The 57,671-nt window shown below is 45.0% G+C and carries 53 protein-coding genes, 2 tRNA genes, 4 pseudogenes and 2 riboswitches (1 of these 61 only partly in view); of the genes and pseudogenes, 11 read left to right on the top strand and 48 right to left on the bottom strand.

Translation table 11 applies throughout. The features are described from left to right. The 3 genes from polA to REC12_RS03260 all read right to left on the bottom strand — a co-directional run. On the bottom strand, window positions 1–718 hold the start of the coding sequence (polA, locus tag REC12_RS03270) for a DNA polymerase I (protein ID WP_308892347.1). The gene continues 1,919 nt to the left of window position 1, outside the view; 718 of the gene's 2,637 nt are visible here — the first part of the coding sequence; it begins with the start codon at window positions 716–718; the stop codon falls past the left edge of the window. Window positions 719–872: 154 nt separating this feature from the next. Beyond that, window positions 873–1,454: an NAD(P)H-dependent oxidoreductase gene (locus tag REC12_RS03265; RefSeq protein ID WP_308892346.1), complete on the bottom strand. Its 582-nt coding sequence runs from the start codon at window positions 1,452–1,454 to the stop codon at window positions 873–875. Between the two features lie 71 nt (window positions 1,455–1,525). Next, window positions 1,526–3,004, bottom strand: coding sequence for an Lsa family ABC-F type ribosomal protection protein (locus REC12_RS03260; RefSeq protein WP_308892344.1), 1,479 nt, complete (start codon window positions 3,002–3,004; stop codon window positions 1,526–1,528). A 673-nt stretch (window positions 3,005–3,677) separates the two neighbouring features. Between REC12_RS03260 and REC12_RS03255 the strand changes: the two genes are divergently transcribed. Continuing rightward, window positions 3,678–5,042, top strand: coding sequence for a Na+/H+ antiporter NhaC family protein (locus REC12_RS03255; RefSeq protein ID WP_308892342.1), 1,365 nt, complete (start codon window positions 3,678–3,680; stop codon window positions 5,040–5,042). 239 nt (window positions 5,043–5,281) lie between these two features. Here the strand turns inward: REC12_RS03255 and REC12_RS03250 are convergent, their stop codons facing one another. The 9 genes from REC12_RS03250 to REC12_RS03210 form a co-directional block, all read right to left on the bottom strand. Then, entirely contained in the window at window positions 5,282–6,793 is a 1,512-nt protein-coding gene (locus REC12_RS03250) for a sensor histidine kinase (protein WP_308892340.1), read from the bottom strand. Further along, window positions 6,790–7,473: a response regulator transcription factor gene (locus tag REC12_RS03245; protein WP_308892339.1), complete on the bottom strand. Its 684-nt coding sequence runs from the start codon at window positions 7,471–7,473 to the stop codon at window positions 6,790–6,792. Before REC12_RS03245 ends, REC12_RS03250 begins: the two co-directional genes overlap by 4 nt. A gap of 199 nt (window positions 7,474–7,672) precedes the next feature. After that, the gene (locus REC12_RS03240) at window positions 7,673–8,302 is read right to left on the bottom strand and encodes a CatB-related O-acetyltransferase (RefSeq protein ID WP_308892338.1); all 630 of its coding nucleotides are present in this window, start codon (window positions 8,300–8,302) and stop codon (window positions 7,673–7,675) included. Window positions 8,303–8,840: 538 nt separating this feature from the next. Then, window positions 8,841–10,265, bottom strand: a complete 1,425-nt coding sequence (locus REC12_RS03235; RefSeq protein WP_308892337.1) for an MFS transporter — start codon at window positions 10,263–10,265, stop codon at window positions 8,841–8,843. 369 nt (window positions 10,266–10,634) lie between these two features. After that, window positions 10,635–10,832, bottom strand: a complete 198-nt coding sequence (locus REC12_RS03230) for a hypothetical protein (protein ID WP_308892335.1) — start codon at window positions 10,830–10,832, stop codon at window positions 10,635–10,637. Window positions 10,833–10,866: 34 nt separating this feature from the next. After that, window positions 10,867–11,286 (bottom strand): hypothetical protein, encoded by a 420-nt coding sequence (locus tag REC12_RS03225; RefSeq protein ID WP_308892333.1) that lies wholly within the window; start codon window positions 11,284–11,286, stop codon window positions 10,867–10,869. Window positions 11,287–11,320: 34 nt separating this feature from the next. Beyond that, the gene (locus REC12_RS03220; RefSeq protein ID WP_308892331.1) at window positions 11,321–11,548 is read right to left on the bottom strand and encodes a 4Fe-4S dicluster domain-containing protein; all 228 of its coding nucleotides are present in this window, start codon (window positions 11,546–11,548) and stop codon (window positions 11,321–11,323) included. A 3-nt stretch (window positions 11,549–11,551) separates the two neighbouring features. Beyond that, entirely contained in the window at window positions 11,552–13,402 is a 1,851-nt protein-coding gene (locus REC12_RS03215; protein ID WP_308892330.1) for a fumarate reductase/succinate dehydrogenase flavoprotein subunit, read from the bottom strand. A 419-nt stretch (window positions 13,403–13,821) separates the two neighbouring features. Next, entirely contained in the window at window positions 13,822–15,258 is a 1,437-nt protein-coding gene (locus tag REC12_RS03210; RefSeq protein ID WP_308892328.1) for a sigma-54 interaction domain-containing protein, read from the bottom strand. Between the two features lie 544 nt (window positions 15,259–15,802). On the opposite strand from REC12_RS03210, the gene REC12_RS03205 reads away from it, so the two are divergent. From REC12_RS03205 to REC12_RS26585, 4 genes and pseudogenes are all read left to right on the top strand, one after another. Next, the gene (locus REC12_RS03205; RefSeq protein WP_308892326.1) at window positions 15,803–16,000 is read left to right on the top strand and encodes a carbon storage regulator; all 198 of its coding nucleotides are present in this window, start codon (window positions 15,803–15,805) and stop codon (window positions 15,998–16,000) included. Window positions 16,001–16,123: 123 nt separating this feature from the next. After that, entirely contained in the window at window positions 16,124–16,300 is a 177-nt protein-coding gene (locus REC12_RS03200; protein WP_308892325.1) for a carbon storage regulator, read from the top strand. A gap of 211 nt (window positions 16,301–16,511) precedes the next feature. Then, window positions 16,512–16,868 (top strand): annotated as a pseudogene (locus REC12_RS26590) (flagellin N-terminal helical domain-containing protein); the annotation flags it as partial. 2,937 nt (window positions 16,869–19,805) lie between these two features. Beyond that, window positions 19,806–20,084, top strand: a pseudogene (locus REC12_RS26585) (flagellin); the annotation flags it as partial. 273 nt (window positions 20,085–20,357) lie between these two features. Here REC12_RS26585 and REC12_RS03185 read toward each other — a convergent pair. Next, entirely contained in the window at window positions 20,358–20,966 is a 609-nt protein-coding gene (locus REC12_RS03185) for a TetR/AcrR family transcriptional regulator (RefSeq protein WP_308892323.1), read from the bottom strand. Window positions 20,967–21,076: 110 nt separating this feature from the next. Between REC12_RS03185 and REC12_RS03180 the strand changes: the two genes are divergently transcribed. Together REC12_RS03180 and REC12_RS03175 are read left to right on the top strand one after the other, a co-directional pair. After that, complete coding sequence (locus REC12_RS03180) at window positions 21,077–21,658, top strand: NAD(P)H-dependent oxidoreductase (RefSeq protein ID WP_308892321.1); 582 nt, start codon at window positions 21,077–21,079, stop codon at window positions 21,656–21,658. Beyond that, window positions 21,655–22,332 carry a flavodoxin family protein gene (locus REC12_RS03175; protein WP_308892319.1) on the top strand — a complete coding sequence of 226 codons (678 nt, stop codon included), beginning with the start codon at window positions 21,655–21,657 and terminating at the stop codon, window positions 22,330–22,332. The genes REC12_RS03180 and REC12_RS03175 overlap by 4 nt, the downstream gene beginning before the upstream one ends. Window positions 22,333–22,570: 238 nt before the next feature. Here REC12_RS03175 and REC12_RS03170 read toward each other — a convergent pair whose 3' ends face one another. The 27 genes and pseudogenes from REC12_RS03170 to REC12_RS03040 form a co-directional block, all read right to left on the bottom strand. Then, complete coding sequence (locus REC12_RS03170; RefSeq protein WP_308892317.1) at window positions 22,571–23,008, bottom strand: NUDIX hydrolase; 438 nt, start codon at window positions 23,006–23,008, stop codon at window positions 22,571–22,573. A gap of 109 nt (window positions 23,009–23,117) precedes the next feature. After that, window positions 23,118–23,723 (bottom strand): HD domain-containing protein, encoded by a 606-nt coding sequence (locus tag REC12_RS03165; protein WP_308892316.1) that lies wholly within the window; start codon window positions 23,721–23,723, stop codon window positions 23,118–23,120. 391 nt (window positions 23,724–24,114) lie between these two features. Next, window positions 24,115–24,966, bottom strand: coding sequence for a hypothetical protein (locus REC12_RS03160; RefSeq protein WP_308892314.1), 852 nt, complete (start codon window positions 24,964–24,966; stop codon window positions 24,115–24,117). A 489-nt stretch (window positions 24,967–25,455) separates the two neighbouring features. Beyond that, window positions 25,456–25,674 (bottom strand): annotated as a pseudogene (locus tag REC12_RS03155) (DUF3102 domain-containing protein); the annotation flags it as partial. A gap of 190 nt (window positions 25,675–25,864) precedes the next feature. Continuing rightward, window positions 25,865–25,996, bottom strand: a pseudogene (locus REC12_RS03150) (DUF6144 family protein); the annotation flags it as partial. Further along, window positions 25,992–26,564, bottom strand: a complete 573-nt coding sequence (locus tag REC12_RS03145) for an AraC family transcriptional regulator (protein WP_308892372.1) — start codon at window positions 26,562–26,564, stop codon at window positions 25,992–25,994. The gene REC12_RS03145 and the pseudogene REC12_RS03150, both read right to left, overlap by 5 nt. Window positions 26,565–27,111: 547 nt before the next feature. Further along, window positions 27,112–27,642 (bottom strand): KilA-N domain-containing protein, encoded by a 531-nt coding sequence (locus REC12_RS03140; RefSeq protein ID WP_445223111.1) that lies wholly within the window; start codon window positions 27,640–27,642, stop codon window positions 27,112–27,114. A gap of 482 nt (window positions 27,643–28,124) precedes the next feature. Then, complete coding sequence (locus tag REC12_RS03135) at window positions 28,125–28,304, bottom strand: hypothetical protein (RefSeq protein WP_308892313.1); 180 nt, start codon at window positions 28,302–28,304, stop codon at window positions 28,125–28,127. Beyond that, on the bottom strand, window positions 28,304–30,160 hold the full coding sequence (locus REC12_RS03130; protein ID WP_308892312.1) for a heavy metal translocating P-type ATPase: 1,857 nt from the start codon (window positions 30,158–30,160) through the stop codon (window positions 28,304–28,306). Before REC12_RS03130 ends, REC12_RS03135 begins: the two co-directional genes overlap by 1 nt. 123 nt (window positions 30,161–30,283) lie before the next feature. After that, window positions 30,284–30,559 (bottom strand): metal-sensing transcriptional repressor, encoded by a 276-nt coding sequence (locus REC12_RS03125; protein WP_308892310.1) that lies wholly within the window; start codon window positions 30,557–30,559, stop codon window positions 30,284–30,286. A gap of 135 nt (window positions 30,560–30,694) precedes the next feature. Beyond that, complete coding sequence (locus REC12_RS03120) at window positions 30,695–31,876, bottom strand: hypothetical protein (RefSeq protein ID WP_308892309.1); 1,182 nt, start codon at window positions 31,874–31,876, stop codon at window positions 30,695–30,697. Between the two features lie 89 nt (window positions 31,877–31,965). Then, complete coding sequence (locus REC12_RS03115) at window positions 31,966–33,174, bottom strand: MFS transporter (RefSeq protein WP_308892307.1); 1,209 nt, start codon at window positions 33,172–33,174, stop codon at window positions 31,966–31,968. Between the two features lie 524 nt (window positions 33,175–33,698). Further along, a tRNA-Leu gene (locus tag REC12_RS03110) sits at window positions 33,699–33,784 on the bottom strand. Window positions 33,785–33,946: 162 nt separating this feature from the next. After that, window positions 33,947–34,906 carry an acetyl-CoA carboxylase carboxyltransferase subunit alpha gene (locus REC12_RS03105; RefSeq protein ID WP_308892306.1) on the bottom strand — a complete coding sequence of 320 codons (960 nt, stop codon included), beginning with the start codon at window positions 34,904–34,906 and terminating at the stop codon, window positions 33,947–33,949. Then, the gene (accD, locus tag REC12_RS03100; protein ID WP_308892305.1) at window positions 34,890–35,804 is read right to left on the bottom strand and encodes an acetyl-CoA carboxylase, carboxyltransferase subunit beta; all 915 of its coding nucleotides are present in this window, start codon (window positions 35,802–35,804) and stop codon (window positions 34,890–34,892) included. Before accD ends, REC12_RS03105 begins: the two co-directional genes overlap by 17 nt. Window positions 35,805–35,806: 2 nt before the next feature. After that, complete coding sequence (locus tag REC12_RS03095) at window positions 35,807–36,007, bottom strand: putative signal transducing protein (protein WP_308892303.1); 201 nt, start codon at window positions 36,005–36,007, stop codon at window positions 35,807–35,809. Window positions 36,008–36,076: 69 nt separating this feature from the next. Next, entirely contained in the window at window positions 36,077–36,586 is a 510-nt protein-coding gene (gene coaD / locus REC12_RS03090) for a pantetheine-phosphate adenylyltransferase (RefSeq protein WP_308892301.1), read from the bottom strand. 75 nt (window positions 36,587–36,661) lie between these two features. Next, on the bottom strand, window positions 36,662–40,141 hold the full coding sequence (locus REC12_RS03085) for a DNA polymerase III subunit alpha (protein ID WP_308892300.1): 3,480 nt from the start codon (window positions 40,139–40,141) through the stop codon (window positions 36,662–36,664). A 132-nt stretch (window positions 40,142–40,273) separates the two neighbouring features. Continuing rightward, the gene (locus REC12_RS03080; protein ID WP_308892371.1) at window positions 40,274–41,605 is read right to left on the bottom strand and encodes a DRTGG domain-containing protein; all 1,332 of its coding nucleotides are present in this window, start codon (window positions 41,603–41,605) and stop codon (window positions 40,274–40,276) included. A gap of 64 nt (window positions 41,606–41,669) precedes the next feature. Beyond that, window positions 41,670–41,873, bottom strand: coding sequence for an alpha/beta-type small acid-soluble spore protein (locus REC12_RS03075; protein WP_308892299.1), 204 nt, complete (start codon window positions 41,871–41,873; stop codon window positions 41,670–41,672). Window position 41,874: 1 nt separating this feature from the next. After that, window positions 41,875–42,015, bottom strand: coding sequence for a cleavage protein (locus REC12_RS03070; protein WP_308892297.1), 141 nt, complete (start codon window positions 42,013–42,015; stop codon window positions 41,875–41,877). A 145-nt stretch (window positions 42,016–42,160) separates the two neighbouring features. Further along, window positions 42,161–42,859 carry a metal-dependent hydrolase gene (locus REC12_RS03065; RefSeq protein ID WP_308892295.1) on the bottom strand — a complete coding sequence of 233 codons (699 nt, stop codon included), beginning with the start codon at window positions 42,857–42,859 and terminating at the stop codon, window positions 42,161–42,163. 23 nt (window positions 42,860–42,882) lie between these two features. Beyond that, complete coding sequence (locus tag REC12_RS03060; RefSeq protein ID WP_308892293.1) at window positions 42,883–43,839, bottom strand: glycosyl hydrolase family 18 protein; 957 nt, start codon at window positions 43,837–43,839, stop codon at window positions 42,883–42,885. Between the two features lie 102 nt (window positions 43,840–43,941). Next, the gene (locus REC12_RS03055; RefSeq protein WP_308892291.1) at window positions 43,942–44,991 is read right to left on the bottom strand and encodes a glycosyltransferase family 4 protein; all 1,050 of its coding nucleotides are present in this window, start codon (window positions 44,989–44,991) and stop codon (window positions 43,942–43,944) included. Further along, the gene (locus tag REC12_RS03050) at window positions 44,988–45,836 is read right to left on the bottom strand and encodes an MTAP family purine nucleoside phosphorylase (protein ID WP_308892290.1); all 849 of its coding nucleotides are present in this window, start codon (window positions 45,834–45,836) and stop codon (window positions 44,988–44,990) included. The genes REC12_RS03055 and REC12_RS03050 overlap by 4 nt, the downstream gene beginning before the upstream one ends. A gap of 15 nt (window positions 45,837–45,851) precedes the next feature. Further along, on the bottom strand, window positions 45,852–46,322 hold the full coding sequence (locus REC12_RS03045) for a tRNA (cytidine(34)-2'-O)-methyltransferase (protein WP_308892289.1): 471 nt from the start codon (window positions 46,320–46,322) through the stop codon (window positions 45,852–45,854). A gap of 14 nt (window positions 46,323–46,336) precedes the next feature. Further along, window positions 46,337–46,552, bottom strand: a complete 216-nt coding sequence (locus REC12_RS03040) for an FmdB family zinc ribbon protein (RefSeq protein ID WP_308892287.1) — start codon at window positions 46,550–46,552, stop codon at window positions 46,337–46,339. A gap of 266 nt (window positions 46,553–46,818) precedes the next feature. Here REC12_RS03040 and REC12_RS03035 point away from each other — a divergent pair, with 266 nt between their 5' ends. From REC12_RS03035 to REC12_RS03025, 3 genes are all read left to right on the top strand, one after another. After that, window positions 46,819–48,768 carry an aconitate hydratase gene (locus tag REC12_RS03035; RefSeq protein WP_308892285.1) on the top strand — a complete coding sequence of 650 codons (1,950 nt, stop codon included), beginning with the start codon at window positions 46,819–46,821 and terminating at the stop codon, window positions 48,766–48,768. A 74-nt stretch (window positions 48,769–48,842) separates the two neighbouring features. Beyond that, the gene (locus tag REC12_RS03030; RefSeq protein ID WP_308892284.1) at window positions 48,843–49,340 is read left to right on the top strand and encodes an Lrp/AsnC family transcriptional regulator; all 498 of its coding nucleotides are present in this window, start codon (window positions 48,843–48,845) and stop codon (window positions 49,338–49,340) included. Then, entirely contained in the window at window positions 49,337–50,500 is a 1,164-nt protein-coding gene (locus REC12_RS03025; RefSeq protein ID WP_308892283.1) for an aminotransferase class I/II-fold pyridoxal phosphate-dependent enzyme, read from the top strand. The genes REC12_RS03030 and REC12_RS03025 overlap by 4 nt, the downstream gene beginning before the upstream one ends. A 212-nt stretch (window positions 50,501–50,712) precedes the next feature. Here the strand turns inward: REC12_RS03025 and queG are convergent, their stop codons facing one another. Next, window positions 50,713–51,726 (bottom strand): tRNA epoxyqueuosine(34) reductase QueG, encoded by a 1,014-nt coding sequence (gene queG / locus REC12_RS03020; protein ID WP_308892281.1) that lies wholly within the window; start codon window positions 51,724–51,726, stop codon window positions 50,713–50,715. 323 nt (window positions 51,727–52,049) lie between these two features. On the opposite strand from queG, the gene REC12_RS03015 reads away from it, so the two are divergent. Beyond that, a complete protein-coding gene (locus tag REC12_RS03015) occupies window positions 52,050–52,352 on the top strand; it encodes a hypothetical protein (protein WP_308892280.1) in 303 nt (100 codons plus the stop codon). 7 nt (window positions 52,353–52,359) lie between these two features. Here REC12_RS03015 and REC12_RS03010 read toward each other — a convergent pair whose 3' ends face one another. From REC12_RS03010 to REC12_RS02980, 7 genes are all read right to left on the bottom strand, one after another. Further along, the gene (locus REC12_RS03010) at window positions 52,360–52,905 is read right to left on the bottom strand and encodes an NADH peroxidase (RefSeq protein ID WP_308892369.1); all 546 of its coding nucleotides are present in this window, start codon (window positions 52,903–52,905) and stop codon (window positions 52,360–52,362) included. 294 nt (window positions 52,906–53,199) lie between these two features. Continuing rightward, entirely contained in the window at window positions 53,200–53,646 is a 447-nt protein-coding gene (locus REC12_RS03005; RefSeq protein ID WP_308892278.1) for a helix-turn-helix domain-containing protein, read from the bottom strand. A 26-nt stretch (window positions 53,647–53,672) separates the two neighbouring features. Next, a complete protein-coding gene (locus REC12_RS03000; RefSeq protein ID WP_308892276.1) occupies window positions 53,673–53,879 on the bottom strand; it encodes a hypothetical protein in 207 nt (68 codons plus the stop codon). A gap of 53 nt (window positions 53,880–53,932) precedes the next feature. Continuing rightward, window positions 53,933–54,733: a sporulation transcription factor Spo0A gene (gene spo0A, locus REC12_RS02995; RefSeq protein WP_308892274.1), complete on the bottom strand. Its 801-nt coding sequence runs from the start codon at window positions 54,731–54,733 to the stop codon at window positions 53,933–53,935. Between the two features lie 194 nt (window positions 54,734–54,927). Then, window positions 54,928–55,029: transfer RNA gene (locus REC12_RS02990), tRNA-Ser, on the bottom strand. A 122-nt stretch (window positions 55,030–55,151) separates the two neighbouring features. After that, window positions 55,152–55,222, bottom strand: a riboswitch (Fluoride riboswitch). After that, window positions 55,216–56,148, bottom strand: coding sequence for a hypothetical protein (locus tag REC12_RS02985; RefSeq protein WP_308892272.1), 933 nt, complete (start codon window positions 56,146–56,148; stop codon window positions 55,216–55,218). It overlaps the preceding riboswitch by 7 nt. A gap of 273 nt (window positions 56,149–56,421) precedes the next feature. Next, window positions 56,422–56,484: riboswitch (Fluoride riboswitch) on the bottom strand. Between the two features lie 417 nt (window positions 56,485–56,901). After that, window positions 56,902–57,549 (bottom strand): flavin reductase, encoded by a 648-nt coding sequence (locus tag REC12_RS02980; protein WP_308892270.1) that lies wholly within the window; start codon window positions 57,547–57,549, stop codon window positions 56,902–56,904. Window positions 57,550–57,671: the final 122 nt, after the last annotated feature.

The following is a 57,671-nucleotide window of genomic DNA, read 5'->3' as shown; positions in this document are numbered from 1 at the left end:
TACTAAGTCTGGCTTGATCCGCATATTCCATTAAATTGTTTTGCAGCTTTTTCCCGGAGACTTTATCCGCGTTCGCCAAGACTCCTTCCACAGTTTCATATTCCCAGAGCAATTTCAGGGCTGTTTTTTCACCAACGCCCGGAACACCCGGAATATTATCCGAAGTATCTCCCATCAGGCCTTTTAAATCAATAATTTGGTAGGGACGCAGTTGATAGCGCTCCCACAAAGCATGTTCGTCATAACACTCAACGTCGCTGATTCCTTTTTTGGTTAAAAAGATATGGGTCTTGGGGGAAATAAGCTGCAAAGCATCTCTATCACCCGTATAGACCTGGATCTCCATACCCTGAATTTCTGCCTGCTTGGTCACTGCGGCAATCAGGTCATCGGCTTCATAGCCCGCCAGCTCCAACATGGGAACATCGAGCTCCGTGAGAATTTCCTTGAGATAGTCAAACTGCGGGCGCAAGCCTTCCGGAGTTTCCTTTCTCTGGGCCTTATACCCGGCATACTGTTCAATCCGCACTGTTGCCTTTGTTTTATCGAAAGCTACCACCCAGTAATCCGGGTGTTGTTCCTGTTCTAAGCGAAAAAGCATCGTCAGAAAACCATGCAATACATTAGTCGGACGCCCATCCGACGTCGTTAAAGGCGGTAAAGCATAGAAAGCGCGATTCGCAAGGCTGTTTCCGTCTAAAATCACCATCTTCGGCATTGTGAAAACCCCTTTCTCTTCGCATTTACTATATCATACCGGCCGCTTTCTCACAAACCATAGGACCTAGGTGCAAAAAAGCAGCTTACCGCTAAGCAAGCTGCTTTTCCCTTATGCAAATCTCAGGTCGTCAGGAGTAGGTTTCTTATTTTTATTAAAAAGATTTCTTTACCGTTTCCTTAATCTTTTCCAGCATTTTTTTACGGGCGGAATCATCCACCTCAGTTACCGATCCAAACAACAGATGCTCCACAGGTTCGATGCCTGTAAAGCCGAAAATGCCCACATCCATTGTGGTTTTAAAAGCCGCATTCATGCCAATCGATTCATAGTGCTCCTCGGGGGCACCGTAGGTATTAATAATCATACCTTTCTTGCCCTTTAATAGAGGAACAGCGCCTTGAGCTCCCGCAGTATAGGCAAAGCCAAAAGAAAACACCCGATCAAAATAGCCTTTGAGAATCGCCGGCATATTGGACCACCAAATGGGATAAATGAAGATAATGGCATCGGACTCGGTAATGAAGTTTTGTTCAGTCTTAATATCCTCCGGAATTTTTCCGGTTTTCATCGACTCAGTGTCTTCCGGTTTTAATAAGGGCTGAAAATTAAGTTTGTACAAATCACGGACGATTACTTCATGGCCCTTTTCTTTTAAAGTGGATTCCACCTGATCTAAGATGGCCCGGTTAAAACTATCCTGGTGTTGATGGGCGAAAATAATTAATTTTTTCAAATGACATGCCTCCTTTTAATTCAGTATTATATCCAAAAGGAAAATTAATGCAAATAGGACATACACGTTAATCAGATCGTTATAAACTTTGTGGCGACATTCTCACTGAACGTCCTATCATGTTCCACAAACAAAATAGTCGGCTGATATTCAAGTAACAGCTCTTCGATTTGGATACGGGAAAGTATATCAATATAATTGAGCGGTTCATCCCAAACATAGAGATGTGCCTGTTCACATAAACTTTTGGCAATCAGCACTTTTTTCTTTTGGCCGCCGCTAAAGGTTGCTATATCCTTTGCGAACTGAACTCTGGAAAAACCAAGCTTTCTTAAAATCGCTTTAAAAAGGCTTTCATCAATTTCGTTGTCCGCGGCATAATCCGCTAGTTCCCCCTGCAGACAAGATGTGTCCTGTGAGACATAAGATATCTTAAGCTGGCTTCCTTTTCTGAAAGTACCGGTATAATTCATGGTCTCACCACAAATAAGTTTAAGAATGCTCGATTTCCCTGAGCCGTTTTTGCCCCTAAGCACAACGCGGTCACCCTGCTCAAGCGTAAAACTTATATCTGAGCAAGCCATCATTCCATCGTAAAAAACTGAAACATTATCCAGCTCAACAAGCCGTTCTTTATGGTAGGCCAACTGAGAAAGCTTCAGGCTGTCGGAATCCTCAAGGTTTTGGAGAAGCCTGGATTTTTCATCCAGAGCGGCTTGGCGTCGGTTTTCAATGGACTTGGAACGCTTCATCATTTTAGCGGCCTTATGCCCTACATAGCCCTTATCCAGCTTGGAACCGGAATTTTTGGTGCCGTTTTTGGATTTTTCCACGTCCTGCGACCATTTACTTGTCCGCTGAGCGGAATCCGTCAAGCGGTGAATGTCTTTTCTAAGCTTTTCATTTTCCGCGAGCTCAAAACTATCCTGCCTTTTTTTATTCTCCCACCAACAGGAAAAATTGCCTTTTTGGATTTCGATATTGGTCTTATTGATCGAAAGAATGTGGTCAACGCAGTTATCCAGAAATGCTCGGTCGTGTGACACTAAAATAAAACCCTGTTTGCTCTTGAGATAGTCACTGACCAGCTTTCTTGCCGCCATATCCAGGTGATTGGTCGGCTCATCAATTAAAAGAAAACTATTTTCTTTAAGAAACAAGGCGGCAAGCAGCACTTTTGTCTGTTCTCCATTGGATAAGGAAGCGAAAGGACGATATAAAACCTCTTCGGCAACCTCCAGCAAAGAAAGTTCACGCGTCAACTTCCAATAAAGATAGTCCGGAAAAATGTCGGCGATAACGTCAAGGGTGTTATTTGCTTTGTTTTCTACATTAAAAGGAAAATATTCAAAACTCACATTGGCGGAGATATTGCCCCGATAGTCATAATTGCCGAGCAACAAGTTGAGAAATGTGGTCTTACCTCTGCCATTTCTTCCCGTGAACCCCAATTTCCAATCCGTGTCTATTTGAAAACTGACGTTTTCAAAGATGTTGTCATAACTGCCCTCGTAAGCAAAGGTCAGGTTGGAAACATTTATTAACGACATAAAACATCCTCCTGTATAACAAGACATAATAAAAGCTGCAAGAAAGTAAATTCTTGCAGCTCATAACGATACAGCAAAACCAGCCCGGTCTCGGGTATGGTAAGAATGTATTATTTGAGTGAAAAGAAATAGTAACTTTCTTGCTAAGCACAATAAAAGAGGCGGTTTCAGCACCGTTTCTCCAATTTCATTATGCTGTATATCATTTAGCAAGAAAAATTACGCATCTTTCCATCTCCAATCGTCAATTGTCTTTCTTAGTTTACTACATCACCTTGATTAATTCAACTCAGGCATATTGGAGATTAATCCCAAATCCTGTTTGTCCGCTGTAAATTTGACAGTCAAATTATAGGCAGCGTCATTGTGAGCGAAGAAGGTTTTTGAAGCTTTTAGGTCAAATATTCTCCTATTAGAGAAAAGACACTATTCAGAACCTGCTGAGTAGTGTCTTAAATTCTTATACAAGCATTTAACGCCGCTTTGCGCCTTCTTTAAGGTGTCGCTGCACCAGCTTATGCAGCGACTCAATAATCGGTACGTTCGATTTGGATTTTATTTCTGTTTCTACCCCCTAAGTTTAAGCAGGAGTGCTACAATATAACTTAGTTTTAAATTACATAACAAAACGTTGCCTAAGCAATTCGTCCTGTTTTAATGAAGGGAGCCTGTCATGAAAGCCGAGAACAACTATCTTCTCATCAGCCTCGTGCTGACCTTTGCCCTTCTGGTGGTCTGCACTCTAAAAGGAATATTTATCGGCTTCCCGCTGGCATTATGTTGGCTTAACTTTGCTTTCATCGCTTGGCGGAGGGGATATTCTCTGCGGGAAATCCTTCAGATGTCCTATCAGGGCGGCAAGAAGTCGTTGATTGTTGTACGGATTCTTATCTTAGTGGGTGCCATAACCTCCCTCTGGATAGCAGCCGGGACGACACCGGCCGTCCTTTATTATGGAATACGGCTGCTGAACCCCAAGTTCTTCCTTGTCTATGCCTTTCTTATTAGCTCTGCCGTCTCTTTTTTGCTGGGAACCTCCTTCGGGACCGTCAGCACTGTTGGTTTAGCCTTGATTCTCATGGCCAAAAGCGGCCACCTCAATTCCAATATGGCGGCGGGCGCGATTATTGCCGGAGCCTATTTCGGTGACCGCTGCTCCCCTATGTCTTCAAGTGCTAATTTAGTTGCCAATTTAACAACATCGAATCTTTATGAGAACATTAAAGGCATGTTCAGAACGGGAACGCTGCCTTTCTTCTTATCGGCCCTGGCCTATCTGGGACTATCCTTAAACCATCCCTTGACATTTGCCGGTAATACTATGCTGACTGAGATATCCCGCCTTTTTTCTTTAAACTGGCTTGTGTTTTCGCCTGCTCTTGTGATCCTCATTCTTGCCTTTTTAAAAGTCGATGTTAAAAAATCGATGCTTGTCAGCATCCTTCTCGCCGGTTTCATAAGCATGGAAATGCAGCGGCGCAACCTGCTCGCTGTCCTGCAAATAGCCCTTTTAGGTTTTAAGCTGCAAGTTGACAGTCCGCTCAAGACAATTCTCCAGGGCGGTGGTATTCTTTCTATGTGGAAAGTGACCTTGGTCGTTTTTGTCTCCTGCTGCCTGGCCGGCCTATTCGCCGAGAGTAATATCTTAAAGGATTTTGATCAGTTTCTGGCCAAAGCCAAATCCCGCTCAAACAAGTTTTTAACGACAACCATCATGAGTCTTTTAACCTCAATACTCGGCTGCAGTCAAACAATCTCCATCGTCCTAACTCACTCCCTAATGGATAAGGTTTACACCGAAGGCAGACCCGCCAAGACCCAACTGGCCCTTGACCTGGAAAATACGGCAGTGCCCTTAGCGGCCCTGATCCCTTGGAATGCGGCGGGTTTTGTGCCTACCTCAACCTTAAATGTAAGCCTGATGGGTTTTATTCCTTTTGCCTTTTTCCTTTACCTTCTTCCCCTGCTGCAAATACTCTCGATCTACATTGCTAATCTGAGAACTTCGCCGCTCTATCAGTACAGAAAAAACATATAGAAGATAAACACCGTATTTTATAATTTCTGTTCTAACTTTCAGCCATCAGATATTTACAACTTCAGTATCAAGATGTAGTGTTTGTTGAAGTATCTTTGTTCCAATCCTTAGCAAAGGGCTCCAGAATACACAAAAGGGCTCCTCCTTGTGCCGGACAGTTTCATGATTTAAACTGTCCGGCACAAAGGGAGCCTAGCAGTGTGCTGTCGGAGTTTTTTCTATTTTCAGGAGGTAAGCCATCATAAGGTTTCCGCGACCGGAAGCCAGACATAAAAAGTTGTCCCTTCCTCAACAGTGCTCTCTACCCGTATCGTCCCCCCGTGAAGCTCAACAAGCGATTTGGTGATGGCTAAGCCAAGCCCCGCACCGCCATACTTCCGGGTCCTTGAAGAATCACTGCGGTAGAAGCGGTCGAATAGCTTGGGCAGATGTTCTTGCGGTATCCCGGAACCATTGTCTTTCACTGTCAGTTCTATCCCGTCCAGAGCTTTGGTCAAGGAAATCTGAATATCCCCTTTCACCGGATCGGTATGCTGGACCGCGTTGTGAAAAAGGTTCAGGACAACCTGCTTTAAGCGGTCTACATCAACGCAGCCTTTTAAATCAGAGGTGAGTTTTAAGCTAACTTTGCGGTCTCCGGCCAAAAGTCTCAATTGGGGGGCCATTTCCTTAATGACCCTATCCAGGGCTTCTTCTGCCAACTGAATTTTTGGCGAGCGGTCCAGCTTGGCCAGTAAAAGAAGGTCTTCCACCAGTTTCTTCATGCGTTCAGATTCCGCATACATGCTCGTCAATGAACGCTGAAGCATTTCCGTTTGGTTCATAGCCCCTCGGAGAAGAACCTCCAGGAAACCATGAATGGCCGTCAGGGGAGTGCGCAGCTCGTGGGAAGCATCGGCAACAAAGCGGCGCATCTGCTCTTTAGAGTCTTTTTCCGCTTCAAAAGACGCTTCGAGTCTTTGCAGCATCCCGTTAAAGGAATTAGCCAGACGGTCTATTTCCACCTGCCCTTGATCAACAGGTATCCGTTCCGCAAGATTTCCGGCATCAATCTGTTCCACGGTGTCAACCATATTCGACAGGGGGATGAGAGTTTTTCGCAACACCGGTATAAAGGCCAGCATCCCAGCGATTAAAGCAAGCAGGGAGATCCCTAAAAAGATGAGCAACTGCTGCAGCATCATCTCTTTCAAAGGTTTGGTACTAAGGCTTACTTGAATCAGCTCAGGAGTTTGATCCCTCGGCTGAATCGTCAGCAAAACAACCAGCTGCTCATTTCCTCCCGTAGGATTAACGACCTTATACTCTAAATTGCGCTTATTGCGCAGAGCATTTTGATACTCCTGTTCGTCCAGATGGGGGGAAGTTTCCGTGTTGGTATAACCATTGGAAAGCTCCGTCAGATTGCCTTTCTCGTCAATAAGGGCAACATTGGCGTCCGGAAGAAAAAATAAGGGCCCATGGTGATGCAGATCCCTCGGAGCGGAATTTGCCGAATCAGCCGAACTATCCCCCAAGTTTTGATCATCACCGCCATTCGTCATCAAATTCCAGGCATCAGGAGGGACCGACTGAACCTGATTCTGAATGCTTTTAGCTTGATTCTGGTAGATAAACCCTTGCATGAAAACATATTGGAATAAACCGATGACCACCAGCAACCCGGCCAAGAGCAGGAGGGAACGCGCCAAAAGTTGAAAGCGCAAAGAATTGGGAACAAAAAAACGCCGCAACCGGTTTGACCATTTCATAATAAGTCAACTCGATATCCCGCCCCGCGCAAGGTCCGGATCAGCCTATGCTCTTTGTCATTCAATTTATCTCTTAAAGAGCGGATATAAACTTCAACAATGTTTTCATCTCCGCCGAAATCATAACCCCACACTTTGTCTAAGATCTTCGCCTTGCTTAAAACCAAACCCTGGTTAAGCACCATGAATTTTAACAGCTCATATTCCGTTGTTGACAGCTCTAAAACTTTTTGTTGGTATTGGATTTCTTTGCGCCGGTCATCAATGCGAAATTCACCGGCTACTACTTCTCCCATCAGATTAGGGAATTGATTGCGTATCCGGGCATGAATGCGAGCCAACAATTCCTCAAAGCTAAAAGGTTTCATGACATAATCGTCCGCTCCCAAATTTAATCCCTTGACACGGTCTTCCACTTCATCCTTAGCTGTCAGCATGATTATAGCCACGTTTTCCGTCTTCTTCAGCATCCGGCAAACTTCAAAGCCGTCCATACCGGGCATCATAACATCAAGAATCACGATATGGGGGCGAAACTCTTTAGCCAAGGTGACCCCTGTCATTCCGTCCTGCGCTGTTCGCACCTCAAATCCCTCATTTTGCAGGCCCATCTCCAAAAACTGCAAAATATTTGGTTCATCGTCTACAAGCAATACCTTGATACCCTTTAAATTTTGCATAACTTAAGTCCTCCAATAATAAAAAGACATATTTCGACATTAACCTAAAGAATCTTAGTTAATTATTATATAATGAACTGAATTGACCCTGAGTAACGGCTGAAAGTTTGCTGAAATACTTTATGTAGGGATAATACCGAAGAACAATTGAAAGGATCTAAGCAAAATAATCTGGTTGTTTTTAATTAACTAAGAGTACTTACAACTTTTTTAAAGAGTCGATATTTCCCTTTATAAGATCAGGCAAATTCTTGCGCACTGTTTCCTCGTCCCAATTCCACCACTGTAGTTCTCTTAAGCGTGCAATTACACTTTGGGAAAAGCGTTTTTTAATTTCTCTTGCCGGTATTCCAGCAACAATGGTATACGGTGGAACATCCTTAGTCACAACCGCTCTCATCCCTATAATTGCTCCATCGCCTATCCGGACTCCTTGTCTAATCACCGCTTCATAGCCAACCCAAACATCATTTCCTATTATAATATCACCTTTATTATCCCAAGCATCTGTCATATCTCCGCTATCTAACTCCCATTCCTCATAAAATAAAGGAAACGGATAAGTGGAAAGCGATCCCATCCTATGATTTCCCGAGGTGAACATGAACTTTGCCCCACAGGCAATAGAGCAATATTTGCCAATGATTAATTTATCATTATTTATTGGATAATGATATAAAACATTATTGTTTTCAAACTCTCTGGGATCATTTACAAAATCATTGTACATGGTATAGTCTCCCACAATAATGTTCGGATTGGAAATAGCAGGCTTCAAATAAATTGTTGCTTTATCGCCCGTCCTTGGATAAATTCCTGAGCTATTCATAATTCTCTCCTATGCAGAGCGCATAATGCGTTTTACCTTATCAAAACAGACTTTCGATTTTTGCACCGTTAAGCGCTTTTTCTTTTACCCAATTTACAATCACATAAAAAAGGGGGGTCTTTACTATTATAGTACCTATCCTGGAGTCTCACAAATACGCCTGTTCATCATAGATGCTCCCTAAGCCCAATCCTTTACGAAGAAACAACTTGAGTAAACTGTGGGGAATTTGCCTCTCCTTGTTGTGCTTGATCAATAAAAAAAGGGAATCATGGTCATATCATCCCTCAACTGATCCGGAAAGTACCGGAAAGAAATAAAACGGGAAAAACCAGAACAGCCAAAGGATTACCCCACTAAGAGGCGTTAATCCTTTGGCTGTTAAGGCACCTGCCCTTAATTAAGCCATACTTTCACAATTAATTAAATAGATGGCTAATGATTGTGGGCACTTTCACATTTCTTTCGACATTACTTCATCTTAAATCACAAATGAAGGGATATTTCTCGTCGGGCCGCTAAATCGTCCTGTAATCTTTCAATTGGACAAGTTTCTCTGCTGAGGAAATGTCTCTGTCGAATCAACACTGACAGACTTAGTCTCATTGCCAAATATCACAGTGACCACACCGGTCATGATTACAAACCCAATCGCCATTATCGTGTAAATTGAGTTGACACCTATGGTATCCATGAGATAAGTGACAAGGTAGACAAAGAGAACTCCTCCCACAAACCGCGAAACTGCTTCGCAAGAGAACACACCCCGCCCGCGGACTTCGGTAGGATATTGTTCGGCGATATATGCCTTACAGGCTGGAAATACCCCGAGTCCAAATCCCCCGATCATTGCTCCGGTGATCAAAATAGCCGCCGTTGTTGAATGGTGGAACACGAACAGGATTAGTCCCAGGCTGCCCAGCAAGGCGTAAACGCCAATAACTATTTTCCGGCCAAATCTATCGGAAATAATACCCATGATAAGAGCCCCTACGGCACAGGCCATAAAAAGGTAGGAGTTAAAACGGAGAGCCGCGGCACTGCTGAGTCCTTGCCGTACCGAAAATGTCGGTCCATACACCAACAGCACATACCAAAAGATGAACGTACCGCTGTACATGATATCAAGAATTATCGTGCGCTTAAGGTATTTACGGCTGAAGGCCACCCACCAGGGAAAACTTTCTGTATTAAACGGAAGGTTCTCCACAACATACTCCGGCAGGGGCTTTTTCGCGCGTCGAGAAACCTCTTGCTCTATCTTGACCAGCGTTTTTTGGGCCCTTTCAACCTGCCCATTTTTCGCCAGCCACCTGACCGACTCCGGTAACCATATCACCATGGGGATTACAAACAAAAGAGGGATTCCGCCTGTAAGGAACATTATCTTCCAGGATATTGCAGCGGGATAGGCCTTAATGATTAAACTTGACACGAAAGGAGGAAGCGGATAGGTAAAATACAGCAGAGCCAATACCAGGCTGATGAAAGAACCCCTAGAGGCGGGCGGCGCATATTCGGAAATATAGGCCACGGGTGTCGGGAAAACCGCCGCCTGCCCAAAACCGGCTAAGAAGCGCATCACTACCACCATCATTACACCATGAGACAAGGCAGCGGCCATAGTGAAGACGCATTGAATAATTACCCCGGCGATCATCATTATCTTCCGGCCATAACGATCAACCATTACTCCTGCTGGGATCAGACCTACGACGATGCCTAAGGTACTGGCAATCGAAAGCAGTCCCAATTGAAAATGGCTGATACGCCAGATTGCCTGCATAGGCACCAGTGTACTTCCTGTTAAGCCAATGTCAAATGCCTCGGCAATAAACGCCAGCCCTGCCAAAATACATATTTTATAGGTAAACCACGTTGTTGGTAAACGGTCGATCCGAGCCGCCACTTCGTTCACAAATTCCCCTTGGTTAAATTTCCTTTCACTTTCAGTCACATTCATTTATTTTCCCCCCACATCCAGCTAGGCTACAATAATGACTGTTTTTCCCTAGAACACGGGCACTATGTCATATACATTGACCTTAGATGCTTAAAGGATTCTCTCTCTAGACCCTGGGGCTATAAAATTTGTTTTTTCAGCGTTTACCACGTCAAAAGTGCCCGCCTTACCACCACTAAAAATAACAACGTCTGCATTCGTGTGTCTTACCGTTACATCCTGTTCACTTTTAAGTTGTTATGATTAAATAGTGAAGTTTTTAACTTGTGGTTTCGGATATCACTCCTTCTTTCAATTACCTGCTTTTTCAAATTAAACGACTGCCGGTTAAAACCGGCTGTCGTTTAATTTTGTCAATTCTCCGTCTCATCAGTCTAGGATCTCTTCTCTTTTAATCCCATGATAATCCAGAACATATTTGTGTTTAGCTAAAAATGCTTCCTTTTCAGACTGGCCCGTCTTTCGGGAAAGCTGCTGTTTGATCCAGCTCAGTATAAACTGTCGCTCCCTTAACTCGTTTTCATCAATCGCGTCCCCACAGCAGTGAATATCTACGGTTGTTTGCACCCCCAGCACCCCCACTTATTAATGAACCGGTCCGCTACACTTCCGGGAGAGCAACTCTCGCCCAGAATTTAGTTATAAGATCTAAATGCTTACTCAATTCACGCGGAGGATCACTTGACAAAGTTTCCTTAAACGAAATCTCTCCAATTAAGGAACAAGCCGGGGATTCCTGGCTAATATAAGCAATCAGCCTGTCAAATAATCCCTGCACGTTTTCCTCACCCATTAGTTCCACTGCTGTCATAACTCTTTCCCGACGGATTTCCTCTTGACCGGCGCCACTTTCTTTAAGACCTGAAACCCAATCGCTATAAGCCTGAGAGTAGCGATTCCGAAAACTCGAATTTCTGTTTAAGATTTGGTCAAAATAGCGCCTGTCGCGAGTGAATATCTCAAGAACAGACTTAGAAGCGTAGTGCCCAAAGCCAACCTTTTCTGAAAAAAATTCACGCAAGGCCGTTCCCCCTTGTATTTAGATGAGGAAACATTTATCTGATCAGATAAGGCACAGTCTCCAGATATATGGCATCTTTAGGACAGACAAACCTGCATACGTCACAATACCAGCAGTCATCACGATAGGCCATGTAAGGATTGCTTTTGTTGTCCAGGCGCAGAACATCTCTGGGACATAGTTCCACACAAGTTCCGCAGGAGGTGCACTTATCCCGGTCTACTTTTACCCACTCATATGCTTTTCCCTCATATCGTTCCATACCTTATTCTTCCTCCTCCTTAGCATCAACCATTCTCTTGGGAATATCGTATCCTTCACGGACTACTTTCTCCACAATCCACGGGTCGTTAGTATCGTTGGGCGGATGAACATACCCTTTGCCAATGTCTATTTGCATCTTCGGATACTCGTATTCCAGCCGCTTAGTGTAATCCCACTTATAGCCGGGAACATCCTTTTTGGACAATTCCATTTCACCCGTACTCATGTTTTTCTTCACAGCGACCCACTTGCCGTCCCATTCCGGATTGCGCTGGGGATGGCTCATGCGGTAGTGACTCAAACCCCAACGGCTTTCTGTCCTGAAGAGAGAGGCTCTTGCGGCCATTTCCGCACAGTCAACAATACTTTGCACTTCCGTTACTTTAATCAAATCATGAAAATCAGCTACTTTTACCTGGGGTATATCTTCTCTTCTGATCCGTTCCGTCCACCAGAGCATCTTTTGAAACAGAGGATCACTCTTGGGCGGGGTCATGTACTGACTGATTTTGCTGCGTATTTTGATCTCTACTTGCTCAACCGGCAGCCCGTCTTCCCGCTCAAGAGCCGCACTGGTTTCTTTCCAGAGTTGCTCCGCGTCAATTTCCGGGGCCTCGCGTTTAGCGGAAGCCGCATAATTGGCTGCCATTTGACCGGCAATTTTGCCAAAAACGAAAGCTCCTGTCAGGTACTGGTGAGGAACCGAGGCACAGTCCCCTGCGGCAAAGAGACCGGGAACAGTTGTTTCAGTATCCTTGTTTACCCAGATGCCTGAGTTGCTGTGTCCGCTGCAAAGCGTAATTTCTTCCATACCCTGCTCCACAGAATCCCAGCAGCGATAATCTTCGTCACGCTGCTTGTGGAACTGGCCGCGCACCGTACGTTCGGTACCCCAGAGGATCTTTTCCAACCCTTTAACCGTGTCTTCCGGCAGGTGATCCATCTTCAGGTAAACCGGACCTCTTCCTTCTACAAACTCACGCCAGACCGCAAGGAACATATCTCCCGACCAGTAACCATGGCTCCAATATTTCTGTCCCAGAGCATTAACTCCATAACCTCCCCGCGGTATTACAACATATCCGCAGGCAGGACCGTTAAAATCTTTCATCAGCAGATTCGTTTGGAAACACTCCATGTTAACCAATTCCGCGCCCGCCTGGTAAGCTAAAGAATACCCATCGCCGGTATTCCCCGGAAACTCATAAATGCCGCTGAGATAACCGTCTCTGGGCATACCGAATTTTCCGGCACAACCCGCAGTGATGATAACGGCTGGGGCCTTAATCAGATAATGTTTCCCGCTTCTAATGTTAAAAGCAAAGACTCCGGCAATTTTGCCGTCTTTGGTCAGCAGCTTTACTGCCGCCGTACGGTCGAGTACTGTACAGCCAAGCTTACGCACCTGTCTAGCCAAACCCCTCTTAATGTCTTCCCCGTCCATGGCCATGTAAAGGGGTTTCTCGGTAGGATGGAGGTAGCTGGCCTTATAATTGCCCTTATCATCCAGGGGAAACAGATCGCCCGGTTTACGGTTGGTATATTCTTCAAGATCCTTCATAATTTCCAAAGACCTTTGCCCAAGAACATAGGCGCAGTCTTGATCCAATACTCCTTCAGTAACCTTGGTTAAAGCTTCAACTACATCTTCCGGGGTACCGTAGCCAGGAACAGAAACGATATTCAGGGCATCCATTCCCCTTCCGATAGCTCCTGATGTTTCAATAGGTCCTTTATCAAGGACAACCACTCTTGCCTTGGGATTTGTTTTTTTGGCATTTATAGCAGCAAAGGTGCCCGCGCTGCCACCGCCGAGGATCACAATATCTGCATCCATTTGTCTAACTGTCACATTTCTTCCCCCTTTTTTGATCGTTGATAATTTAAGGCTAGTGAAGTTTTTAACTTATTTTTACAGATACCACCTCTATTCTGAAAGAACTGTCTCAACCAGATTAAAAGTCTGTCTTAATTGTCGTTTCTGGTCTCTTGCAACCAAAGATATTGCAAAAGCTATGCCAAACCCATGTGATTTAAATTACTTAAATAATAAAAACTTGGCCGGTGCCAAGCTTGCCCAGGCGGCTGCTTGATTGCGCTTATAGCGGAAGGACGTCTTGCCAAGGAATTTGCACCTTCCTCCGGTCCAAATAGCTCTCTTAGTGCTTAGGCAGTGGAACTGCCTCTCTCCTTTGATACAAAAAAGCATCACCTTGGGGCGGCTAAGGCCACAAACCAAGGTGATACAGAATGGTATACCCGATACAAAGTTTAATCAGTAACGCGCAAGCCATATTTTTTTGCCTTGCGCACGACCGTAGGCTGAGCGACCCCCAAGGCAGCCGCCGCTTTACGAGTGCTCCCAAATCGTTCCAAAGCCTGTTGCAAAAGGCGTTTCTCTAAACTTTCAGTAGCTTTTTTCAAATTTATAGATTCACATCCCACGACTTCGGTCAATTCCAGTTCTCTTTTTAACTCCTCGGGAAGCTGCTCCTGACATATTTCCTCGCCGGGAGAAGTGACCACCAAACGTTCGGTAAGATTTTCAAGCTCCCGAACATTTCCCGGCCAGGAATAACTCACCATCAGATTAATTGCCGGGGACGAATATCGTTTGTTTAACTTATATTTTTTATTGAATTTATCCAGGAAATGAAACAGCAGGGGCAGGATGTCTTCTTTGCGCTCCCTTAAAGGCGGAATCGTAACCGGAACAACATTTAAGCGGTAGTAGAGGTCTTCTCTAAACTTCCCTTCCGCTACCATTTTCTTTAAATCCCGATTGGTGGCTGCGATAATACGAACATTCAGATTAATTGGTGTAGTTCCCCCCACCCGATAAACCTGACGGTCCTGGATAGCCAATAATAACTTTGGTTGGAGCTGCAAAGGCATTTCGCCAATTTCATCAAGAAACAAGGTTCCTCCTTCAGCCATTTCAAACAAGCCAATCTTGCCCTTTTGACGAGCACCGGTAAAGGAGCCGCCCTCATAGCCGAAAAGTTCCGACTCTATCAGGGTCTCCGGAATCGCTCCGCAGTTTATTTTAATAAACTGTTCTTCACCCCGCTTGCTTAATTTATGAATTAACTTGGCCAGCACTTCTTTGCCCGTTCCGGAATCGCCTAAGATGAGAATTGTGGCCTCAGCCTGAGCGGCCCTGCTGACAAAGTTTACTACTTCCTTCATTCCGTCGCTTCTGATGACTAAGCTGTCTGACTGAAGTTGCTGCTCCCGAAGCAGTCTGATTTCTTCTTGAGTTTTTTCCAGTTCCCTCTTTATGCTCAATAATTCCGTCATATCCCGTATGTTAGAAACAATTCTCCATATTGACCCGTCTTTATCAAACACGGGAATGCCTGTTACCAGAGCATCACGGCCTGTTCTAGTTTCATAAATAATACTCACCGGCTTCATCTCTTGCATGACATGAATAGCCGCGGAATCCGAATAATACCCTTCATTGACAATATCATAAACAGACCGTCCGATCATATCTTCCCGTTTAATACCGGCAAAATCTTCCCAGGACTTGCTTACACGCAGAGTCATGCCTTTGCCATCCATTATCCAGATTCCATCGTGAGACCAGTCAAGAATTGCGTCCAATTCAAGAGCTTTTTCCCGAGCTTCCTCAATTTCCGGGAAGAGGCCGATGGAGAATTCCTTATTAAAATAATTTACTGCAGTATTGTTCATTTTTTCCATAACAATCCCCCTCGTAGGTGCGATTTTACATGCGCCATTTTATACCTGGTAATTGTAGTGGCTAATTTTTTCAAACGAACAGAAACTTTCTCTATAGTCCGACTGGAATAAGAACTACTCCCCCTTCTAATTATAAGGCTTTTTTATCTTAAAAATAAGGATTTTTTATATAATGTAACAAGTTTTTTTTTGCCGTTTTCAGGCGCCTTTGAAGCGAAATTGTCTGTGAGCGGTGGCGACGACTGTTGATATTTGCAGAAAATACGATGCTAGCCTAAGCATCTAAACTCGTTGTAAAGAATCTTACCTCTTAAAAACGACCTCTTCTCCCTAAATCAGTGACATTTCTACAGGCTAAAATACAATTAGATTAAAGCATTTTAAATCAGTAAAAGCTGTCAGACCTGATTCCACCCGCTGGGCAAGCAACTGTGAAGGAGGTGTCTTAAATTAGCGGCAAGCTATAAAAATTTTGAGGATATTTTTAAAAAGACGCTTAAGCTTTTGAAGTAATCTTACGATACAAAGAATAGGAGGAACAAGAGTGCTGGTGTTAGGCAGAAAACCCGGCGAGTACATTATGATTGGCAACGACATCATGGTCAAAGTCATCAGAAGTAATACGGGAGATTTAAGACTTGCCATTACGGCCCCCCAAAATACGATGATCACTCGCGGGGAATTGTATAAAAGTTTAAACAGTTCTTTCCCACTCAAGGGACAGCAACGTTATAACCAATAACATTCAAACTAAAGATAATTACAAGGACGAGCAAATAAGTCAAATCCACTCCTGCAGGATGCGGGAGAAGATTTGAAGTATTTGCTCTTTTTTTGTTGTTTATTAAATCAAGGAGGAAAAAGTATGCTGGTATTAGGAAGAAAGCCGGGCGAATATGTGATGATTGGCGATGACATCATGGTTAAAGTCGTGAAAAGTGACTTTGGCGATTTGAGACTGGCCATTGAGGCTCCCAAAAACACCCCCATCACTCGGGGAGAATTGTACGAGGAACAAAATAGGCCCCCTGAGACCACTTAAGGCAAAGCCAATTCAAGTTGACAGTGCTTTAACATATAACCTACTCCAAGGACGATGACTTTTGCTCATTCTCGGCAGGACGCCGGATCGAATGCAGCAAAGCTCGTCCTTTTTTAGTTTTCAGATTCTAATTTCACGGTAATAAGCCGAGTGGCCATGAGGCTTGTTATAAATACACGGAAGTTTAAAAAAGAAACACGGAGGTTTTATCATGATTATCAACACAAATATCGCAGCCCTTAACACCATTCGCCAGTTAGGCATTAACGAGAAGAACACCCAAAGCGCTTTGTCAAAACTGTCCTCCGGTCTGCGCATCAACAGCGCGGCTGACGATGCGGCCGGATTGGCTATTTCCGAAAAAATGCGCGGCCAAATCAGTGGTTTGAATCAAGCCAGCAGCAACGCGCAAAATGGTATCAACATGGTATCCACTGCTGAAGGCGCTTTAAACGAGACCACCAGTATTCTCCAGCGGATGCGCGAACTCGCAGTCCAGGCATCCAACGATACGAACACCACGGATGACCGTACGGCGATGCAGACGGAAATGAACCAACTGACTTCCGAAATCAACCGGATTGGCAATACGACTGAGTTTAACACCCAGAAGCTGTTAAAAGGGACTACCGCCCCTGTTGTGACAACTGCTCAGGCAACAAATACAGACGTTGCAGGTGTGACTGGCGTAGCGGTCGGAGCAACATCAGACTTGACGGTTAACACCAAGAGCGTTGCGGCAGTGGCCTCCTCGGCCTGGGTTGAGGGGAACAAAGCTGAGGCTACCGGGGCTGTGGGAACAACAGCGCAAACACAAACCAGTGTTGCCGGCCATGCGGCTTCAGCAACCATGGCAGAGTTGACGTTCTCTTCATCCACAAACAGTGATGCCTTAAATGGTTACACTATACAAATTACGCAACAAGCGGGAACTTCCCAAGCTGATACGGTTACAACAGATTCAACCAATAAAATAATCAGCTTTAATATTGGTACTGATGCCAGTGGTAATTCCAGCTTTACCGGTACGCAAAATGTAGGCAGCCTGTATAATTATCTCTCCAACATGTCCGGTTATGGTTCTTCAGGTGTAACGATTACTGCTCCGACACAAGCGAATTCTTCCGATCCTTTAACGAACATGGAAGATTCCACTCAAACCGCTACGGCGAAGACTTTGTATTCTCAGGCAATGTCTGGTGGCGTTACCGAAACACAAGGAACTAATACCTTTACCATAACTAATACCTTTGATGAAGCGGGAGATACAATCAATGTCGGCGGACAAACGTTTACTGCAGTGTCGAGCGGAGCTGATGCCAGTAAAGGTCAGTTTAATATTGACGCCAAGAATGGTTATCTCCAAGGCGGAGCGGCAGCCGATCTAACAAAGGATATGACCAGCGGCAGCGGTGCAAGCGGCTTAACACAGGTCGAATGGGATATGGATGCCGTTACAACCGGTTTTGCCGTTGCCGGTACTGCCACAGTTCAATTTAATGGTGTTAACGTTACAATTAATGCTGCCTCCGCTGATGCTACACACACCTCCACGGCAGGTACAGTGCAAGCAGGGGCAACCGGAACGGCTGTAACTGTTAATGTCGTAACAGGTGGATCGGTGCAGGACGCTGCCGATGCCATTATGGCCGGGTTAAACGCAGCGAAAACCGCGGGCGGTTCCTCCGGTCCTTTAGCTCACTATACTTTCTCCGACACTGGAGCGGCTTTAACGATTAAAGGGGATGGATCACAAGGCACAAGCGCTAACGCTCTCGGTGTTACTGTAACTGCGGGCGCCACAACACTGGCCGGCCTTGTTACCAAAGCCGCTCCGACAACAGCAGGATTAGCGGATACCGTGACATTCGGAGTCGAGGGTACAAACTATACTCTTAATAACTCTGATTTAGCCAAATTTAATGGCTCACTGACTCAGGAAGAAGCACTTTCAATTATCAAAGGAGCAACCAGTGCAGGCGGAGCGACATTAGGTTCTGTCGCTGACGTGTCTTTCAATGCTGCCGGTAAACTGGAGATCGTTTCTAAGACAAGTGCTGGCGCCGCAGTGACATATACAAGTTCTGCCAATGCTGATCAAGCCCATATTGATGCCTTATTTGGTTCCACTGCCGGTAATGTCTCAACCGCCGGAGCCGCGAGCGGTGCTACGGCTGACGATCAAGCGAGAAGCCTGCGGGTAGCCATTAATGCTAACACAACTTTAAATCAGAGATTTACGGCCTCCGGTTCAGCTAATGCCGGTGAAATTGTTGTAAAAGAGAATGCCGGTCAAGCAGCCGGTACGGCTTTAGCAGCTGTTACCGTTGCGGGAGCAGGAACTGATAACAAATTAATCATTTCCGATAGCTCAGGAAACGACCTGAAGACTGTTACCATCAGGCAAAGTCAAGCTGCAGATGCTTGGGGGGCCAATGCTCTGCACGTGGCAAGTGATGCCAGCGGTAACCTGACTATCAGTTTGGCGAGTGATGCGGCCTATAAAAATACTGCCGCTAATATTCAATCCGCTATCCAAGCTTTGGGCACTCAAAACGGTGTGGATTTTACAAACTATACCGTTAAGTCCACTGGTAACTGGGATACGGAAGAGGTCGGCAACGATATTAATTTAAGCAGTGCAACCCTCGTTGGCGGAACTCCGGCAGTGAAAGGCGATTATAGCTTAGATATCACCAAAGCTTTTGCCGCCGGTGACATGGTAACCATTAAAGGGCAAACCTTCACAGCAGTCGACGGTGGGGCTGTCGCCAGCAAAGGTCAGTTTAACATTTCCGGCGGCGATATGACTCAGCAAGCCGCAAGCCTGCGTACTGCCATTGCTCTGAACAGCACTCTGGCCGGTTCTTACAGTGTCGGTGGTTCAGGTTCTACGATTGAGTTGACGGAAACAACGGCTACTGGTGTTGACCTGAAAACTACAGATGCTAAAGTTAGTGGAACGGGGACCCAAGGCCAATACTCCGTAAGTGTCGGCGACCTGCTTGCCAACGGCGCAGCTTTTGTCCTGGACGGACAGCAGATTAATGTTTCCAACAAAGTTGCTAATGTCGGTTATAGCAATGGAACAGCAATTAAAGTGACTGATAGTGTCGCCGACCAAACACAAGAACTGGCGGATGCTATCAACACCAACGCCAGCCTGAAAGCAAACTACACTGCATCGGTTGATTCCTCGACAGGTAACCTGGTTCTCACCCAAACGGCAGCAGGTGCCAGCTCAACTGCTCCTGTAGTTCAGACAAAGAGTTCCACTGAAGGTGATTTCCAAGCGAAATTACAGATTGGTGCAAACTCCGGTCAAACTATGACAGTTAATATCGGTGATATGAGATCGATATCTCTTGGCATCAGCGGTGATGGTTCTGCGAGCACTGTTGAAGCCAAAGACGGCTCAGTGGCTTCATATACGGCAATAGCTACCGTTAACAATGGCACGGATAACACCAATGTTGAGTTTGCCCTCGATATTTCAACTGCGGACAAAGCAACCGCTGCTATCAGTGTTATCGACGATGCGACAAGTGCTGTATCGGCGGAACGTTCCAATCTTGGTGCTTATCAAAACCGCTTAGAGCATACCATCAATAACTTAGGAACTGCTTCCCAAAACATCACCACCGCTGAAGCCAACATCCGTGATGTTGACATGGCCACGGAAATGACTGAATTCCAAAAGAACAACATTCTCCAGCAAGCCGCACAAGCTATGCTGGCACAAGCTAACCAACAACCGCAAGGGGTTCTCCAATTACTCCGTTAATCTAATTCTTAATCTAATTCTTAATCGAAGGAGTAGCGCAAAACTACTTTATAAAAGTGGTGAGCGCTGCTCCCTTCATTTTGAGTGTCCCAAAAGCTTCTTTGACCTGGAGGGATCGGCTGGCCTTAAGCAATACGCCTTTTTCGGTCGTGATATTTTCTACCATACCTGGCGTAGAACAAAACAAAAGCTCTTAAACTTGCCTGCACAGCAATTTTAAGAGCTTTTGCTTTCCGGTAGAAGTTCATAACGGCAAACTTGGAAACCTGCTTCTCAGCCTAGCCCCATACCTTTCCAGATAATCTTCCGTACGACCTCCATGTAATCTCCTTCGTAAGGAAAATCCCCCTGTACCAGCAATACGGTGATACCGTGCACCAATCCCCACGCTCCCAAAGTAAGCGCTTTTCTTTCAAGCGCATCTCCAGGGTCTATGGCGCTGTCTTCGGCCGCATAGCGATTGATTACTTCGTAAAAGGTCATCTCCGGTTTTTCCAGCGTCTCAGCGCCGTTCGCGAGTTTGCCGTCGATCCAGCGAGAAATATCGCTAAAAAACAGCAGACGCAAGTAGGCGGGGTTTTCCACGAAAAACCGGACGTAGGCACATCCCATCTCCTTCACCTGCCCGCGCACATCGCCCGGATACTGTGCAATGGCGGTTTTGAGGCTAGCGTTGAACTGGTGGAGCACCTTGGCGGCAATGGCCGCGATCAGCTCTTCCTTATCTTTAAAATGCCGGTAGGGCGCGGTGTGGCTCACACCGCAGACTTTCGCCACTTTGCGCAGTGAAAAGCCATCGTAGCCCTCGGTATCCAATAGTTTAAGGCCGTTTTCGATCAGTTCTTCCCTGAGATTCTCGTGATGATAGGTTTCGACGTTCAATGAATTCACTCTCCTGTAAAATATTATAGCACAGCAATGTTGACACTGGCAACTTACTGTGCTATCCTGATAACAATGTTGACAATGGTAACATATAAGGGAGTGATGATATGAAGGCATTGATTCTAACGGACGGGGAATATAAGACCGGCGTCTATGCCAGACTCAGCAAGCTTACCACAGAGCTGCTTGCGGGAAAAGGGTTCGAGACGCAGGTTCGGGAGCTTGGGCGCGGACTTCATTCCTGCATGGGCTGCTTCGGCTGCTGGATCAAGAAGCCGGGCGAATGCGTGATCAAAGACGAGATGGCAGAACTTGACCGGTGCTATATGAACAGCGAGGTGGTCGTTTTCCTCAGTCCGGTTGTCTTCGGTCAGTTCAGCGCAAACATCAAGAACGCCATAGACCGCACGCTGCCAAACATGCTCCCCTTCTTCTACCGCAGACCGGACGGCTCCACGATGCACCCGCCGCGCTACGAAAGATACCCCGCGCTGTTTATCATTGGCCACAGCGAAGGGCTGGATCAGGAAGAAGCACAGCTCTTTCTTGACATCACCGCAAAGCACCGCTACGGTGTCGGCGTCGAAGTCTTTCAGGGCGAGGCCGATAGCGAAAAGATAAGGGGCCTGTTTAGTACACTCGGCGTAAACGGCAGCCCCAGAAGGAGAAAAGAGGTGCAGGCGCTGTGAAAAAGGTTATATTGATCAACGGCAGCCCGCGGCTTGAAGAGAAAACCGCTTCCGCTGGATTCCTGGCGCGTGTGGATGCTGCTTTAAATAACAGTGAATTTGAAAAGTTCTCCGTAAACGTCCGCCAAAGCCTGAAAAACGGCCCGGAGCCGGATTATGCAAAACTACTTGAGACAGATGCCGTCATCTTTGCCTTCCCGCTCTATTATTTCTGTCTGCCAGGACTTTTCACACGCTTTCTGGAGGATTACGAAAAATATTGCCGGGAACACGCCGGGCAGAAAAAGCCCGCGAAGGTCTATGCCCTCGTGAATTGCGGCTTTCCCGAGCCCGAAATCAATGCGGAGGCTGTGCGGGTGATCGGTTGCTTCAGCCGCCATATCGGCGCACGGTTCCGTTTCGGCATACTGATCGGCGGCGGCCCGATGATCTCCTCTGCCGAAGGGGTCGGACCTGTGAAAAAAGCTTATGCGAAACTGGAGGCGGCTATTCGGACCTTGGCCGATGATCTCCACGGTGAGGCCACACAGACTCTTGAAAACGTCTTGATTCAGCCGAACTTCCCACGCAGACTGTATTTCTTTATGGGCGGGATGGGCTGGAAACAGCAGGCAAAGAAAAATGGGCTTAAAAAGGCGGATCTTTATCGTAGGCCCTATCAAAGAGCGGAATAACATTTTATTCAAGCGAAATGGCTAATTACAAGCAAGCAAAAAGCCAAGACGGTCGGCATCGTAAAAGAAATGGAGAAATAACATTCTTTCAGTAAGTTAGAGTATATCAACCATCTCATCCCATTTTTCCTGATAACTTAAAAAACAGACTATCGAAAAAATCGACGGTCTGTTTTTGCTGTAATCGGGTGAAAAAGATTTTCGGAATTGAGCAGATATCTTTATCGTCAGACTGAAATCAAAATGATTGGGCTCCGGCCAATACTCTTTCCAACAGTTTCGGTTGGATTTCAGGATATGTCCAGTTGTCAGGTAATCCATCCATTAAAACAACCTTCTCCATCTCACTGTGCAAATCCTGAGTGAATGTTTTTATGTCCGCATAGTACAGCATACCGAATGTTTCTTCGCCAGTTTCATTAACTCTGTTTTTTCCAATGACAGAATAAAAGCAAATCGGCTTAATACTGTAATCCAATGCCCCTATCTCTTCATAGAGTTCTCTTTTTGCCGTATCAAAAATATTCTCGCCTTTTTCCCTGTGACCACCGGGAAATTCGTATGTAGTCCGTTCCTTATGTTTGCAAAAAACCCATTTCCCATTACTTCTTGATGCAATTACCGCAAATTTTAATTGGCAGTCTGCAACCCTATCATGAAACCTAACTTCCAGCATGCTTATTCTTCCTCTACCTTCTGGCTTTAATATGTCAAAATTTTCTGAATCAAGAAAGACTTTTACTCTTCGGGCGGCAAATTATATGGGTCAGGTACCAAATTGGAATTTACAGCAAACTATCATAAGAATTTTCCACTACATTTGGTAATAGTGTATATACATTGCAATCACACAATTTATCAAAATGATTTTTTAATTCTAAAAATGCCTTCCATTTATCAATAGTGAAACCTGGTAAACCGTGTCTTAATGCCACATCAATTAATCTTTTCTCCATTATACAAGCACCATTTGGCAATGATATTGCGTCACACAATTGGATTAATCGATCATAATCATTATATATTGCATTCTTTATAAAACATGATAAGAAAACCTTCTGTTCTTCTGTGCAATCAAATTTTCCAAAAAACGTATTTACATCTTGTATTGGATATGAATGTGTTAAACATATTCTGGCAATCTCCTTTTGATTTAAACTCATCATATAATCATACCCATCAATTGTATGCATAATCGATTTTATGCCTTCTCTGCGACCTATATCATGTAATAATCCCATAACATAGGCTTGATTGCTATCTAATATATCAATTTTATCTGCAATCAATTTAGCATTCAAGCCAACAGACATGCTATGTCTTATCCAGGGTCCTGGATTCAGTTGAGCACCTATTGACAGCTCTCTTTCTGCTTCTACGGGACTTAACATAATATCTCCTTCTATAAATTAACTAAATTTTTAATATCAAAATTTTATTTTCACTTCTGCACAAATTCCTGTTTATTCTTGATGTAGTACCTACTGCCTTTATGCAATTATATCACCTTTTCATTAAATAAAGGCATATCTTCCCTAGTCAGAGAGTTATGTCCTTTCATGTAAAAACCATGGAAAAAAGATCTTGCTGGGATAATACAGTTCCAATGTATTTTTTATTATTTGAAAGAATCCGGTCAATGGCGGAAGTGCTCCACTTGATATTCGTACTTTTTGATTCACTTTCACTTTGCGCAGCGGCTGCGGCGGCAACAATGATTGTTGATATGATCTATATAAAAAAGAAGTTAGGTAAATATAGATGCCATAGTTGTTATAAAAACTAGGAATTAATCTTAGATTCTGTATACCAGGTTATTGGTATAAAATATCCTATTATAGGTGAAATTCCGTATCCCATTAATGGTACTGGAAAGTTACCATAGATTGTAGAAATTAAAATGATTATAAAATACAACCCAACACAGATTGAAAGTAATCTAAGATTTTTCGGTGGGAATAATATAAACGGTACAGGTAAGATTGCAAGCGAAATAATCCCTAAAGTAAGCCATATAAATCCCATATTATTTAATAAGCTTATTATTCTCTCCACATAGGTTATTGCGGGCAAACTATCCAAAAACACCCATGAAAGAATAATTAATATCGAAAATACTGCTATTATAAACAAACGAGAAATTTTCCCCTTCGTTTTACTGTATAGCAGTATCATCATTGGAACAGCAAAACCGGTTAACTCAGAAGCATCCGGCTGGATAGCCAATAAAATGGATATAGCCAATGCAATAGCAAGAGTAAACCCTAGTCCCTTTGTTTGTGATGCTCTCCATAGTGCTATTATGATTAAGGGCAACAATATCATGGAAACATTAAACTTTATTATTCCAATAGATATCCACCTGTGAACTCCATTCATACCTGGATCTAGAAATGTTAAAAGTAAGAAGAGAAATACTATTAGTATAGTAATACCATTATATTTACTTGCTTTAATATTCCATTTACTTGAAACTATAAAATACGAAATTACTCCTCCCACTACCAGGCAAGCAATATTCTGTGCCCAAATCAGGGTTGAAATTTTATTATGAAACATTGCTATCGCCCCTAATATTATAGACGGCATTGTGATAATTACAGGAATAAATTTTTGCAACTTTAAATTTCCCATTTTCTACTCCTTAAATCATCATTCAAACTCCAATTCGTAACGACAACATAACCTCGTATTTTGTGGGATGCGATAAATGCAGAAACAAGATTCCCCATAATTGAATTAACAAAAAAGAATACAACTCCTAGAAAGAGCAGTATCACTAATGCGACAATTATATGTCTATTGTTTATCTTAATATTATGATTTCCTACATCCGCTCGGAATATATAATAGCAAGTGTGAAATTCAGGGACAAAAGAAATCAGCACCGTCATTCAAGTCACATAGAAAACTACTGTCCCTGTTTTTTCAGCCCCTCTTGTTCCTGTCTTTCCAACTTCATGAGTTGTTCTATACTGTAATCAATAATCTTTGCCTTTCGCTCTGAAATGGCCATGGACCCGTTAACCCCAGCAATTAATTTTCTAAATCTCTTATCAAAAACCACCTCATATTATTAGACCATATTTTTACTTAAAATTTAAGTAGTGACTGTTACTGAAGTTATCTTATATATAAAATTAGAGGACGCAAAGCGCCCTCTAAGACCGTAGACAAAAAGGCTTGGGTGTAAGTCAGATTTCCAACCGGTTGGAAATCTGACAAGTTTTCGCCGGTGGAAGCGGCTGACAGCCTGGGCCCATATTCCTCATAAAGACGCATCAGGTTAGCCGCCGTACTCTTGAAATACCGGACCGATTCCTGCAGCCATTGGCACCACGCTCCATAGGGGACAGCTTATTATCCTCATAATTCTTACACATCAATATTGGAATATTACCTCATTACTGGAAGGTTGCTCTATGGATAACACGGCTGTGGTAAACAGTTTTACTGTCGCAACCGGAACAGTTACGCAAAATTTTATATGTCTCGATAGGGATAATTTCATATTCCGCTCCCTCAAAACAGTTCATATCCCATCCCTTTTACAAAACGCGGAGATGCAGTCATGCGGTATTATTGTCATCAGACAAACATCATCACCCATTTTTATGCTTTTTAATAATTCTACATCGACTTCGCAACCAAAGACTTTTTTAAAGAAAGATATCTTTGATTTCTCCCTCAAATCGGCAAGTCGCAAATTTCCCGCCTTTTATCATTGTGATATTATCTAATTTACAAGTATTGTCTGTCGTTATGCACAGATCGCATATGCAACGATTCATAGAAGAAATCGTAGGGTCGTCATAATTTCCAAAGACTCTCTCATAAATGACTTGAACATCTTGCAACAACACGATTTTCATTCTGGCATCGTAGTCATCGAAGGTTTCAAAGTAATCAACAATTCCAGGGTGAAAGGGATTCGCAATACTTGTTGCCTCGATAGATTTACGAAATTCAGTTGGAGAAAGACGATGATGCTGCCTAAATGCAGAACTATAATTGGATGCACTATATCCGTAGTCTAATCCAATATCGGTGATTGCCTTATGCTTTTTTAGCTTAATGTCAATTGCGCTTTGATCCATTTTCAGATGCTTGATAAACGCATATACACTTTCACCTGTTAGCGTCTTAAAAATCCTGCTGAAATAGAATTCCGAATAATGAAAGTGGTTTTCCACCTCCTTAATCGTAATGCCTTCGTCAAGGTGTTGCAGCATATAGTCAATGCTCTGACTGATCAGTTCTCTTTTAATCATAATGCACACCCACTGTTATATCCTCCCGTTACAGGGTCTGGAATATGGTAATGGATCATACGCCTGCAACCTCCCCAGTTCTCCGGCCATATACAGGGCACTGTTTGAAATGGTTTCATCAATGTCGATTACCAACCCCAAGCACTGTATATTCATTCAAAAATATTGTTTCTAATTGCACAGCATTTTTACAAATTTTTCATGACTTATACAATATAATATAATTGTAACCTCATAATTTGTAAAAGGAGAGAGGTCAGATGGGGGATAAAAACCCTAAAAAGAAGCCGAAGCAACCCAAAAAACCGTAATTGAAGGTTAGGTCTTATGCGAACAAACCGGAATAAAATAGCCCGACGAATACCTACTTTTAATGGGTTCGTCGGGTTATTTTATTATCTCCATTATAACTCAACACTGATATAGCACTATTAGGCACTCCATGTGCCTTGAGTGGGCAAAAAAGATGTTGCACCCCCTGGTGCCCCCTTGACGACAAAGTATCTCCTTAGCCATAGCCCTTATCTTCTAATTCCGAAGCTCTCCATATTTGAAAGACAAACGAGTTGAGAAACATTTGCGTAGTCACGGATATTCCCTTTGAGTTCAGATTAGCGTCCCGCCATTGTTTAGCAGACATACCAAATAAGGCAACATTCAATACATCAGCTTCGCTTGCATATACCTGATTAACCTGCTGGGGCGTGAGCTGTGGAGGAATTAAATTCTCTTTGATTGCATCCGTGTGAATCCGATAATTTATTTTAGCTAAGTTGCGCTTAATATCCCAGCCAAGTTGTCTCTGTTCTTCGGCTTTAAGCCGTTCAAACTCCTTAATTAAATATATTTTAAATTCAGGACTAATCCACATTCCAAATTCAAACGCAATATCTTTATATGCATATGTACCCCCATAGCGTCCAGCCGTTGCTTTCAATCCTATTGCATTTGTTTTTTTAACCCACTCTTTTACACTGATTTTATAACTATTCAGGCCCGCTTGACTTTTAATTATGGCGAATTCGCCATAATTTCTCAAACCCTTGATATATCTGCATTACAGTCTCTGCAACAGGATTATTACCTCCACATGGCTCGTTAGGTTACATATCAGTAATGCCATGCGGCTTTGACCGCATGGCATCTTTTTCAACCTAAAATTCTGGTGGAGATGATGGGACTCGAACCCACGACTTCTTCATGGTCGTGGCCGTGGGCAACTGTATGTTTTTTGACAAGTTCAGCTATTGTTTTCTCAGCCAATTTATCATTTCCTGCGCACCTAATTCTATCCTTATCAGATTGCATAAGTGGCATTCCTTTCATCGCTATGGAGCCATTAACCTTATCAATTAATTTATCTAAATGATTGGTTTCATAATACATAAAGAAGCATGATATAGTTAATAGCCTACGTAGCTTTGCCAGAGTATGGTGATATTTAAAAATGCAGCCAGACCTCTGTAAATCCGGATTGTCCTAGAATCCAGAAAATGGCACTCTACCTGAACTACGCAAAAGTTAAAAAACAAACTTCACCAAAACAGATACAACAATTAGCACAGCCCCTAGGCTAGATGCCACTCGATAAATTTTTAACGATTCCGGATCATTCTTTTCCTTATACATATAAACGATTCCAGAGATCAGCATTCCCAAGCCCACAAGCATAAAAAGTATAAATATAAGCCATTCTTTCATTAAGTTTCCCTCCATTTCAATAATAATGAAGAATTGATAATAACGGCGACGGAACCAACATTATGCACCAATGCGCCTAAAACCGGATTTAATATGCCCGAAATTGCCAGCCCAATGGCGACAAGGTTAAGTATCATCGACGCTGTAAGGTTAATATTGATGGTACGCATCATCTTCTGGGCAAGCCGAAAAAGATGGGGAATTTCCTTGATGTCATCACCCACGAGAACAATATCCGCCGCCTCAATGGCAATATCACTGCCGATACCGCCCATGGCGATGCCTACATGAGCCGTTTTCAAGGCCGGCGCGTCATTGATGCCGTCACCAACCATACACACAAGCTCACCGCGCTGCCGATAATCCTCAATCGTTTCCAGCTTATCCTCCGGAAAGCAATTGGCCTGCACGTCCTTGATACCGGCAATCTGCCCAATATGTAAAGCAGCCTGCGCAGCGTCTCCCGTGAGCAAAACCGTTCGAATACCTGTTTGATGAATGTCTCCAACGATTTTCGCCGCATCTGAACGTAAAGTATCGGATAAAGCAATCAAACCGGAGGCATGTCCGTCCAGAGCAAGATAGATAACAGTGCTTCCCTTCGATTTTACTTTTCCGGCAGCCTGGATAAGCGCGTCTGGAAATAAAATATTCTGTTCCGCAAAAAGTGCCTCGTTGCCGGCGAAAATCTCTTGTCCGCCGTACATAGCCTTCACGCCGCGTCCCGCAAACAGTTTGAAATCCTCAGGCTGTTTCGGCAAACTTCCGTTTTTCTGTTTGTAGTGTGCCACAATCGCTTTACCCAATGGGTGTTCAGAGCGCAGCTCTGATATTGCCGCCAATTCCAGTAATCCGGCCTCATCCAAGGCCGGATCACAACTTTGCACCTGAACCACCGCGGGTCTGCCATAGGTAAGCGTGCCGGTTTTATCAAAGGCGATACGCTTAACCTTGGCCAGCCTTTCCAAAGCATCTCCCTGCCGAACGAGAATACCATATTTGGTTGCGTTTCCGATTCCCGCCATAATCGCAGTCGGTGTTGCCAGCACCAAGGCACAAGGACAAAACACCACCAAAATGGTGACAGAACGGAGGATTTCACCGGTTACAAACCATGTTGCAGCAGCGGCAAGCAGAGCAACAACTACAATCCAGGTGGCCCAACGATCAGCAATCCCAACGATTTTGGCTTTGCCCGCGTCTGCAGACTCCACAAGCTGAATCATCCGTTGCAAAGAGCTGTCCTCACCTACTTTTTGCGCTACCATATCGAAAGTACCGAATTGATTGACAGTTCCACTGTATACTTCATCGCCTTCGCTTTTATCTACCGGGAGTGATTCACCTGTCATAACGGACTGGTCAATGGATGTCTGTCCTTCAGTGATTGTTCCGTCCACGGCAATAGTCTCTCCGGCTAGTACCCGCAGAATATCGCCCGGTTTTACCTGTTCTGCAGGAATTACCCTTTCCTCGCCGTTATCTACAATTCTGGCAGTGGCCGGGGTTAGATGAACCAGCTTCTCAATCCCGGCACGGGCTTTTGCTACCGTCCTTTCTTCCAAAGCAGCTCCAATGGCCATAATGAAAGCAATTTCACCGGCTGCGAAGATTTCTCCCGTGATAATGGAAGCAATTAAGGCTATGGATACCAAAACATCCGCTTTGATATCGAATTCTGTTACTAAACCGACGATGGCTCCTTTTACAATTGGAATACCGCAAAGGGCAATGGCTATCCACGCCGCATCAACGGGAAGGTCTCCAAGATTAAAAAAACTGATAATTAGTGCGGGCAGAGAAACGGCAAGAAATAAAATTTTTCTTTTTTCTTCATTCCTCAAAAACTCTAGCAATACATCATCTCCTTTTGTATACCCATAGGGGTATATGTATATGATACCCCTACGGGTATAGGCTGTCAATAGAAAAGGCAGTTGCTTAAATTGAAGCAACTGCCTTTTCTGATTTTTAATTGCTTAGGTCATTCTGGAAAAATGCTCGATTGCTTTGGCGAAATCCGCAATCGTTTTGTTGGCATTACCATGCTCGATACCTTCACGAACGCAATGATTCAAGTGACCCTCTAAAACAATCTGACCCACCTTTTGTAAAGCACTTTTAGCCGCATTGATCTGTATCAAAACATCCTCGCAAGGAATATCCTCATCGACCATTTTATCGATTGCCTTAACCTGACCCATAATCTTATTTATACGTCTATGTAGATTATCGGAATCCATGCATTGCCGCATGATAGCACCTCCCCTTATACCCCTAGGAGTATAAGTCTATATATACCATTTTTCTGCTACTCCGTCAACAAAACAATCGATTCAAACAAGGCCTGATGAATATGCCACTTTCAGTTCTAAACAATAGCTTACTAACTAGAGTTTGGAAAAAACAAACTTATTGCCGTTCCAAACATATTTTCCTTGCACATAACCGGTATCACCCAAGCCACTCAGGGTAACCGTGAAGCCGGTTTCTCCATTCTTTAGTAAAGGAAATCCTGTTCCTAATCCCGACTCCGCATTGTAAACAAAGCCTTCTTCCTTATAGCCGCCGGCTGGCAGAACGGATAAGTTTCCCTTTGAATTCACGCTAAATAGAACATATTGGAATTCCGGGCTGTTTTTGTCTGGCTGGCCAATGGCAAAATCAGCATTTCCATCCCTGTTATAATCCCCGAACACAAGAGGAAAGCTTCCCGCAAAACCCAGGTTGGCATTGCCAAAATATTGATTAAGGGAAAGCTGGCTGGTGACCTCACCGCTGCCATTTTGGACAAGAAGGTCAAAACGACCCCGGTACATACTTTCGGCAATACTAAAACCCTGATCACTGGAGGTAAGAGGTTTTTTATATTCAGTCTGAATAACTTTTATTGAGTTTTTCTGACCGTTAGTATTCAATTCTGATTGAGCAATAATGAAAGGATTTTCTTTTTCAAACACAAATTGCTTTCCGTCCCAAATATATTCGGCCGGTGCGAAGTTCCCGCCTTCCTTTGCTACCCCAACCAATATACCTGGACTCCGGCCCTCTCCAGTACCGATAGTTCTGGTGAACTCAAGGGAACAATTGCCACCTGCGGCAGTATAAACAAAACCGTCTTCCTTATACCCTTTTGCCGGCAAGGTAAAAATTTTGCCATTCTTGCCAACACTGAATATAACATATTTATCTTCCCCACTGCCGTCGCCGGCGGAAAAGCCGAGAGGGAAATCAAGCAACTTATCAGCATTACAATCTTGAACGGCAAGCTTAACCGGACCCTCAAAGGTCAAGGCTTTATTACCAAAATACTGGTTAAGAGACTCATGGCTGGCTTCTGCACCTTTTTCACCCCGAACGACCAAGTCAAAAGTTCCCGAGTATGAAGTCTTGCCGTTAGTACTGGCAGAAGACCCCTTCGTCTGCACGACATAAAATGTATAGGGGCGTTCATAATTACTGGTTGCCACCGCCATTTGAGCAATAATATGACTCTGGCTATTCAAACTTGAACATCCGCTTAAAAGTAAGAAGAAGAAAAAAAGAACAAACAGAAAAGCTCTTGTTTTCATCGTAGTGATCTCCTTTCGGTTTCGTCACCATCTAATACCCTTAGGGAGTATAAGTATTTTTTGATGAGCGCCTATTTAAGCAGTACTACTTAGTGATCTTCCAAATCGATAGACAGTTTTGATCTATAGCCATAATATCTTAAGAATAACCAGCAAATAATCCATAATAATTCTGAACATCCGGCTCCCATTATCGTTTTTCTTACACCTATCTTACCGGCTAACAATCCGCCAACAGTCATAGACATAGCCGCTGCACCTTGAATTAACGTCGAACGAAAAGCAAATACTCGTCCTCTAAGCTCCTCAGGAATACTCATTTGTAATACCGTAGTAGAAGCTACCGCCGCAAAAGTATTTCCAAGCCCCATTATGACCATTACAGGAATAACGAGAGAGATGCTGGGTGCCAGGCTTAAAAGAAACATCATAAAACCGGCACCCGCTAATCCCAAAAGTATGGAATCTAAAGGTGAAATTTTTTGCCTTAAGAAAAGCATCAGAGGGCCTCCACCAAGCATACCAAGAGCCCAAGCGGAGTCAACGATTCCGAGCCACACCGTACTAAGCTTTAATGTGTCCCTCACTAAAAAAACCAGTAAAATATCTATTGATGTTCCAACGAAAATGTAAAAGACAAAAGCTATAATAATACTCCTAACAAGACTACTATTCCTAACGTATCTTAACCCAGCTAACCAATCATCAATAAATCCTTTCTCCACAGTTCTTTGGCTCTTATTACTTTTAACTTTCAAAAGAAGGACACAGAAAGCAGAAAGCAAGTAAGATAGTCCATCAAAATAAAAAGAAATATCTAAGCCAAGAGTGGCAATAATCACCCCTCCAAGTGCTGGACCTATTAATGCTATAGAGGATTGTGTTGTCGAATTTATAGCATTCCCTTCTGTAAGTTGTTCTCCCTTAACAATATCAGGCAAAAGCGCTATTATCGTAGGGTTAAAAATTGTAGCAAACCCTGATAGAACGAATAATAAGATTTGAAGGATTTCTGTAGAATTTGCTAAGGGAACTACTATAACTATAAAAGCTCTTATGACATCAACTACAATTAAAACTTTTTTCTTATTAAATCGGTCAATCCACGGACCAATAAAAAAACCTATAAGTATTTGCGGGATAATAGCAAATGTCATAATTCGGCCAACTAACACCGCTGAACCCGATATATTAAATGCTTTTACGAGTATCGCAAGATTAAAAAATGCGTCTCCAAGTTGTGAGACAGTCTGTCCAAACCAAAGCAAACTAAAACTGCGATTCCGCTGTAAGAACATATGCGACAACTCCTAATTATCTTACTGCGTAAGTTTTGGAAACTATAATTATTCATATTGCACATTGGTTTAGAGCAAACTCTGCACTTTGGCGTCGACTACATAAAGTAAGGAACGAGATAAAAGGTCATATAGTCGAATTTATAATTGTGCTAGAATGGAATTTCTTTAGGCGTTGTTTTTCAACTTCTAAAAGCTGCCTTGGGAAGGCTACTACTTATCTGTAAATACTTGTTATAAAAATTGCTCATTTATAGCTTTATATCTAATATATTCCAAATCAATTATACAAAAAAATTAATTAAAGAAACATTCTTTTTTTACTTGAAATTAGAACTAATACTAATTCGTGTTTAATATATTACATTTCTCATTTAGGTAAGACGCTGTAACAAAGCTGTATGGCTGGCAAGGATTGTGAAATATCTAATCTTTTAGGCACAAATTAGTATAAATAAGCAAAAAAGCATAATCAAAAAGCTCTTAAACTTGCTTACTCAGCAACTTTAAGAGCTATTAATTCCTGGTGCCGGTGGTCGGACTCGAACCGACACGTCCAGGGGACACGGCATTTTGAGTGCCGCACGTCTACCAATTCCATCACACCGGCAAATATATTTTAACTTCCTTCTCTATAGTCCACCTTCAAAAACCGGAGGGACATGTTGAGGGATATTAAAAACAGTTTATGTGTTGACAGTTAAAACACGTTAATGCGTTAACCGACTTAGCTATAATAACATTAACCCGGGGATTTAGTCAAGCCTTTTGTTCAAGTTTTTTCTTGGTATACTCCAATTGCCCGGAGCTTCTGATACCGCTTTTCTTGCAGCACTTCCGGCGGCTCTGTGCGCAAGCGCACGAGATATTTGGCAATGACTTGAGCTAATTCATCGGCTGTTTGCCGATAATTATAATGTGCGCCCCCCTGAGGCTCTCTTACCACTTCATCCGCAACACCCAGTTTCAATAAATCCTGTGCCGTAAACTTTAAAGCAGCGGCAGCTTCTTTAGCCTTAGAGTTATCTTTCCAAAGGATCGAAGCACAACTTTCCGGGGCAATGACCGAGTAAAAAGAATTCTCCAGCATTAAGACCACATTTCCCACCCCAAAGGCCAGGGCCCCGCCGCTTCCGCCTTCGCCGATTACCGTACTGATCACCGGAACATGATAACCCGACATGGCTATTAAACACCGTGCAATAGCCTCACCTTGTCCCCGCTCTTCCGCCGCTAAATCACAGGCGGCACCGGGAGTATCAATGAACGTCAGGATCGGTCTCCCAAATTTCTCCGCTTGGTCCATCAAACGCAGCGCTTTGCGATACCCTTCCGGATGAGGCATGCCAAAATTGCGTTTAATATTTTCCTTGGTGTCTTTTCCTTTGACCTGCGCGATGACAGTCACAACAACCCCGTGAAAAAGGGCAATCCCACCGGCAATAGCTTGATCATCGGCATATAGGCGATCCCCCTTAAGTTCGATAAAATCGTCGAACAACAAGGGCGCATAGTCATAAAAATTCGGTCTTTCCGGGTGCCTGGCAATCTGAACTTTCTGCCAAGGCTCCAAATTGCCGTAGATCTCCTTCTTTAACTGAGAGACTTTCTTCTCCAATGTCTCCACTTCGCGTGAAAGATCAATGTCCTTTTCGGCAGAAAATTTCTGCAGCTCGGAGATTTTCTGTTCAAGCTCTATAATAGGTTTTTCAAAATCAAACAGTAGCGCCATACTGAACCCCTTCCTGATGGTAGCGCAGCAAACGTGCCAAGGTGGAACGCATTTGAGAACGCGCAACAACGAGGTCGATTAACCCATGAAGTTGATTAAATTCAGCCGTTTGTGCTCCCGCGGGAAGCTCTTGTCTCATAGCTTGTTTAATGACACGCGGTCCGGTAAATCCAATTAAAGCATTGGGTTCAGCAATTAAAATATCACCCAATGAAGCATAACTGGCGGTAACTCCCCCGAATGTCGGATCTGTGAGTACGGAAATATATAACAAGTGATTTGAAGCTAAGCGTCCTAAAGCAGCACTGGTCTTAGCCATCTGATAAAGGGAAAGAATTCCCTCTTGCATCCGGGCTCCTCCGGAGGTAGTGAAGATTACGACAGGCAAACGCAAATCAATCGCCCGTTCAATTGCCCGGGCAATCTTTTCGCCCACAACCGACCCCATACTGCCCATCATAAAATTGGCTTCGTTAAAAATCAGCACGACAGGAACCTTTTCAATCTTAGCCCGGCCGGCAAGAACTCCTTCCGCCATACCTGACTTTTCCTGGGCCTCATGAATTTTTTCCTCATAATTAGGAAACTCCAAGGGATTAAGCGGCAAAATTTCCGCATCCCATTCCTCAAAGCTGCCTTCATCGGCGAGCAGTGCCAGACGTGCTCGGGCAGTAATTCGAAAGTGATAGTCGCATGACGTACAGACCCGGGCATTCTCTTCGAGATCCTTGTTGAAGAGAACTTCGCCACATTTAGGGCATTTCACCCAGAGACCATCCGGGAGTTCTTTTTTGGTTGTTGAGGGCTCCTCAAGTACCCCCTCCACCGGAGCACGTTTTGGCACAGGTGCAGATTGGATCGTCACGTATTTTGTTTTGCGAAAAATATCTTTGAACATAGTTAGCTCCCTATGGCGCTGGTAATAATCTCGTTCGCTTCTTCAGCTTCTGATTCAGGCACTAAAATTTCCACAGAAGCATGATCGCCGAGGTGCGCGGAACCTATCGGTCTTAGTTGAACAAGCATTCCTTCATCGGTTAGAATGGTTTTGTATTTTTCTGCAATTAACTTATTGGGCGCAATATAAATGACAGTCCACACAGTAAAAGCCCCCTTATTAAATCCGTATTATGATACCATAGCCCAAATGATTGTGCAACAAAGGCGCAATTATGAATCTTCATCACGGACATCTGAACGGAGATTGGAGTATTTAGCCATTAAGGCTTTTTCCACATGCGGGGTAACAAAATCTGAAACCCCGGTATGCAAACTCGCCGCCCATTTAATAGCACTTGAGCTGATAAAGGAATACTCACTCTGAGTCATTAAAAAAACAGTCTCAATATCTGGGGCAATCTTTTTGTTCATTAAGGCCAGCTGAAATTCATATTCAAAGTCGGATAAAGCTCTCAGTCCTCTTAAAATTGCCACGGCTTCGCACTTGCGGGCAAAATCCACGGTTAAACCTTCGAAGACTCGAACAGTGACATTCGGCATGTCTTTCGTCGCTTCTAAAAGAAGTTCCATTCTTTCTCCCAGGGTGAATAAAGGCGTTTTCTTGCTATCCGCCGCAATGGCAATTATCACCCTATCAAAGAGCTCTTTTGCCCGGGTTAAAATATCAAGATGTCCATTAGTGACCGGATCAAAGGTTCCCGGATAAATTGCTGTACGCACGCTCAATCTCCTTTATATACAGGATATTTTCATGGGTTTCGCCTTAAAAACCCAGAATCCTGCTAGCGAAATCATTTATGCAAAATTTTTCCCCGGTTTCCAGACCACATTGCCGTCTCCCATGACATCAAGTAAAGCCTTCATCAGTTCTTCCCCGTCATTGACCCAAAGTTCCTGGTTCCCTTCGATAACTTTCTGATTATTGTCAAAATAGAAATACACGGGCTGTTCCCCGGGATACCTTTCTAAAATACTAAATACTTGGGCCATAAGGTTGCTCTGATCATGGGGAAATCTTAAAAAAAGCCGCTTTCCGACCACTTTGAGCCCGGCATTATTAAGATCTGCCTTCATCACAGTTTCCCCCGTTGACTTAAGTTCCTCAAGTCTGGTGATTTTCTCGGCAAAGATTTTCTTCTCATCGTCCCGAATATTGTACCTGCCGACAACCACCACCACTTGCTCATTGCCTAAACCACGGAACTGAGCAAAAACACGCGGAAATACTAAGACTTCGATCTCGCCTGTCAAATCCTCCAAGACAAAGCTCGCCATCATTTCGCCTTTCTTAGTGACAGTTTGCCTAAAACCGGTAATGAGTCCCCCCAGGGCCACCTTTTTTTCCTCTTCTCCTTCCAGACAGGTCAGAATATCTGAAGATACATGAGGTTTGAGCTGGGATAAAACAGCGGAAAGCGGATGCCCGCTCAGGTAGAGACCCAAATACTCTCTTTCCATTTCAAGAATCTCCCGCTCGCTGAACTCCGGAAGTTGGGGTAGAGTAATTCCTTCATCTAACTCCTCATCGAAATCAAAAAGGGAAAACTGGCCACTCAAGCGGTCTTTCTGGCGGCGCTGAGCAATCTCCAAAATTTGATCGAGAACCGCCAAAGCCTGAACCCGCGTGCCAAAGGAACTTAAAGCTCCAGAGCGCACTAAACTCTCTAAGACACGCCGGTTCAGAACCTTTTGATCCACTCGCATGCAAAAGTCATAGAGGGATTGGTAAGGGCCGTCCCGTCTCGCTTCCAAAATTTTCTCCACTACGTTTATCCCAACATTGCGGATAGCTCCTAAACCAAAGCGAATTGCCTGATTTTCAACGGAAAAACCGACCTGGCTATACTGGACATCCGGAGGAAGCACTTCAATTCCACTCTGCTTGGCGTCTTGGATATAAAAGGATATTTTATCGGATGAATTCATGACAGTGCTTAACAAGGCCGCCATAAATTCCAAAGGATAGTTTGCCTTTAAATAGGCCGTCTGATACGAAATGACGGCATAGGCCGTAGCATGCCCCTTATTGAAGCCATATTCCGCAAACTTAGCCATTAAATCAAAGATTTCCTCAGCCTCTTCACTGGCTAAGCCTAAGCGAAGCGCCCCCGGGATAATCCACTCTCCCTGATCATCCTGCAAGCCGTAGATAAAGTTATGCCGTTCTTCAACCATGATTTCTCGTTTCTTTTTTCCCATAGCACGCCTTAACAAATCTGCTCGTCCCAGGGAATAGCCCGCCAGGTCCCGGGCAATCTGCATAACTTGTTCCTGGTAGACAATAACTCCATAGGTGGCTTGGAGAATAGGTTCTAACTTCGGATGCAAGTAAGTTATTTGTCCTCCATGTTTGCGGCGGATGAATTCAGGAATTTGGTCCATAGGGCCTGGCCGGTATAAAGCATTAACAGCAATGATATCTTCAAAACAGGTTGGTTTCAGCTCCTTTAAAACCGCTCTCATCCCGCCGCTTTCCAATTGAAAGATCCCGGTGCTGTTCCCGGCAGCCAGTAAACTATAAGTTTTGGGATCGTCAAGAGGCAAGGCTTGCAGATCCAGAGTAATCCCCTGAGTTTCCTCTATGCGCTGCACAGCCTCTTGAATGATGGTTAAGTTTCTCAAGCCGAGAAAGTCCATCTTTAGCAAGCCTATTTCTTCGACCACTTTCATGGGAAATTGGGTCATGACAAAATCTTCGGACGTTCTTTGCAAGGGAAGATGATTCATGAGCGGATCTTTAGAAATCACGATTCCCGCCGCATGGGTAGAGGCATGTCTTGTCATGCCCTCAAGCGACTGAGCCAAGGCGTAAAGCCGTTTAACCTCCTCATCCTCTTCTACCATACGCGCCAAATCCGGAGATACTTGCAGGGCTTTATCCAGGGTCATTCCCAGATCGGAAGGAATAGCCTTGGCCACCTTATCAACCCGGGCCAAAGGGATTGCCAGAACTCTTCCGCCATCTCGGATAGCCGCTTTAGCTCCCATAGTTCCGAAGGTAATAATTTGACAGACCTTGTCCGCACCATATTTTTCAGTGACATAACGAATAACCTGCTCTCGGCCTTCCGGGTCAAAATCTATGTCAATATCCGGCATGGAAATCCGTTCCGGATTTAGAAAACGTTCAAAGAGCAGGTCATGGCGCAAAGGCTCAACTGAGGTAATACCCAATAAGTAAGCAACCATGCTGGCCGCCGCAGACCCTCTTCCCGGACCGACGGCTACTCCGTGCTCCCGCGCAAAGCGGCAAAAATCCGCTACAATCAGGAAATATCCCGAAAATCCTGTCTGAGAAATAATTCCAAGCTCATAATCTAAACGGTCCCGCTCTTCCTGCGTCATGCTGGGATAAAAACGCGGAAAAGCTTCACGGCATTGAGCCTCAAGGTACCCATCCAAGGTATAGCCCGCAGGAACTTGAAAATCGGGCAAAAAATTCTCCCCAAAATTAAACTCCACTTGGCAGCGCTGAGCAATATGAGCCGTATTGGCCAAAACTTCCGGATGTTCTCCGAAAAGCAAGGCCATCTCCTGTTCGGATTTCAGAAAAAACTCCTGACTGGAAAACCGCATCCGCGATGTATCCGTCAGAGTTTTGCCGGTTTGAATACTTAACAGGGCATCTTGAACCAGAGCATCCTCGCGCTTAACATAATGCACATCATTTGTTGCCACCAGAGGAATCCCTGTGCGTTCATGAACTTTCCACATGCCTGCTATAACCTTAACTTGTTTATCAATTCCGTGATCTTGAATTTCCAGATAAAAATTTCCTTTGCCGAAAATCGCTTCATAATCAAGCGCGCTCTGGACGGCCATTTCCAATTGATCATTAACGAGATAATCGGACACTTCTCCTGCCAAACAAGCACTAAGCGCAATAATTCCGCCGGAATGCTTGCGCAGAATTTCTTTATCTACCCTGGGCTTGTAATAAAACCCCTCAATATGGGCCATGGAAACTAAACGTATTAGGTTGCGGTAGCCCTCATTGTTCTCGGCAAGAAGAACCAAATGATAATTCTTGTCGTCCTTGCCGGGAACCCTGTCTGTCCGCTTAAACGGAGCGACATAGACTTCACACCCTATTATCGGTTTAATACCCGCTTTGCGGCAAGCCTTGTAAAAATCAATGACCCCATACATAACTCCATGATCCGTAATAGCCAAAGCAGACATATTCAGTTCCACCGCACGCTGGACCAACTTATTGATTCGAGCGGCCCCGTCAAGCAGACTAAATTCCGTGTGATTATGGAGGTGTACAAACATCACGTTTTCGCTCCTCAACGTACAGCAAAGGTCTTGAAAAATTCAAGACCTGCCTCATTCATTCCGTCTATCTATATAACATTGGCATCAGAAAACTTCTTATTAAAAATAGGAAGCTAACAAACAGATACCTTACTGAAGAGTTGTTTCCCCAACTAATTTTTTGTCGCCGATTCGGGCAGTCATTAAACCTTTAGCAACCACATTGTTCTCCACTGTCACTTCTACTTCGATATTGCAGTGCTTTTTCGCCACCAGGAGCAGCTTTGCCGTGACTTTAATTTCCGTCCCTACCGGGATCGGCTGAAGCTGATACAAGGTAAAGTTTTCAGTGATGGCATTTAAGCGATACTTTTTACGTAAACCAATATATCCCGTCATATTCATGACAGTGACAATAACGCCGCAACTGGCCGATCCATAATCATCCACCATGGCGTTGGTTATTTCCCCTTCAATCGAAAGGTGTTCGGAATCATCAACAAACCGGAAGCCGCTTAAAACCAGATTATCGACGGTTTCCCCAAACTGAGGCTGCTTCTGAACCTGTTGATAGGCTTCAATGACATCTTGCAGGCTAACAATTCCGAGCAGTTTGCCTTGGTCTGCTACGACGGCTATTTCCCAGCCTTCCCAGACCATGATCCGGGAAATATGTGTGACAGGATCATCACGCCCAACCATGAAGGGATTAGCGTTCATAACCTCTTTAATCGGAGTCTTGAGCTCCGCTCCGGCAACATCGACAGCCGTTACAATCCCCACCAGATTCATGTCCTTGTCCACTACCGGAAAGCGGCTGTGATCCGTAGTCTGGGAGAGTTCCCGCCAATCTTCAACCGTAGCATCTTCCTGCAAATAACTCACATCTTTGACCATGATGTCTTCCACAAGAATAAGTTCTTTCTGAATTAAGCGATCATAAAGAGCTCGATTAATCATCGACGTCACGGCAAATGTATCATAGGGAGACTGAATAATGACCAATTCCCGCTGGCGGGCTAAAGCTACAACATCCTCATCGGGCTCCAATCCTCCCGTGATTAACAAGGAGGCGTCATGCTCCAAAGCAAAGATCTGGGCATTGCGACGGTTACCGACAATGCATAACGCTTTCTCTTCCAAATAGCGTCCCATAGCATCCAGTTCCATCGAAGCAATAATGAATTTATGCGGGGAGCGATCTAGATACTCGAAACCACAAATCACAACCCCTTCGGCGATCTGTGAAACTTCACGCAACGTTAGGTCTTCAATTTGGCGTTCTTTGACTCCTTCAATTCGTATGGTGCCCACTTTCGGAATTGAACGGACTAAGCCCTTAGCCTCAGCCTCTTTAATGGCGCGATAGGCTGTGCCTTCGCTGACATCCAATGCTTTAGCTATAAAACGTACAGATACCTTACTGCCTATAGCCAGATCTTCAATAAATGTTAAAATTTGTTGATGTTTTGTCAACTGAATAACGCTCCCCACTTATTACTATACGACCAATAATTATATCATATGATCGAAAATCGAGCTATACCTATTCGTCGTTTCTCTCTTTAAGATTTTCCCGTCTCCGCCGCTGGGTCATAAGTCCGCCAATTTTGCCGGCGTCCTTGGCATTTAAAGAATGCCAGCCTTTCGTCTGAACTTGCTCCAGAAGGCCCAGCTCAGCAGCAATTTCCATTTTTAACGGCTCTAAAGGATCAATCCGCTTAACCTTAGGTCTTGATGCCGGTTTCATCTTAGATCCTCCCCCTGCTCATAGTATAGCTATCCTCTTCATAGTGCGGACAATTGGGACCCCGATCTCCTAATAAGTGTTCTAAACGGCAATGTCCATCCACGCCATATAAACAACGAAGCGCACATAATTTTCTAGTCATGTTCTCATCTCCTTACTCTGAGTTTTACCGTTTTCGCACAAAAATATCCCGCTTGAAAATTCAAGCGGGATATTTTGATTCATGATTAATTTAGGGATTAAATTCAATAACTTCCGGACGTTTTAGGCAGCTAACGTCTAAGTCGTTAAATTAACTCAAAAGACTCCCCGGCTTTAAGTACTTTCCCTTGAGTCTCCGGAACCCTGCGCTGCAGCATCCTCAGAAACTCTTCGACATCCTGGTTGATGAGCGGGAAGGTATTATAATGCATGGGAATAACCACTTTGGGACGAAGTAATTGCGAAGCATGAGCCGCTTCCTCTACCCCCATGACAAAATTATCTCCTATGGGCAGCATGGCAACCTCCAAAGGATGGCGCATGCCAATGAGCTCCATGTCTCCGAACAAGCCGGTATCCCCGGCATGATAGAGCCATTTTCCTTCTATTTGCAGGAGAAATCCGCAGGGCGGACCTCCATAGGGCATGGGAACCCCTTCTTCTTCAATCCCGGACCCATGAAGCGCCAAGGTCAGCTTAACCCAGCCGAAGGGAAAGAGATGTTTGCCTCCAAGATGCATGGCGTGAGTCGTTGCACCTTTACTCTGACAATAGGCGGCCAGCTCATAAACGGCAATAATCGGAGCCCCCGTTCGTTTCGACAGCCACACCGCATCACCCAGATGATCGTGATGTCCGTGAGTCACTAAAATAGCATCCAGCCGGGTGAAATCTTCAGGCTTTGTTGTTGTACTGGGATTATCTCTTAAAAAAGGGTCAATCAGGATTCTTCTTGCATCACTTTCAATTTCGAAACAAGCGTGTCCGTGGAAACGAATAATCATTCTTTAACCTCCGTCTCATTAGTTTAACGAGCTGAATATGCTTGAAGTACCTCCCAGAAAGCAGGATAACTCAAGTTCATTTCCCAAATAGCGACTCCCCGAATGCCTTTGCTTAAGGCTAAATCCAATTTATCTTTCAAACTGCGCGGATCTTCAAAATACACGGTATGCCTGATCCCCATCGTTTCATAATGAAAATACAAACTATGCTGCTTGGCATCCCAGCGGAGCGGAGCTCCGAAGCGTTTGGCCAGATCAATGGCCCGCTGATAGCCGATAACTTGAGCTGTTCCCCGTTCAGGCCAATCATAGCCGTAAAGAGGAATACCCATGTAGATTTTCGAAGCCGGGATATTGGCCAAAGCGTAATTTAAATTAGCGTTGACCCAGGATAGAGAGGCCACAGACCCTGGCGGACTCCCCGGCCAATGCTCCTCATAAGTCATCAGAATCACTTCGTCGACAGCTTGACCTATTATTTTAAAATCAAAAGCACCTTTCCAAGGATCATAAGGTTCATCCGAGGATTTGGCCGGAACATCTATGCTCACTAAGTAATTGGCTTGGCGGAACTTGGCTGACCATGTCTGGATAAGCTGGCTGAAAAGAGCGCGATCTTCCGGCTTTCCTTTTTCCAAATCCAGATTGATCCCGTCAAACTGGTACTCAGCCAAGAGATTGCGTATGTTTCCCCAAACATAATCGGCAAAATTTTGATCCCGCACCAATCGTCCCAGCAAAGCTGTGGAAAAGCGCCCCGCAGCCGTCAGGTTGCTGACAGTTAAAAGAACCTTAATGCCCATGGCATGCGCTTCCGTTATAAGCCGGCGGCTGGGACGGCCTAAAAGCGTTCCGTTATTTTGAATCGGTATCTGAAAAATATCTAATTGGCGAATAATACTTCCATATCGTTTAAAGTAAGTATAACCCTTGGCTTGCTCATTGAGGCCATTGTAAAATGCAAACACATTTAACGGCATACTTATACCCCCTTTCCGATCATCATATGCATCGGTGGGGCGAGAAGTGTGGCTATATTGTACTAAAGGATAGCAAATAAGAAGTCTAAGCGAAAATTCGGCTCATTTTGAATGGCGGCGGCTGAAAACCGCCAGCATCGCCGTCCTGCGCATCAAAATTATCACCAACAAGGCAAAGACAACAATGAGCATAGCCAGAGCCAAAATCCATTGCCCCTTGGCCCCTAAGACTGCCGCCCCCCCAAAGCAAGCGCTGATTCCGTACATTGACAATACCGCCTGGCGTTGCGTAAGGCCGGCGTCCAGCAAACGGTGGTGCAGATGCCCCCGGTCAGCCGTAGCCATAGACTGTCCGCGCAGCTTACGGCGGATAATAGCAAAGGTCAAGTCCGTGACCGGCATGCCCATGACCAAAAGGGGGAAAACTAGGCCGAGAATCGTCGCCGTTTTCAGCAGCCCAATGATAGAAAGTCCGCCTATAATATATCCTAAAAACATGCTGCCTGAATCTCCCATAAAAACACGGGCCGGCGGGAAATTATAGACTAAGAAACCAAGCAAGGCCCCAGCTAAAGCTAGAGTGAGATGGGCTGCGGGAACCTGGCCAACTTGGCCGATATGATTCGCCGACCAGAACAGCAACAGAGCGGCCATAAAGCATATCCCTGCGGCCAGTCCATCCAACCCATCCGAAATATTGACCGTATTCACCAGGCCAACCACCCAAAATAACATTAAGATGAAACCAATAGCACCGAAGCCATGCATTACAAAGTTGACCTCTCCGATCAGAGGCAAAGTGATCATGTTCATGGAAAAGCTGAAACCTAATAAAGAAGCCGCCACAATTTGCCAGAAAAGCTTAACCATGGGACGAATTTCCCGGATATCATCCCAAATGCCGACCAGCAGAATTAAGGAACTACCCAGAAATAATCCCCATAATGAGTCATCCCATACCTGTGCGATCAGTGTTGCCAGCCAGAATCCGGCATACAAGGCCAAACCACCAAGACGGGGAATCGGTTTTTTATGGATATGCCGACCGCCCGGATATGCAATTGCTCCCCACTTTTTGGCAAGTTTCATGGTGAAAGGTGTACCGATCACTGCGATAACTAAGGCCAAAGTAAAGGTCAATACATAGTTCATGATAGTTCCTCCGACCCCTTAGCTTTAAGCGTGTCGCGCAGCATCGTCGGCTGGCGCAATTCCAAACAGGAACAGGAAAACCTTTGCGGAAGCATCTCCATAGCACTTAACAATATTCTCCCGGCAACATTGGCCTGATTATAAAAAATATCTGCCAATTCCTCATGCTCCCAATCCTCCACGATTCCTTCAGCATAATTCACAACCAGTTGAACGCTGGCGTAATGGGCACCAATCTCCCGCGCCAAATAAACTTCAGGACACAGGGATTGCCCAATGACATCGCCACCCATCTGTTTAAACATCTGAACTTCGGCAGGACTTTCAAAATGACGCCCGTCCGTGCAAACATAAACTCCGCGTTCAAAAACATACCTGGGAGGATGATTTTGCAAAACGGTTTCATACAGAACTTTAGCGAGGTCCGGGCAGACGGCATCGCGCATCGTCAGCAGAAAGGGAAGTCCGATTGACACATCTTTCCTCATGGAGAAATCCAAATAATCGTGGGGAATGACGACATCACGGGGTTTCAGAAGATGGTTAATTCCCCCAACCCCACCTTCGGTTAAGACGACATGCACACCTGCTGCATGGAAAACCCAGAAAATTTGCTGCGAAGCCTGGGCTCTGGTGACTCCTTGCCTCCAGCCGTGCATCCGGCAGGTTAGAGCTTCTTTGCCGGCATAGGAAAAATGAGTAAACTCCGGTGACGGTCCAAAAGGAGTGTCAAAAATCAGTCCTTCGCCAAGAACTTTCGTTCCGGGAATTGACAAATCTGCAGGAAAAGAAATCGAATTCGTACTTGAGCCACAAATTAATCCTACCTCAACTTTGGGTATCACAGTTTCTCCCTCTTTCTAAACAAGACTCGGAAATCCCCATTGACGCAATGCTTCATAAACAACTACAGCCACGGAATTCGACAGATTCAGGGAACGCGCCTCCGCCCGCATCGGCAATCTCACGGTTTTATCCGGATAACGCGCTAAGATTTCCGGTGCCAATCCTTTGGTTTCTTTCCCGAAAATCAAATATCCCCCGGGTTCGTAGACTATATCACTATGCCAGCGGCCACCTTTTGTCGTTGCTAAGTAACGGGTACCGTTGGGATTCTTTTCCTCAAAATCACTGAAATTCTCATAATAAAAAATATCAAGCAGGTGCCAGTAATCTAATCCGGCCCGTTTCAATTGCTTATCATCAATACTGAAACCAAGAGGTTTTACCAGATGAAGGGCAGCTCCCGTTGCAGCACAAAGCCGAGCCACATTCCCTGTATTCGGCGGGATCTCCGGCTCAACCAAAACAATGTTAAGTCGACTGTTCAAAATCTGTTCCCCTTTCAATGACACCCGGCACAGTTCCCGTGACAGCCCGGTGAACAAGATCCGGCACTTCTTCCTTTAGAGACCCCAGGACTGGCAAAGCCGGATACTTGTTTCCAAAGCCCTTCATGTCCGCAGCCGAGACAGGTCAGGGATTCTCCATTTTCCCCCATTTTGCATAATTCTGTAGTCAGCAAACCGCAGCTCGGACACTCGAATTCGTAGATAGGCAATATAATATACCTCCCTGGCTATTTAGCAGCTACCTTGAAGCTCGCGAACATTTAGCCGATCATTTACTATTATAACCTGAAATTATTACAAACCCAAACTATAATCTGCTTTTTTCATTTTAAACTTACATTGAAATTATAGACAATTATAGCAAATTCTCAACCATTGCCGCTTCCGGCTCAGATATTTTGTATACTTTCCCGGAAGCTCTGGATGTTGCTTGAGCTTTTTGGTAAAGTAAATATCATTCGAAGGAGGTATTACCATGGGACAGAACCTAACTCAAAAAATTCTCGCAGCTCACCTGGTATCCGGCGATTTAAACCAAGGCAGCGAAATCGCTTTGCGGATTGACCAAACATTGACCCAAGACGCCACAGGCACGATGGCTTATTTGCAATTTGAAGCCATGAACCTCGCCAGAGTCCGCACCGAATGCTCGGTTAGTTATATAGATCACAATACTCTGCAAACCGGATTCGAGAACGCCGATGACCATGCTTTTTTACAAAGTGCGGCCGCACGTTTCGGTACCTATTTCTCCCGTCCCGGCAATGGGATCTGCCACCAGGTTCACCTTGAACGCTTTGCCCAACCGGGAAAAACTCTGCTTGGCTCAGACAGTCATACTCCAACGGCAGGCGGAATGGGAATGCTGGCCATGGGCGCCGGCGGGCTTGACGTTGCCGTAGCCATGGGGGGAGGAGCTTTTTACCTGCCTAATCCTAAAGTCCTGCGCGTCTGGCTGGTCGGACAATTGTCCGAGTGGGTCTCCGCCAAGGATATTATTTTAGAAATACTGCGCAGGCTTACCGTCAAAGGAGGCGTGGGCAAAATCATCGAGTATGCCGGACCCGGGGTCAAAACCCTCACTGTACCGGAACGCGCAACCATCACCAACATGGGCGCCGAACTAGGGGCCTCGTCCTCGATCTTTCCCAGTGACGAACAAACCCTGCGCTTTTTGGAAGCACAGGGACGGGCTGATGATTGGGTCGCTCTCTCTGCCGATGAGGACGCTTCTTATGACGAAACTTTGGAACTTGATCTCTCAGGTCTCGTTCCTATGGTCGCTCAGCCCCACAGCCCTGACAATGTCGTTCCCGTGAGTGAACGCGCCGGGCTGCCCGTCAACCAAGTAGCCATCGGCAGCTGCACGAATTCCTCCTACCAGGACCTAATGCGCGTAAGTCAGATCCTGAAAGGAAAACACGTGCACCCGAACGTGAGTCTGGTAATTTCTCCGGGCTCCCGCCAAGTCTTAAGCATGCTTGCCGCTGACGGGGCTTTAACCGACCTTCTTGACAGCGGAGCACGCCTGCTCGAATCAACCTGCGGCCCCTGCATCGGCATGGGGCAATCCCCCGTTTCCCAGGCTGTCTCAGTCCGCACCTTTAACCGCAACTTCCTGGGGCGAAGCGGAACTCAGGATGCTTCGGTCTTTCTGGCAAGTCCGGAAGTTGCCGCAGCCTGCGCCTTGACCGGCTTTATCACCGACCCGCGGACTCTCGGACTTCCGCCGGTTATCGAGTTCCCGCAGCAATTCCGCATTGATGACAGCATGATCATTCCCCCCGGAGATCCCGATACTCCAATCCGGCGCGGGCCAAATATTCAGCCTCTTCCCCTGGCTCCCAAACTTGACAATGAACTTAGCCTGCCGGTTGTCCTGAAATTAGGAGACAATGTGACAACGGACGATATCATGCCCGCCGGCTCTAAGATCCTCCCCCTCCGCTCCAACATCCCGGCTATTGCAGAATTTGTCTTTCATAAACTCGATCCTCAGTTTGCAGCAAAAGCCAAAGGTTTTAAACAAAGCGCCATCATTGCCGGACACAATTATGGTCAGGGTTCAAGCCGGGAACACGCCGCACTTGCCCCTATGTATCTGGGACTGCGAGTCGTTTTAGCCCAAAGTTTTGCGCGCATCCATCGCGCCAACCTCATTAACTTTGGCATTCTGCCGCTGACCTTTGTTCATGAAGAAGACTTAGCCCGCCTACAACCCGGAATGGTTCTGAAGCTTACCGACCTCCACCAAGCCATTCAGTCTTCAGAGCCCTTTGCTCTTGTTCCGGATAACAGTTCAACCCCCATTTTAGTAAAACACGATCTCACCGAGCGTCAGGCAAAAATTCTCCTCGCCGGCGGACTGCTGAATGAAACCAAAATTTCAGCCAATTCTGCCTCTAATACAACCTCTGTTATATAAAACAATATTGTAATTTACGTTGTTCTAAGTTATGATATGATTTGTTGTATAATTTCTTGGAAGAGGTGAATCTAATGCTTACATCAGACGATCGCAAACTGCTTAAAATTATAGCCGAAGACTGCCGCTTAGGACCGGAGGAGCTTTCTCTGCAAACCGGCTTAAGCCCGGAATACATCCAAAAGCGCATTAAGGATTGGGAAAAGGAAAAAGTGATTGTCGGTTATCAACCCTTGATTAACTGGGAACGAACGGGCGAAGAAAAAGTAGCCGCACTCATTGAAGTTCGAGTGTTACCCCAGCGGGGATACGGTTTTGATAAAATCGCCAAGCGTTTGCAAAAATTTCCTGAAATTAAATCTCTGATGCTAATGTCCGGGGGCTACGACTTAACTCTGCTCATTGAAGGCAAAACAATGCAGGATGTTGCTCTTTTTGTCGCGGAAAAACTCGCTCCCTTGGAGCACATTCAAAGTACCGCCACCCACTTCGTGCTGCGCCGCTATAAACAGGACGGAGTGGAACTTCTGGGTGAAGAAGAGACGCTGCAACGTCTCGTGATATCTCCGTGAACCGCTACCTTGCCAGCCATGTCGCCAATTTGCCGCCTTCGGGCATCCGCAAGTTTTTCGATCTCGTAGCGACCATGAAAGACGTCATCTCCTTAGGGGTCGGCGAACCGGACTTTGTCACCCCCTGGACTGTGCGGGAGAGCGGCATTTTCTCCCTTGAACAGGGGCAGACCATGTACACCAGCAACGCCGGGCTCTTGGAATTGCGTGAAGAACTTGCCCACCATCTCAACGTTTCTTTGGGCCTTTCTTACGACCCTTTGCGAGAAATCCTGATTACAACGGGAGCCAGTGAAGCTGTGGACCTGGTGATGCGCGCGGTTCTGGAACCGGGAAATATTGTCTTGGTTCCCGACCCTTCTTATGTCTCCTACGCCCCCTGTGCAACCTTAGCCGGAGCCGGCGTGCGCTATGTTCCGACTCATGCTCAGGAAAATTTCCGCTTGCGGGTGGAAGACTTAGCCAAGGTCTATTCTCCCGAGGTTAAGCTCCTGGTTTTATCCTATCCCAACAACCCGACCGGGGCCATTATGCAGCGCGAGGACCTTCTGCCCATCGCTGAGTTTGTAAAACAGCATGATCTCCTCGTCCTGGCCGATGACATCTATTCCGACCTTACCTACGAGGGTACCCATACCTCTTTTGCTAGTCTGCCGGAGATGCACGACCGCACTCTCTTCGTCAGCGGCTTTTCCAAATCTTATGCCATGACAGGCTGGAGAATCGGCTACGTGGCAGGTCATCCCGACCTCATTAGCGGCATGACTAAAATTCATCAATACACTATGCTCTGCGCTCCGATCACCGGACAAATCGCTGCTTTGGAAGCTTTGCGTTCGGCTTCCGAGGCTAAGAACGAAATGGTTTCAGCCTATGACCGCCGGCGCCGCCTTATGGTACATGGCTTCAGGTCCATGGGACTGGACTGTTTTGAACCTTTAGGTGCCTTCTATGTATTTCCCGATATATCCAAGACAAAGCTGTCCTCGGAAAGCTTTGCCGAAGAGCTTTTAAAAGAAGAAAAGGTGGCCGTAGTCCCAGGGACCGCTTTCGGACCTTCCGGCGAAGGCTTTATCCGCTGTTCCTACGCTTACTCTCTTGAACAGCTCGAAGAAGCCCTGGAGCGAATCACCCGCTTTGTTCAGCGCCGGTTGGTTTGAGCTTTACCGCCTCTCCGGGAAATGAGTTCACTCTTGCGGGCGAAGCTGCCTTCCTTACGGGTTTTGAGATTTTTTCAAGTCAGACTGTATAAAATACTCTTAGGAATTTTTTAGGGCTGCCTCGAAATAGAAATCTTCTATTTTGGGGCAGCCCGTATATTCTTGGGGTGTTTTTGGGGATATTCTTTGCAAATCTCCTGCTTTGCAGATGGCTATTCTTCTCCGTTGTCCTGCAAATAGGGAGTTAAAATCGGCGGCATTTGTGATTTTTCTCCAGCGGTTAACCACGAATTAAGCCGAGGGTCTTGTGCCTGGCGCATGGCCAGAAAAGCATTTCTTTGTAAGACTCCTTTGCCCCGCCATCCGGCTGCTGTCGGGAAAAAATCTTTTTTAAACTCTCCCTTCGTCATGCTCAAAGCAGTCAGCAAATCAACCCCGCGTTTGGGCCTGGCCGGAGATAAATCCTTTAATTCTTCCTGAAGCCAGGTTTGATTATAGGGACAAACCTCCTGACAGGTGTCACAGCCGAAAATTCGCAGGCCTAGTCCTTGGCCTGCGCCCATTGCCAGTACATCTTTGCTCTGGGTAAGGTAGGAATAACAGTTTTGAGCTGCAAACAATTCCTTGCCCAGAATCTGGGCCGGACAAACCTGTACGCATTTCCGGCAATTGCCGCACTGATTAGTGATCTCCTCATCGCTGGGGATCTCCCGGTCCAGAAGGAGCAGAGCTAAACTTACAAAGGAACCGTAGCCCGGTATGATAAGCTGCTGGTTCCTTCCGATCCAGCCAATCCCTGCCCGCAAAGCAAAGGCCCGCTCCACGAGCGGCCCCGTATCCACCTGCCAGCGCAGCTCACCAGGCCAATGATCAGCCACCATTTTCTCGCTCAACTCTTTTAACCTTTGGTTTACAACGCGGTGATAGTCTCCCCCAACCGCTGAGCGGGCCAAAACCCCCTCTCCTTGGACCGGCCCGACTGTGTGGGGCAGCGGATAGGCCAGAGCCGCTATTCCTTTACAATCCTGCCAAACCGCTTTAGGATCTACTCTTAACCTAATCTCCTTATTTTCAAAAGGTGTTGCCATATTTTGCTCAAAACGAGTCTGTAATAAGAGGTCAAGGCCTTCAATCGGCTTCGAGCCGGTAAATCCGACAGCGACAAAGCCTAGATCGAAAAGCCAGTTGGTTATTTTTACTTTCCAGTTCTGCCCTTCGTCAAACACCGTGAATTATCCTCCCCAGGGTTTATCTATTTACCATTGTAACTCAGCGGTTTAAAAATAAACAACAAAAAACGGAAGACCGCTATCTGGATTTGAAAATGGAGAGGGAAAGCACATAATTTAGTGATCCTGAGTAGACAAATTCAGAGGCCGAGGTGCCTTTCTCGCTTTCATTTCCTTACGTACCACCGGTTTTCTAAGTTCAGTTAACTTTTGGTATTTTAGCCTGTAATTAATTTAGTATATAATAACAAGAATTAAAGGGATTTAGTAGAAATTAATTCCAAATTGCGAGCTAAGATATTTTAGTGAGGAGGATGACATTGAAGAGAAAATCTTTAACCATAGGGATAGTGCTAATTGTCTTGCTTCTGATCTGTGCAGGTATTTGGGCCTATAGCAGAAGCTCAAATTTGCACCGCCCAATAAAGGTTGAAAACATTTCCAGTCTGACATTATGGAGTGGACATACGGATGAGAAAAAGGCAACCCAGGAAGAGATTGCAAACCTGGTGAACTGGTTTAATTCCGCGTCAGATATCCGGGAAAACAAAACTTTTGCGGGCGAGACACCTGACTCAGGGATTATAAAAAGACGCAGCTCATGGAGCTGCGCCCTATCATAACAGTGATCTATTTGAAATATCTGTCCAGCAAACCTTTAAAAGCGGCTCCATGCCTTGCTTCATCTTTGCACATTTCGTGCACCGTATCGTGAATCGCATCGTAGTTTAACTGTTTAGCTTTCGTCGCAATATCTTTTTTGCCTTGGCAGGCTCCGAATTCAGCTTCAACTCTGACCTCTAAATTCTTTTTAGTATCCGCGAAGACCACTTCTCCAAGCAACTCCGCAAACTTCGCCGCATGTTCCGCTTCTTCCAAAGCTATTCTTTTATAAGCTTCGGCGACTTCAGGATAGCCTTCCCGGTCTGCTTGACGGCTCATGGCTAGGTACATCCCGACTTCAGTACATTCTCCCATAAAATTAGCTTTTAAACCTTCGAGGATTTCAGGGTCTACCCCTTGGGCTACTCCGATTTTATGCTCATCTGCCCACTGTAAAGGCCCTTCCATTTTCTCAGAGAATTTGGCTTTGGGAGCTTTACACTGCGGACATTGTTCCGGCGCTTCATTTCCTTCAAAGACATAGCCACAAACTGAACAAACAAATTTCTTCATCATTGTTTCTTTATCCCCCTCAAAATATTATCAATTAATTTATGTTCTCATATTACAATTAATTTAAACCAAAATCAAGTGTTATTTTTTATCATCCCAGACTTTTTAAGGGGAATTTTTAGCGGGTAAATTTTAGTTTGAGGACATCGTTCAAGCAGGTCGAACATCCACTTTAATATCATAAAGTTAAACAGTTCGATTTTTCCGGAAGGTGTAAGTAAAGTCATCTTAGAATCCGAACGTCAAGATAGATTTTAGAAATTTTTTCTATTGTTTGTTCATTGTTCAGAAGATTCACCTCTCATGGACAGAATTATTATTAATGTTTTTACCCTTAAGTCGTGACCACCACGGCCTCTTCTTTTCCTCCAAGACAGCATGGATTTGGGCAATAATCCATCCGCCTTGTTCTTGTACCCTTTCTTCCTGCTGTTTCTCCAGGTCGGCTAGTTCTTGGCGTAGCCCCCTTATTTCCTGGCGTAATTCTTCGTTCTCTCTCCGGACCGCCGCGCTAATCTTCTCGTCCAGTTCAATAGGATCGAGTGGTGGTTTAACTAATGGCACAATATCGGGTGTCGTTTGAGCGGTGTTCACTTCTTCAATGGGTATGTAATACTGCTCACCATAATGGCCTTGCTCTTTAACGGCTTTTAATTCGCCCTTCCGAATGCGGCGGCGTACAGTGGCCGACGAAATTCCCAGGCGACTTGCTGCTTCCTCAACGGAAAAATAACCCTCCATCTCCAGTAGGCACCTCCCTATATGTATTATGTGTATCGGACAGGATGTCCGACAAACCCTGGGTAAAAGAAATCATTCTTTAAGCGATTTAGCCTTAATACCAGTTTTCGTTCCCCCATGACCATCAAATTGACGCCTTCTTCATGTGCCGCCTTGGCAATACCCCAGGCTATACTCCATTTATTTCTTAAACCCATAATAATAACGTTTTTATTGATAAGTAATGACCCCATTCTCAACCCTTCCTTCCATTCACCACAAGTGGCGAGAGATTTACTTTTAACGGTCATTTTTTCAATAACTGTACCATTCTCAATTTATCAGCTACAATTGCAATAAGTTTAGAATTAGTCGGTTTACTTCGACCCATATTTACTGTATAGCCAAATAGTCGGTTAACCGATTGTGTATTTCCACGATCCCAAGCCCGTTCTATAGCGCGGCGAATTCCCCGCTCAACCCGAATAGGAGTAGTATGATATTTTAGAGCTACTTTGGGATAGAGTTCTTTGGTAAAAGCGTCCAACAGTGAGATTTCTTCTACAACCATTAAAATTGCTTCACGCAAATACTGGTAACCTTTCAAGTGGGGCGGTACACCAACCTGCTGTATGATACGAGTAACTTCAATTTCTAAATTTACCGGACTCCCATTGACTATTTGAGCTATAGCTCTGTTGGCTACGATTGAACCAGTCAAGCTCTTAATAGTGTTGTCACCACATAACTGCCTAATTTGTTGACCCAGCAAGTGAAGATCAAAAGGCTTTGCCAGGTAATGATCAGTGCCCAGATTTACTGCCAACTGTTTTATCAATTCTCTTTCCAAGGAAGACACAATAATAACATGTGGTCTGTGGTTCTCATGTTGGAGCTTTTCCAACACACCCAGGCCGTCTAATTGAGGCATGATCATATCCAAGACTAATAAATCAGGAGATTTGTGACCGATTAGTTCAAATGCTTCATTCCCATTATAAGCAACACCAACTAATTCCATATCCTCCTGATTTTTTATGTAAGCTTTTAAAACCTCAATGAACTCTCTATTATCATCCGCCAATAATACCCGAATAGGTCTATCCATATTTGCTCACCCTTTACGTAATGCTTCTCTTATTTAATCCAGATACCTCATTAAACACCAAACAAGTTAACCAAACCTTGTGAGCTCCCAAAATGTTCCTAAGTCAATAATGAATGCCCGCCACTCCTAGTTGGCCAAAAAGCTTTAGTTGCATTAATAAAATTAAAAATCTTGAAATTCTCTGGGAATAATAATGGCGGGGGTGGTGGGATTCGAACCCACAAAAATCTTTTAAGCTATACCCAAAAATTAATTACGCAATAGTTTAAAAAATTCTTTTCCCTTACAACGCCCCCATACGACAATAATAGGCCTTTGTTGATGTATCAATCAGTTCTGAATTTCCAAGCGTTCGAGCATTGGGTTAGTGGTTCAAAGAATTAACCGCCCTGCGTAGCGCACTTAAAAAGCTGATGATTTCTGTTTAGAAGTCATCAGCTTTTTAAGCATTTCGGCGAATCCGAGGGAAACTTCATTCCCATCTATTGAATTATTGAATAACGAATCAACAGTTCCTCTACTTCGGCGCGGAACAGCCAATCGGTATTGTCAAGCAAGTCAACGAGACGTGCTGCCACCTTCTCCCGTTCAGTACCGGAAACCCTCGGCAAAAGCAGGGAACAGGCCAAGAGCGCAATTTGCGGATCGGCGTCCGTCATCAAGGAACAGACGGAAGCGGGCAAATCCTCCCCCTGATGCAACTCCGCAAACAGTCTTAAAGCGCTGCGCCGCCAACGCCGGCTGGACTCTGATTCCGCCTCCGGCGTCGGGGTCTTTGTAGCGGCCAATTGCAATAAACACGGGCAAGCCTGAACACCAAGCTTACGAAAAGCATTTTCCGCCGCCGGCCGGTAAAAATCATCCCCCAGAGCGCTGGCAAATACAGGAATGACCTCCGGGCGACGATATTCTCCAAGTGCTTCCACGACGCCGGCGAGCAGCTTGCGCTTTGTGGTTTCCAACAATAGCGTAAACACATCATCGTCCGGCCATTTCATCAGGGCACGGGCTACCGCGTTGGCAACAGCTTCATCGCCGGCCTGCTCCACGGGATCGGGAATATCAAAGTTCGAGTATAGGTGTTCCTTTCCGAACGAAGGTTCTTCTTCAATTTCAACTTCTGATTTCAGATTTCCTATTTCTGAACCTGGAACGAGTTTTGGCCTAAAGCGGGCCAGGAAATCCATGAGAACTTCCTTGGCGCCCAAAGCCGCCAGGACTTCCACAGCCCGGCAGCGCGGTTCAAATATTCCGCTGCGGTCACGGGTAAAAAGAAACTTCCGGAGCGGCTCCACAGCAATCGGTCCGCATGCCTCCAGATCAAGAACGGCCTGCTTAAGATCCCGGAGGGCGCTTAACCTGTCAATAGCCTCGTTAATCCGTTTATTTAGGGACTCCTGGTTTTCGGTGATCATTTTACCCGCGCTCCAGGAGCCCCGCGGCTAAATCCCCGGCCGCCTGCTCCTTAACTTTAAAATGCATTTTTTTCGTCCAGCCTCTGAGCGGATATCCCTACGATGAACAGCAATGCTAGAGTTAATCGTGGTGTTTACTCTGTTCAGAAACTTTGGTCCTTCACTTCCTTTCCGGCATTATATGAATTCAGGTACTCAGTACCCAGACCTCGATTATGGTTTTCGCACAATCCCTTAGCGTAAAATTGCCATAAAAAAAGCGCCTATCAGTTTTGTCTGATAGGAGCCATCAGCTTTAAAAAGCATTTTTGGGTGAGCTCCATCACCCCTTGATTTATATTATTTTATCTTTATCTTTGGTCAGATTCAAGTTTATTGTGGAAATTTTAATTAATTCTTCAAGTCTCCTCTTGAAGTCATCTTTTTGCAGCGGGTTGATCGGCTCACAGGCCAAACTAGTTCAGCCGGTTAATCCTTTTAGAGTAAGAAAAACCGGCTTTTTGCTTTATGAGCTTTTTGGACTGATTTACAAAATTTCGTTCATGCACGAAATTAGACTTAACAAAAAACTTAAATAACAGGACATTTTAAAAACAGCCGAATCTCTTGTTTTCCAAGCGATCCGGCTATTTTTTACCCCTCTATCTTTTAACTTCAGGTAATTCTGCCTAACAGGAACTAGCCTCATTAGTTTACCTTCCAAATTATCTTTGCATCTCCGCGGTCTGCAGTTAGTACTACCTGAAAAGAGGTTTATTTACTGGCTCTAAAAAAGGCGTAGGTCATCGGGTCCCCTTCTTGAAGAATCTCCGCTCCGCTGACATCAGCCAGGAAAAGAGTATGGGTTCCCGCGTCTAACTGACCCATAACCTTGGCTTCCATAGTCACCAGGACGTCATCCAGCAATAAAACTCCCGATTCTCCCCGATGGACAGCCACCCCTTGAAATTTATCGGCATCACGTCCCGAGCGATATCCGAACTTGCGGGCATAGTCCTGACCCGTCTGGCTCAACACCGATACACCGAATTTGCCGCTCTTTTGAATTAAATCATGGGTGAGGTTCCCTTTATTGATGCCAATAGCTATTCTCGCCGGATCAGAGGTAACCTGAAAACAAGTATTGGCGCATTGTCCGTTATCCCGGCCCTCTGCCTGGGCTGTAATGATAAAGAGCCCGTAAGAAATTCTATAAAGTGCTTGGCGAATTGCCGTCGGGCGATCCGGCTGTGCTTTCTCAGATTTCGCAGCCGGTTGAACTTGGGGAGCCGTCTTGGTCCCGGTTTCCTCCACAACTAATTGAAAATGACTGGCATCAACACCACAGATGGGGCAAACATCCGGCGGATTGTCCCCGGTATGTATATAACCACAAACATCACAGCGCCAACGTTTTTCCATAAAAAGCATCTCTCCTTTTTGAAATAATGATAAACTCAGACTATATATGGGTCAAGGAATACTTTTCAACTGCCCCTCAACCGCATGAAACTTCACATTTACGCTTAGCGGGATTAAATTCC

Origin of the sequence: Candidatus Desulfosporosinus nitrosoreducens (assembly GCF_030954495.1) — a bacterium.
GTDB lineage: Bacteria > Bacillota > Desulfitobacteriia > Desulfitobacteriales > Desulfitobacteriaceae > Desulfosporosinus > Desulfosporosinus nitrosoreducens.
Note: the sequence above shows the minus strand (reverse complement) of the source record. Positions and strands in the feature narration are given on the sequence as shown.

Coding starts and splice junctions, on each gene's coding strand:
- REC12_RS03260 (WP_308892344.1), bottom strand. CDS start 3,004: ATGTCGTTAATAAATGTTTCCAACCTGACCTTTGCTTACGAGGGCAGT.
- REC12_RS03255 (WP_308892342.1), top strand. CDS start 3,678: ATGAAAGCCGAGAACAACTATCTTCTCATCAGCCTCGTGCTGACCTTT.
- REC12_RS03250 (WP_308892340.1), bottom strand. CDS start 6,793: ATGAAATGGTCAAACCGGTTGCGGCGTTTTTTTGTTCCCAATTCTTTG.
- REC12_RS03245 (WP_308892339.1), bottom strand. CDS start 7,473: ATGCAAAATTTAAAGGGTATCAAGGTATTGCTTGTAGACGATGAACCA.
- REC12_RS03240 (WP_308892338.1), bottom strand. CDS start 8,302: ATGAATAGCTCAGGAATTTATCCAAGGACGGGCGATAAAGCAACAATT.
- REC12_RS03235 (WP_308892337.1), bottom strand. CDS start 10,265: ATGAATGTGACTGAAAGTGAAAGGAAATTTAACCAAGGGGAATTTGTG.
- REC12_RS03220 (WP_308892331.1), bottom strand. CDS start 11,548: ATGGAACGATATGAGGGAAAAGCATATGAGTGGGTAAAAGTAGACCGG.
- REC12_RS03210 (WP_308892328.1), bottom strand. CDS start 15,258: ATGGAAAAAATGAACAATACTGCAGTAAATTATTTTAATAAGGAATTC.
- REC12_RS03200 (WP_308892325.1), top strand. CDS start 16,124: ATGCTGGTATTAGGAAGAAAGCCGGGCGAATATGTGATGATTGGCGAT.
- REC12_RS03180 (WP_308892321.1), top strand. CDS start 21,077: ATGAAGGCATTGATTCTAACGGACGGGGAATATAAGACCGGCGTCTAT.
- REC12_RS03170 (WP_308892317.1), bottom strand. CDS start 23,008: ATGCTGGAAGTTAGGTTTCATGATAGGGTTGCAGACTGCCAATTAAAA.
- REC12_RS03165 (WP_308892316.1), bottom strand. CDS start 23,723: ATGTTAAGTCCCGTAGAAGCAGAAAGAGAGCTGTCAATAGGTGCTCAA.
- REC12_RS03160 (WP_308892314.1), bottom strand. CDS start 24,966: ATGGGAAATTTAAAGTTGCAAAAATTTATTCCTGTAATTATCACAATG.
- REC12_RS03145 (WP_308892372.1), bottom strand. CDS start 26,564: ATGCTGCAACACCTTGACGAAGGCATTACGATTAAGGAGGTGGAAAAC.
- REC12_RS03135 (WP_308892313.1), bottom strand. CDS start 28,304: ATGAAAGAATGGCTTATATTTATACTTTTTATGCTTGTGGGCTTGGGA.
- REC12_RS03125 (WP_308892310.1), bottom strand. CDS start 30,559: ATGCGGCAATGCATGGATTCCGATAATCTACATAGACGTATAAATAAG.
- REC12_RS03120 (WP_308892309.1), bottom strand. CDS start 31,876: ATGAAAACAAGAGCTTTTCTGTTTGTTCTTTTTTTCTTCTTCTTACTT.
- REC12_RS03115 (WP_308892307.1), bottom strand. CDS start 33,174: ATGTTCTTACAGCGGAATCGCAGTTTTAGTTTGCTTTGGTTTGGACAG.
- REC12_RS03105 (WP_308892306.1), bottom strand. CDS start 34,906: ATGGCGCTACTGTTTGATTTTGAAAAACCTATTATAGAGCTTGAACAG.
- accD (WP_308892305.1), bottom strand. CDS start 35,804: ATGTTCAAAGATATTTTTCGCAAAACAAAATACGTGACGATCCAATCT.
- REC12_RS03085 (WP_308892300.1), bottom strand. CDS start 40,141: ATGTTTGTACACCTCCATAATCACACGGAATTTAGTCTGCTTGACGGG.
- REC12_RS03075 (WP_308892299.1), bottom strand. CDS start 41,873: ATGAAACCGGCATCAAGACCTAAGGTTAAGCGGATTGATCCTTTAGAG.
- REC12_RS03070 (WP_308892297.1), bottom strand. CDS start 42,015: ATGACTAGAAAATTATGTGCGCTTCGTTGTTTATATGGCGTGGATGGA.
- REC12_RS03065 (WP_308892295.1), bottom strand. CDS start 42,859: ATGATTATTCGTTTCCACGGACACGCTTGTTTCGAAATTGAAAGTGAT.
- REC12_RS03060 (WP_308892293.1), bottom strand. CDS start 43,839: ATGCCGTTAAATGTGTTTGCATTTTACAATGGCCTCAATGAGCAAGCC.
- REC12_RS03055 (WP_308892291.1), bottom strand. CDS start 44,991: ATGAACTATGTATTGACCTTTACTTTGGCCTTAGTTATCGCAGTGATC.
- REC12_RS03035 (WP_308892285.1), top strand. CDS start 46,819: ATGGGACAGAACCTAACTCAAAAAATTCTCGCAGCTCACCTGGTATCC.
- REC12_RS03030 (WP_308892284.1), top strand. CDS start 48,843: ATGCTTACATCAGACGATCGCAAACTGCTTAAAATTATAGCCGAAGAC.
- REC12_RS03010 (WP_308892369.1), bottom strand. CDS start 52,905: ATGAAGAAATTTGTTTGTTCAGTTTGTGGCTATGTCTTTGAAGGAAAT.
- REC12_RS03005 (WP_308892278.1), bottom strand. CDS start 53,646: ATGGAGGGTTATTTTTCCGTTGAGGAAGCAGCAAGTCGCCTGGGAATT.
- REC12_RS03000 (WP_308892276.1), bottom strand. CDS start 53,879: ATGGGGTCATTACTTATCAATAAAAACGTTATTATTATGGGTTTAAGA.
- spo0A (WP_308892274.1), bottom strand. CDS start 54,733: ATGGATAGACCTATTCGGGTATTATTGGCGGATGATAATAGAGAGTTC.
- REC12_RS02985 (WP_308892272.1), bottom strand. CDS start 56,148: ATGATCACCGAAAACCAGGAGTCCCTAAATAAACGGATTAACGAGGCT.
- REC12_RS02980 (WP_308892270.1), bottom strand. CDS start 57,549: ATGGAAAAACGTTGGCGCTGTGATGTTTGTGGTTATATACATACCGGG.